The following is a 55,954-nucleotide window of genomic DNA, read 5'->3' on the forward strand; positions in this document are numbered from 1 at the left end:
TGCCGGGCCGCCCGCGCCTGGGCGCTGGCCCACCCCGCCGAGTACGCGCTGCTCTACGGCAGCCCGGTGCCCGGGTACGCCGCCCCCGACGAGACGGTCGCGCCGGCCCAGCGCCCACCGGTGACCCTGATCGGCATCCTGCGCGACGGACTGGCCGCCGGCCGGCTCGCCCCGCCCGGCGAGGAACTGCCCGAGCCGCTACGCGGCGACGTGACCGAACTGGTCGAGCAGATCGGCATGGACGTGCCACCCGCGCTGCTGGCCCGCGGCATGGCCGGCTGGACCCAGCTGTTCGGGCTGATCAGCTTCGAGCTGTTCGGCCGGATCAACCGGGCGCTGCCGCACCGCGACGAGTACTTCGACCACCAGATCGGCCTGATGGCGGACCTCATCGGCCTGCCCTGACGCCGTCGGCGTCAGGTGCCGTCGGAGGAGTGACCGGGGAACAGGTGCGCGGTCGGGTCGATGACGACAGCCGCGTTGTTCACAGCCGTGGCGGCCTCGCCGAAGCCGGTGGCGATCAGGCGGACCTTGCCCGGATATTCGGTGATGTCGCCGGCGGCGAACACACGGGGCAGGTTGGTGGCCATCGCGCTGTCCACCACGATGTGCCGCCGGTCGATGTTCAGCCCCCACTCGGCGAGCGGGCCGAGGTCGGCGGTGAAGCCGAGCGCGGCCACCACCGTGTCCACCGGCAGCGTCTCCACCTCGCCGCCGCGTACGGTCAGCTCGGCGCCGGTGACGGTCTCCTCGCCGTACAGTCGGCTCACCTCGGCGTTGACGACGATCCGCACCGGCAGCGCGCGGACGCGCTCGATGGTGGCGGCGTGTGCCCGGAAGCGGTCGCGTCGGTGCACGAGCGTCACCGACCGGGCCAGCGGGGCGAGCGTGGCGGCCCAGTCGAACGCCGAGTCGCCGCCGCCGACGATGAGCACGTGCCGGTCGGTCAGCTCCGCCGGCTGCGGCACGAAGTAGACGATGCCGCCGCCGGTGAAGCTCTCCGCGACCGGCAGCGGCCGGGGCGTGAAGCTGCCGAGCCCGCCGGTGACCACCACCGCGCCGCAGCTGAACTGCTCGCCGCCCGCAAGGCCCAGCACCGGCCGGCCGTCGAGGTAGGACAGCTTCTCCGCGCGTACGCCGAGCACGTAGTCGGGGTGGAACGGCGCCGCCTGGGCGACCAGGTTCGCGACCAGCTCGCGGCCCTTGATCGCGGGGAAGCCGGCGACGTCGAGGATCAGCTTCTCCGGGTACATCGCGGTGACCTGGCCGCCCGGCTCGGGCAGCGCGTCGATCACGGCCACGGAGAGTCCGCGGAAACCGGCGTAGTAGGCGGCGAAGAGCCCGGCAGGACCGGCCCCGATCACGGCGACATCGACCTCGCGCATGGCTCACCGTCACTTTCCGCTTCGGGATCAACCCACGCTGATGCGGAAACGGTAGGCGGGCGGGTGGCCGCGGGCAAGCATGTCCCGGGGTCTGATCAACGCGCCGTCAGGGCAGCGTCATCCTCGGTGAGCCGAGGCGGTCGGCGTCGTCGGTGTCCCTGCGGCGGCGGAACAGGATCGCCGCCACGACGCCGCCGAGCAGCCCGAACAGGTGGCCCTGCCAGGAGACGCGCTCGTCGGTGGGGAGGATGCCGAGCAGTTGCCAGCCGTAGAGCAATCCGACGAGCAGGCCGACGGCGAAGTTCCACCAGCTCCGCTCGACGACGCCCCGGGTGAGCAGGATGCCGAGGTAGCCGAAGATCACGCCGCTGGCGCCGACCACCACCGAGTTCGGCGACCCGGTGAACCAGACGCCCAGACCGCTGACCAGGATGATGACCCCGGTCGACCAGAGGAACCGGCGGGTGCCCGCGGCGAGCACGAACGTGCCCAGCAGGATCAGCGGGATGCTGTTGCTGTAGAGGTGGTTCCAGCCTGCGTGCAGGAACGGTGAGAAGAAGACGCCGTCGAGGCCCTGGATCCGCCGCGGGATGATGCCGGCGGTGTAGTCCAGGCCGAGCCGCAGGCCGACGTCGAGCGCCTCGATGAGGAACAGCACCGGCACGACCGCGCACATGGCGACGAAGGCGCGGCCGAGCGCCGCGTAGAACGCATCGGTGCCGAACCGGTGAGGGTCGCCGCCGCGGAGGCTGTCGGGCCAGGTCACCTACCAAGAGCTATCAGCAAAAGTGGCAGGCCGCCAGTCGAGGGCCGATACGACGACGGCGGGACACCGGGTCTCCCCGTGTGTCCCGCCGTCGCCGTGATGTCAGTACCAGCCCGAACTCTGCGACTTCTGCCAGGCGCCGCAGGGGGTGTCGTACCGGCCCTTGATGTAGCCGAGCCCCCACGTGATCTGGGTCGCCGGGTTGGTCTTCCAGTCGTCGGCCACCGAGGCCATCTTGCTGCCCGGCACGGCCTGCGGGATGCCGTACGCCCCGGAGGAGCTGTTGGAAGCCTTCGGGTTCCAGCCGCTCTCCTTGGTCCAGAGCTTGTCCAGACAGGGGAACTGGTCGATGCCGAAGCCCTTGTCGAGCATGATGGCGCAACCGACCTTCCGGTTGCCGCTGTACTCCGCGCACGAGGACGGGATCGGGCCGTTGTACGGCTTGACCTTGGCCTCCGCCTCCTCCTCGGCCGCGGCCCGCTCCTTCTTGCGGGTGGCGGCGGCCGCCTCGGCCTTCTTGGCCCGCTCGGCGGCCTCCTTCGCCGCCGCTGCGGCACGCAGCTTCGCCTGGTACTCGGCGGCACGCTGCCGGGACGAGTCCACGCGGTGGTCGGACAGCCGGTCACGCTGGTACGCGTACTCCGCCTGGTCGACCTCCAGGCCGACCTGCGCGGTCAGGCCCTGCTGCTGGGTCTGTCGATCCTCACCCAGATAGAAGCCGCCGGCGACGCCCACGGAGAGCAGCGCGACAGCGGCCGTACGGGCGCCGAACCGGCTCCAGAGCCGACTCACGAAGTTTCCCTTCGTCGGGGGCAGGGACACGGCACGCGCATGACCGGGTTCGGGTCACGCCGGCGCCGTGAGCGCACCGGTACCGGTGTGACTCCGGGCCGTGTCCGGCTCCCGAGTGGTAGGTGACGCTCGATGGACACCATTGCGCACAGTGAGGCCGGTGGGAAATGGCCGGGCACAAAAGTGATCTGCGTCACCCTAAAAATGCGGACAAAGTAGGGCAGAAGCGGCAGTCAGCCGGGGATGTCCTCCAGCAGATCGGTGACCATAGCGGCGATCGGAGAACGCTCCGATCGGCTGAGCGTGACGTGCGCGAAGAGGGGATGCCCCTTCAACGCCTCGATCACCGCCGTCACCCCGTCGTGCCGGCCGACTCGCAGATTGTCCCGCTGGGCCACGTCGTGGGTGAGCACCACCCGCGACCCCTGACCGATCCGGGACAGCACGGTCAGCAGGACGCCCCGCTCCAGCGACTGCGCCTCGTCCACGATGACGAACGCGTCGTGCAGGCTCCGGCCGCGGATGTGGGTCAGCGGCAGCACCTCCAGCAGCCCGCGCGAGGTGACCTCCTCCAGCACGTTCTCGTGCACCACCGCGCCGAGCGTGTCGAAGACGGCCTGCGCCCAGGGCGACATCTTCTCCGACTCCGACCCGGGCAGGTAGCCGAGTTCCTGACCACCCACCGCGTACAGGGGACGGAACACGATCACCTTCTTGTGCCGGCGCCGCTCCATCACCGCCTCCAGGCCGGCGCAGAGCGCCAGCGCGGACTTGCCGGTGCCGGCCCGTCCACCCAGCGACACGATGCCGATCGACTCGTCCAGCAGCAGGTCGAGCGCGACCCGCTGCTCCGCCGAGCGTCCGTGCACACCGAACGCCTCCCGGTCGCCCCGGACCAGGCGGATCGTCTTGTCCGGCAGCACCCGGCCCAGCGCCGAGCCGCGTCCCGAGTGCAGCACCAGGCCGGTGTGGCAGGGCAGGCCCGCCGCCGCGTCGACGTCGAGCGCCTCCCCCGCGTACAGCCGGCCGATCTCCTCCTCGGCCAGGTCCAGTTCGGCCATTCCGGTCCAGGTCGGGTCGCTGGCCTGGCCGTGCCGGTACTCGTCGGCGCGCAGGCCCACCGAGGCCGCCTTCACCCGCAGCGGCATGTCCTTGCTGACGAGCGTCACCTCGCGCCCCTCGGCGGCCAGGTTGAGCGCCACCGACAGGATGCGCGCGTCGTTGGACTCGTTGCGGAACCCGGGCGGCAGCACCCCGTCGTCGGTGTGGTTCAGCTCCACCCGCAGCGTGCCGCCCTGGTCGTTGGCCGGCACCGGACGGTCCAGCCGGCCGTGGCGCACGCGCAGCTCGTCCAGCATGCGCAGCGACTGACGGGCGAACCAGCCCAGCTCGGGATGGTGCCGCTTGCCCTCCAGCTCGGAGATGACCACCAGCGGCAACACCACCTCGTGCTCGGCGAAGCGGTGGAACGCCGCCGGGTCGGACAGCAGAACCGAGGTGTCCAGGACGAAGGCCGGTCCGGCTGGTCGAGGCTCCTCGGCCTCCGCGGCGGCGCCACGGCGGCTGCGGGTGGTCCGGCGGGTCGGGGCGGTCGAGGCCGGGGGCTGCTCGGCTCCGGCGGGGGTACGGCGAGTGGTCACAGGCCTGCTCCGCGGATGGGCACCCGGCCACCCGAGTTCCGCCTCTTCCGGTGCCCGGAGGACACGGGGTCGGATGCGGGCCCCGTGCGCGAGGACGCAGGTCCGGGCTGTCCGGATGGCCCGGGAAAACCCCGTGCCATGCCTAGACGCTAATCGCCACGGGGCCGCGCGGCTAGAGGCGCGCGTGGATCATCGTGCGGTCGTCGCCGGACGTACACCCGTTCGAGTGACCGGCGCACCGGAACCGGCCGGGATGCATGCCCCCTGCGCGCACCCCGGCCGGTCGTCCACTGCGGCGCCGCGTCGCGGCGCGGGCCTCAGCCCTGCCGGCGCACCAGCGTGCCGGCCCGGGGGCCGGCGCCGGCCGCGCCGAAGGACGATCCGGTGTACGTGGTGCCCACCCGGCCCACGGCGCCGAGCTGAGCGGTGGCGGTGACCCGCACGGCCGGGGCGGAGCCGGGCCGGGCCGCGACCGCCGCGGGTACGGAGGTGCCGGCGAACGGCACGGCCGAGCGCCCGGCCGAGGTCACCACCGTGGGACTGGGACCGGACAGTGCGGAGGCGATCGCCGCCTGGGCGTCGCGGCGGCGGCGGTTCCAGGCGCCTCGGTCGCCGTCGAAGTAGCCCTGGCGGTAGCCGAACCGGTAGCCGATGCGGTAGCTGAGCTGGCCGTGCAGGCGACCGGCCGCGTAGCAGGTCGACCCGAGCACCAGGACGAGCACCACGGCGAGAAAGGGGGTCATCGCTCGTCCGTCCCGGTGAGTGGGTCGGCCACGAGCAGCCGCTCCAGGTCGTCGGTGCTGACCTCCTCGACCAGCTCGACGCTGATCCGGCAGCCGTCGAGGATCACCTCGGCCACCGACGACCGGCGGATCTCCCCGCCGGAGTCGTAGACGCGCACGCTCAGCTCGGGGCAGCCGAGGTGGGTCCGCCAGGCGTCCCACTCCCCCCGGTCGCCGACGCTGAGCGAGAGGTACCGGCACCCGCGGGCGAGGTAGAGACGCCAGGGGGCGCTCAGCCCGGCGGAGACTCCGTCCGCGATCAGCCCGAAGGCCTGGGCGCGGGTCGCGAGCTCGGTCACGAAACCCCCTCGGCACCCGCGGAGTGACGCATGTGAGCACTCGTCGTCTCAAGCACGTGACACACCGTAAGTTGTCTCATGAGCGTGACAGTATCAGCTTTTCAGGCCGTTGCCGCCGTACTGGCGTCCATCTATTCTGCCCGGGTGACACCCCTCAGGAGCAGCACTCAATCGTTTACCGGAAACTCCGGACCATCGTCACGTCGGCGTGACAGCAGCGTGCCGAGCCAGCCTCTCGGGACCGACTGGCCGTACCGTCACGGGGTGACCGAGACGACCAACGCACGGAAGATCGCGTTCGCCACCTTCGTCCGGCGCGCGCTCGACGACGCCCGCGCGCTGCGGGCCTGGAGCGGCACCGAGGTCTCCCGGCGCACCGGCGTCTCCCGCCAGACCATCAACCGATGGGTACGCGGCGACTGGGCCAGCGACCCCGAGGCGGAACGGGTGGTCGCCTTCTGCGAAGGGCTGGGCCTCGACCCGGCAGCCGCGTTCACCGCACTCGGCTGGGACCGGGCCGCCGGGCCGCGTACCGCGCCGACACCGCCCCCGATGGATCCGGACGTGGAGGCGCTGCTGCGCCGGCTGGTCGACCCGAGCGTGTCCGACGCGGAGAAGTTCCACATTCGAGAAACCATTCGTTACCTCGCATACCGCCCAACCTTGCCGGGCGGTGTCCGAAATAGGGGTAAACAGGCCGGGTAGTTCCTCAGATGGCGAAAGAACGGAAGGTCAGACCCGATCGTTTCGCCTCGGGGACGGATCGGACCCGCTAGCGTCCACGTTTGTACTGCTGAGGGCTCGTCATCGGCGGGGGGACGGGATACAGCCGAACCCAGCCCTGCGGGACAGAAGGAGGGGTCTGTCCATGACCCTGAAATGGTTGGCAGTCGTGGTCGCGGTGGTGTCGCTGACATCGTGCGTGACCGGCAACGTGGTGGTCGGCGTACTGGACGGCGGGCAGCTTCCCCTGGTCGTCAACCTTTTCGCGCTCACCACGGCCGGCACCGCGGTCATCCTCGCCGTCGTCGCCGAGCTGCACGATCGGCTCAACGACCGGGTCAGCGCGCTCACCGAGTTCCTGGTGGCGCGGCTCAACGAGATCGAGGCGCACACCGGCGACCGCAACACCGGCTTCGTGGAGGGCTACCTGCTCAGCCACGGGCAGGAGGCGGCCGTGGTGCCGTTCGGTCGCCGGGGACGAGGAGCCGCCGAACGCTGATCCCCGACGTTCCGACGTCACATCTCGGCCACGAATACGCCGCCCGGCGCGGGGTACGCTGACGCGCGTGCCGCCGTTGAATCTGGGCAACCAGCAGCCGAAGACCCCGCTGAACGCGGAGCACGCCTGGCGTGCGACCGCCGCCCGCGCGGGTGACGTCGTCCTCTTCTTCGACTTCGACGGCACCTTGGCGCCCGTCGACGACGACCCCACGGCCGTACGGCCCGCGCCCAACGTGCTCACCGCGCTGGAGGCGCTCGCCCCGCACGTCCGCCGGATCGCCATCGTCTCCGCCCGCCCGGTGGACTTCCTCCGCGACCACCTCGGCGGCCTCGCCGGCATCGACCTGTACGGGCTCTACGGCCTGGAGCACAGCCACTCCGGCGGTGAGACGGTCACCGAGCCGGCCGCCCTGCCGTGGGTGCCGACCATGTCCGAGCTGGCCGAGCAGGCCCGTGCTGAACTGCCGCCCGGCGCACTGGTCGAATACAAGCGGCTCTCCGTCGCGCTGCACTGGCGTACCGCCCCGCAGCTCGGCGGCCTGGTGCAGGAGTGGGGCCGGGCGCAGGCCGAGCGGCTGGGCCTGCGCGCCCAGCCGGGCCGGATGGTGCTGGAACTGAAGCCCCCAGTCGACCGGGACAAGGGCATGGTGATCGGCGAGACGGTCCGGGACGCCGGTGGCGCCTGGTACTTCGGTGACGACGTCTCCGACATCAAGGCGTTCGCCGCGCTGCGCGCCCGCGCCGCCGACGATCCCGACTTCATCGGTGTCTGCGTCGCGGTCGCCAACCCGGAGACGGGTCACGAGGTGGCCGACGCCGCCGACCTGACGCTGGACTCCCCCGCGGCCCTGGCCGACTTCCTCACCGCCGCCCTCCCCCACCTCCGCTGACGCCCCCGGCCCCGCCCCCGAGGCCCGACCTCTCCGCGATCTTGCACTTGCCGCCCCGGCAAAAGGGGGCATAAGCCGCGCCCTCGGGGCCGAAAGTGCAAGATCGCCGAGGCGGGGCGGGGCGGGGCAAGGGGGCGTGGCGAGGGGGTCAGGTGCCGAAGCGGCGCTGGCGGGTGGCGTAGGAGCGCAGGGCACGCAGGAAGTCGACCTTGCGGAAGTCGGGCCAGTTCAGCTCGCAGAAGTAGAACTCCGAGTGCGCGCTCTGCCAGAGCATGAAACCGGAGAGCCGCTGCTCGCCGCTGGTCCGGATGATCAGATCCGGGTCCGGCAGCCCCTTCGTGTAGAGGTGCTCGGAGATGTGGTCGACGTCGAGCGAGGTGGCCAGCTCCTCGATCGTGCCGCCGCTCGCCGCGTGCTCCACCAGCAGCGAGCGGACCGCGTCGGCGATCTCACGCCGGCCGCCGTACCCGACCGCGATGTTGACCTGAGCCCCGCCGTCGCGGTCGCGGGTGCGTTCCTCGGCGGCCTTGAGCGCGGCGGCGTGCTGCGCCGGCAGTACGTCGAGCGCACCGACCATCCGCAGCCGCCAGGGGTTGCCCTCCTCGGCCAGCTCGGTGGTGAGGTCCTCGATGATCTGAAGCAGCGGGTCCAGCTCGGCGGCCGGGCGGGAGAGGTTGTCGGTGGAGAGCAGCCAGAGCGTGACGTGCCCGACGCCGGCCGCGTCGCACCAGCGGAGCAGCTCCTTGATCCGTTCGGCGCCCATCCGGTGGCCGTCGTTCGGGTCGACGAAGCCCATCTCCCGGGCCCATCTGCGGTTGCCGTCGCACATCACGCCGACGTGTGCGGGTACGGGCTTGCCCGCGAGCTTCGCCGTCAGCCGGCGCTCGTACACGGAGTAGAGGAGTTTCCGCAGAGTCATCACCTTGCAGGGTAGCGACCCGCGGGAGAGATCAGTGTCTCGGTGGCATATCACCTGAGGGTGTGCCGGTCCGGCGCGGTCGCGGCAGGTCCGCGCCGATCGCCATCAGGGTGCGCGCATCCAGCCGGCCGTCGCCGAGTCCCAGCTCCACCACCGTGCGGTAGACGCGCTCGTCCCGCCCGGCCGCGCCGACCGCCGCGTCGACCACCCGGCGCCGACGGGCCAGCCACGCCGCCACCGAGCTGTGCCGCAGGTGGGTGCCGAGCCGGACGCGCAGCGCGGCGGCGTACGCCCGGGCGGCCCCGGCCGGGTGGCCGGCCGCCGCCGCGCCGGCGAGCGCGCCCGAGCGCAGCGCGTAGAAGATGCCCTCGCCGGTGAACGGGTTGATCAGCGACAGCGCGTCCCCGGCCAGCAGCACCCGTCCCCGGCCGGGCGCCGGCCGGTGGGTGGACAACGGCAGGTGGTGCGCCCGCAGGTCGGTCACCGTGGCCGGGTCGACGTCGGGGAGCAGCACGGCCATCCGGTCCAGCAGGTGCGCGCGGGTCAGCGGCTCACCGCGCAGCACCTCCCCGTACCCGACGTTCGCGCGACCGTCGCCGATCGGAAAGGCCCAGGCGTACGCGGGCCAGCGCGCCGCCGACGTGACGATGAGCTGTTCGGGCGGCCCGGCCGGGGCCGGCGCGTAGCCCCGGATGGCGAGGGCCAGGTGCCGGTCCGGGTTGACCGGGTGGCCGAGCGCGCGGCGTACCACCGATCCGGCGCCGTCCGCGCCGACCACCGCCCGCGCGGACAGCTCTCCGTCGAGCAGCACCCGGTCGGCGGCGATCTCCACCCGGCGTACCGTGTGCCGCCGCAACTCCGCACCGGCCGCCACCGCCGCCGCCACCAGGCGTGCGTCGAACACCTGGCGGGGCACCGTGTACGCGGGCCGCGGCAGCGTCCTCGCGACGGTGCCGCCGCCGGGGCCGACCAGGCGCAGCGCGGGCAGCGGTGCGTAGCCGTCGACCGCCCCGGTCACGCCCAGCTCGGCGAGGACGTCCAGCGCGTGCGCGGCGATGCCGTCCCCGCACGCCTTGTCGCGGGGGAAGCCGGACCGGTCGAGCAGCAGCACCCGCGCGGCCCCGGCCCGCCGCGCACCGAGCGCCGCCGCGGCCCCAGCGGGCCCCGCCCCCACCACCACCACGTCCCACACCCCCTCATCCTGCCCCGCCGCGCCCAGCCCCGGGCGACGATCATGAGGTTGACGGCATCAACGGAGATCGAAATCGCCGCCAACTTCATGGTCAACGGGGTGGGGTGGGGGTGCGGGTGGCTCGGTGCAGGGACCAGAGGGTCAGGGCGGCGGCCGTGACCAGGGGGGCGCCGTCGCGGATCAGGCCGTCGGTGCCGAGCAGCCACCAGCACAGCGGCAGGTCGATCGCGAGGACGCCGAGGGTGACGACCACCAGGGCCTTCCGCGCCCACGCCTTGTCGCGCAGCAGGAAGGCGGTGCAGAACAGCACGGCGTAGCTGACCGCGATGCCCGCGCCGAACCAGAAGATCACTGCTGGTACGGCGGCCAGCCGTCCGTCCAGCACGGCACCGGTCGCCACCAGCGCCGGCACCAGCATCAGCGGGCTGTAGGTGAACGCCGCGACCCGGGCGGTGAGCAGCCAGCCGTTCGCCTGCGGGCGCTTCGGCGCCATCTCCCGCCAGGCGATCGTCCCGCCCTCGACGACCAGGCCCTTGCGGTGCCGGACCAGGTGGGCGCGGATCGCCTCGGAGCGGTACAGCAGCACCACCACGGCGACGCAGAGCGCGGTGAGCACGGCGAACCCGACCAGGCCGGGCAGCGCGGGCACCCCCTGCCGGGGCACGATCAGCCGCCCGACCGCGAAGATCGTGGTCACCGCCAGGATCAGCCCGAACGGCCGGGCGCCCACCCGGCCCTTGTTCACGTGGCCGATCAGCAGCAGGAAGCCGAGCGACCGGAGCATCGCCCAGCCGGTGCGTACGGCCAGACCGAACTCCTGCTCCGGGGCGTACCAGTAGTTGAGCAGCTCGACCACGACGGTGGCCGCCGCGGTCACGGCGAGCAGCGTGGTGAGCGCCCGGACGGCGGACGGCCGCCGGCCCTCGACAGGTTCAGCGGCCGTCCTCATGGCATCCGATGGTGCCCGGCTCGGGCAACCGGCACACCTGTTACTTCTGCGGCTCCGCGTCGAGGCGGGCGCGCAGCGCGTCCAGCTCGGCCCAGAGCACGCCGGGGAGCTTGTCCCCGAACTTCTCGAACCACTCGGTGACCAGCGGCAGCTCGTTGCGCCACTCGTCCGCGTCGACCTTCAGCGCGATCCGGACGTCCTCCGGGGTCATGTCCAGGCCCTCGACGTCGAGCGCGTCCTGCGCCGGGACCATGCCGATCGGCGTCTCCACGGCCTCGGCCCGGCCCTCCAGCCGCTCGATGACCCACTTGAGCACGCGGGAGTTCTCGCCGAAGCCCGGCCAGAGGAAGTTGCCCTCGGCGTCCTTGCGGAACCAGTTCACGTAGTAGATCTTGGGCAGCTTGGACTCGTCGCCGTCCGCGCCCTTGCCCATCTCGATCCAGTGCCGGAAGTAGTCGCCGGCGTTGTAGCCGATGAACGGCAGCATGGCCATCGGGTCGCGGCGGACCACGCCGACCGCGCCGGAGGCGGCGGCGGTCGTCTCCGAGGAGAGCGTGGCGCCCATGTAGACGCCGTGCACCCAGTCGCGCGCCTCGGTGACCAGCGGGATGGTGTCCCGGCGACGGCCACCGAACAGGATCGCGTCGATCGGCACGCCGTTGGGGTCGTAGTAGTCGTCGGCCAGGATCGGGCACTGCGTGATCGGGGTGCAGAAACGGCTGTTCGCGTGCGAGGAGAGGTTCTCGCTCTCCGGCGTCCAGTCGTTGCCCTTCCAGTCGATCAGGTGCGCCGGCGGCTCACCCATGCCCTCCCACCAGATGTCGCCGTCGTCGGTCAGCGCCACGTTGGTGAAGATGGAGTTGCCCCGGTCCAGCGTCCGCATGGCGTTCGCGTTGGTCTTCCAGTCGGTGCCGGGCGCGACGCCGAACAGGCCGTACTCGGGGTTGATCGCGTAGAGGCGGCCGTCCTGGCCGAACCGCATCCAGGCGATGTCGTCGCCGATGGTCTCGACCTTCCAGCCCGGGATGGTCGGCTCCAGCATGGCGAGGTTGGTCTTGCCGCAGGCCGACGGGAAGGCACCGGCGATGTGGTAGACCTTGCCCTCCGGCGAGGTGATCTTGAGGATCAGCATGTGCTCGGCCAGCCAGCCCTCGTCGCGCCCCATCACGCTGGCGATACGCAGCGAGTAGCACTTCTTGCCGAGCAGCGAGTTGCCGCCGTAGCCGGAGCCGAAGGACCAGATCTCCCGGGTCTCCGGGAAGTGCGAGATGTACTTGGTCTCGTTGCACGGCCACGCCACGTCCTGCTCACCCGGCGCGAGCGGCGCGCCGATGGAGTGCAGCGCGTGCACGAAGTCGGCGTCGTCGCCCATCGCCTCCAGGATCGACGACCCCATCCGGGTCATGATCCGCATCGAGGCGACGACGTACGGGCTGTCGGTGATCTCCACGCCGAACATGGGGTTCTCGGCCTCGATGGGCCCCATGCAGAACGGGATGACGTACATGGTGCGCCCGCGCATGCTGCCGCGGTACAGCTCCGTCATCGTCCGCTTCATCTCGGCCGGCGCCATCCAGTTGTTGGTGGGGCCGGCGTCCGCCTCGTCGACGGAGCAGATGAAGGTGCGCTCCTCCACCCGGGCGACGTCCGTGGGGTCGGTACGCGCGTAGAACGAGTTGGGCTTCTTCTCGGGATTCAGTCGGATCAGGGTGCCGTTCTCGACGAGTTCGTCGGTGAGGCGGCGCCACTCCTCATCAGACCCGTCCACCCAGACCACGCGGTCGGGGGTGGTCAGTTCCGCGACCTCACGTACCCAGGCCAGCAGCTTGGGGTGGGACGTCGGGGCCTGATCGATACCCCGAACAGCAGCCGGAGCAACCATGTCACTTCTCCTTGTGGTCGACGCTGACCGATCTATGGGGTGCACGAGTTCCGGCGGGCTGGTACGCCGCCTCGTGGAAACCTGGGATTGGGCTCAGCGTAAACCGGACTGCCTCGTCAGTCAGTGGGACTGGTTGTGAAGAACTGCACAAGGTACGGCCACGCTGCGGCATCACGATCTGATACCCGCTTTCGCGCGCAGTTTCACGCAAATCCTGCGGTGAACCTTCGACGGCCGGGTCCGGCCCCGGAGTGACCGAGACGTCCGACCCGGGGAAGCGTACGAACATGTCGTGAAAGACGATTCCGTGATGCGCTCCACAGATTCGCACAGCGCGTTACGCTCTGCTCACGGATATCGAGAACGGGCGGGGCCTCCCCGAGGCGGGTGGCCCGACGGCGACGGCCGCGGCGACCGCGTCGTGGCCGACTCGCCGTTGGAGTCCGCCCGGATACCGGACAACCGGTACTCTCGGCGGGTGGCCGCGACGATGACCGGAGACCAACCGGGCGCTCCGCAGACCCGTCGGGGTCCGATCGGAGCACTGCGCGACCGTTTCGGTCACCTCATCCACGAGTTGAGCAAGTTCGCCACCGTCGGCGGCTTCGCCTTCGTCGTGGACTTCGTCCTCTTCAACTACCTGTCCAGCGGCCGGGACATGCCGCCCCTGGCCGCGAAGACCATCTCCACGGTGATCGCCGCGACCGTCGCCTTCCTCGGCAACCGGTTCTGGACCTGGCGGCACCGGCAGCGGTCGAACCCGGCACGCGAGTACGCACTGTTCTTCTTCTTCAACGCGGTCGGCCTCGGCATCGCAGTGGCCTGCCTGGCGATCAGCCACTACGGGCTGGGCGCGATCTGGCCCGCGGTGTTTCAGACCCCCCTGGCCGACAACATCGCCAGCTTCATCGTCGGCACCGGCCTGGGAACGCTCTTCCGGTTCTGGTCGTACCGACGGTTCGTCTTCGTCGAGGCGGGAACACCTCCCGTTCCGGCAACGAGCCACGACCGAGAGTCCGGGGCGTGACGAACCGCCCATCCCGACCCGCCGGGCCCCGCCGGCCCAGCCAACTGCCTAAGGTGTTCCGCATGCCTGGAGTCCGTCTGCTGCCCGAGCGCTGGCAGAAGTTCATCCACGAGGCGCTCAAATTCGGCATCGTCGGTGGCATCAACACCGTCATCAATTACGCGGTGTTCAATGCTCTGGCACTCACGGTTTTCCGCGACGGCCAGCTGAAGGCGACAGTGATCGCGACGATTGTCGCCACGATCACGTCGTATCTGATGAATCGTCACTGGACGTACCGCGATCGACCGAAATCTGCACTTCGCCGCGAATACGTCCTGTTCTTCGTTTTCAACGGTGCTGGTCTGCTGATCGAACTCGGCGTCCTGGCCCTGGCCAAGTACGGCCTCGGCGTACACGGCCTGCTCGCGCTGAACGTCGCCAAGACCATCGGTGTCCTGCTGGCCACGCTGTTCCGCTTCTGGTCCTACCGGACGTTCGTCTTCCAGCCGGTGCCCAAGCACGCCGAGGAGACCTGGCACTCGGTGCCGCGTGACGAGTGGGACAACGTCGCCGAGATGGACCCGGTCGCCGAGCTGGCCGAGTCGGTGAGCGAGCTGGAGGAGGAGGAACCGCCGCCGGGCGCCGGCCAGGCGGCCGACTTCCCGCCACCACGGGGCCGTCCCGCACCCGCCGACGCCGGGCTCGGCGCGCTCGGTGCCGACCTGGACGCCGAACTCGCCGCGGAACTCCAGCCCCGCCGCGCCCGCCGCTGAACGACGAAAGGCCGGCACCCCTTCTCCGGGGCGCCGGCCTTCTCTGTCGGACGGGTCAGGGCTGGTCGCGCAGGGACTTGCCCTCGGACATGTCGGCCAGGATCTCGCGCATCTCGCCGTCACCCAGGCTGTGCTTGTCGTGGTGCGCCTCGACCAGCTCGTAGAGCTTCGTCTGCACCCTGTCAACGCCCGGCACGTCGTGCAGCACCGACTGGCCGCGCTCACCCGCCGACTCGATGGTCAGCGTGCCGCAGCCGAGCAGCCGCTCCACGAAGCGCTGGTTCATCGCGTGGTCGTTGATCCGGGTCAGCGGCAGGTCCCGCCGGTTGCGCGACAGCACCCCCTGCTGGAGCAGGACGCGCTCATTCGTGAACAGGTAGTGCGTGGTGCGCCAGACCAGAAACGGCCACAGGCCCAGCCACAGCACCAGCACCAGGGCGACCACGGCGATCGCGTAGAGCGCGATCGTGCCGCCGCTGCCGTCGGGCAGCAGAAGCCAGCCGGCGACGACCGCCGCGACGGCGAGCACGAGCACCAGGACCGGCCGGATCAGGGCCTTCCAGTGCGGGTGCAGGTGCAACACGACGTGCTCGTCCTCGGTGAGCACGTCTTCGGGGAACGCCACGGGGGAACCTCCTCGCAGAACAGGACGCGCTGACCGTAACCGGTCGCCGCGTCCGCCCGGCATCGGCCGCGCGGACGGCTGCCCGTGGTCTGTTAACAGGGGGCCCTTCCTCTACCGGAGGCGTTAACAAGGGGCCCTTCCTTTCACCGCAGGTGCAGCACGTCTCCTGCCGCCAGCCGCAGCGTCTCGGCGCCCGCCTCGACCAGGAGCTGCCCGTCGCCGTCCACGCCGGTGGCGGTGCCGCGCGCCTCCCTGCCGTCGGGCAGCAGCACCCGCACCTGGCGGCCGACGGTGGCGCACCCGGCCAGATACGCCTCACGCAGCCCACTGGCCTCCGCGTCCCCTCCGGCGTCACGCCAGCGCTCGTACCAGTCGGCGAGCGAGCGCAGCAGCGCCCGCAGCAGCGGATCCCGGTCGGTGGCGGTGGCGCCCGCGAGCTGGAGCGAGGTGGCCGGCAGCCCGGTCGGGTTCTCCGGCAGCTCGTCGGCGCGCAGCGTCACGTTCAGCCCGACACCGACGACGATCGCGGGCGGCCTGTCGTTCTCCCCGGGCACCGCCTCGGCCAGCACCCCGGCGCACTTCGCGCCGTCCACCAGCAGGTCGTTCGGCCATTTCAGCCGCGCGTCCAGCTCGGCCAGCAGGCGTACCGCCTCGACCAGCGCGACACCGGCGAGCAGCGGCAGCCAGCCGTACCCGGTGACCGGCACCGGCGACCAGCCACGCTCGGCGTCCGCCTCGCCGGGCCGCAGCAGCACGCTCGTGGCGAGACCGGCGCGCGGCGGCGACTGCCAGACGCGGCCCCGCCGCCCCCGCCCGGAGGTCTGCCGCTCGGCGACCACCACCAGGCCCTCCGGCTCGCCGGCCCGCGCCGCGGCCACCGCGTCCGCGTTCGTCGAGCCGGTCTCGGCCAGCAGCTCCAAGCGTCGCCAGGGCCCGTTCGGCGCGACCAGCGCGCGCCGCAGCCGGGCCGCCGACAGCGGCGGTCGGTCCAGATCGGTGTACGGCGAACCGGGCATCCCGCCAGCCTACGGCCCGGGTGAGGCGCACTGCACAGCCTCAGACACCTGAACCATCGTTATATTCCACGGGTGACTACCGACACCGGGTTCAACATCCACACCACCGCCGGCAAGCTGGCGGACCTGGAGCGACGGCTCGACGAGGCGGTGCACGCCGGGTCGGCACGGGCGGTCGAGAAGCAGCACGCGCGGGGCAAGAAGACCGCCCGCGAGCGGATCGAGATGCTCCTCGACGAGGGCTCGTTCGTCGAGCTGGACGAGTTCGCCCGGCACCGCTCGACGAACTTCGGGCTGGAGAAGACCCGCCCGTACGGGGACGGCGTGGTGACCGGCTACGGCACCGTGGACGGCCGGCAGATCTGCGTCTTCTCGCAGGACTTCACCGTCTTCGGCGGCTCCCTCGGCGAGGTCTTCGGCGAGAAGATCGTCAAGCTGATGGACCTCGCCATGAAGATCGGCTGCCCGGTCGTCGGCATCAACGACTCCGGCGGCGCGCGGATCCAGGAGGGCGTCACGTCCCTCGGGCTCTACGGCGAGATCTTCTTCCGCAACGTCCGGGCCAGCGGCGTGATCCCGCAGATCTCGCTCATCATGGGCCCGTGCGCGGGCGGCGCGGTCTACTCCCCGGCGGTCACCGACTTCACCGTCATGGTCGACCAGACCTCGCACATGTTCATCACCGGTCCCGACGTGATCAAGACGGTCACCGGCGAGGACGTGGGCATGGAGGAGCTGGGCGGCGCCCGCACCCACAACACCCGCAGCGGCAACGCGCACTACCTCGGCACCGACGAGGAGGACGCGATCGAGTACGTCAAGGCGCTGCTGTCGTACCTGCCGTCGAACAACCTGGACGAGCCGCCGGTCTTCGACGCCCCCGCGATCCTCGACGTCACCGAGGAGGACCGGGAGCTGGACACGCTGATCCCGGACTCGGCGAACCAGCCGTACGACATGCACCGGGTCATCGAGCACGTGCTCGACGACGGCGAGTTCCTCGAGGTGCAGCCGCTGTACGCGCAGAACATGGTGGTCGGCTTCGGCCGCGTCGAGGGACGCCCGGTGGGCGTGGTGGCGAACCAGCCGATGCAGTTCGCCGGCACGCTGGACATCGCCGCGTCGGAGAAGGCGGCCCGGTTCGTGCGCACCTGCGACGCGTTCAACATCCCGGTGCTCACCTTCGTGGACGTGCCCGGCTTCCTGCCCGGCACCGGCCAGGAGTGGGACGGCATCATCCGCCGCGGCGCGAAGCTCATCTACGCGTACGCCGAGGCCACCGTTCCGAAGGTCACCGTCATCACCCGCAAGGCGTACGGCGGCGCGTACGACGTGATGGGCTCCAAGCACCTGGGCGCGGACCTGAACTTCGCGTGGCCGACCGCGCAGATCGCGGTGATGGGCGCGCAGGGTGCGGTGAACATCCTCTACCGCGCGGAGCTGGCGAACGCCGAGGACCCGGCCGCGGTCCGCGCCGAGAAGATCGCCGAGTACGAGGACACGCTGGCCAACCCGTACATCGCCGCCGAGCGCGGCTACGTGGACGGGGTGATCCCGCCGCACGAGACGCGTACCCAGATCGTGCGGGCGCTGCGGGTGCTGCGCACCAAGCGCGAGACGCTGCCGCCGAAGAAGCACGGCAACATTCCGCTGTAGTGCGCCGGGTGCCCCCGCCGGTTCAGCGGCGGGGGCACCGGCGTCAGCAGCCCGGGTTCGCGGCCACGCACATCCGCTCGGCCGCGACCCGGGCCATCTGCCGCACCTGTTCCTCGGTCACCCTGCCCTCGGGCGCCTGGCCCATGGGCAGGTCGGTCCGCAGCCGGCCGGCCGGGATCAGCACCGTCACCAGGTCACCCACCCGTACGACGAAGCGGTCCTCGAACAGCGGCGCGTAGCCGGGCGGCCGGCCGTTCGCCTCGTCCGGCGCCACGCTCGCCTCGTGCCGCAGCAGCAGCGCCTCGTCTCCGGCGAAGCCGCTCGCCGCGACGTACCAGCGGTGCACGACCTCGGCGCCGGTCATCCCCCGCTCGGTGTAGACCTGGCCCGTCGTCCGCCACGCGCCGCAGGCGGCGACGGTGCCCTCCAGGTCGGCGACGAACCGGCCCGCCGCGCCGGGCGCCATCCGGTAGACGTCCTGGGTGAGGACCGTTCCGATGGTGGTCGCGGGCTCGGTCGGCGGCTCCAGCAGGGTCTGCGACCGCGAGTAGCGCGAGCGCGGTTCCTCGGCCGGCCGCCCCTGTTCCCGGGCGCAGACCTGGAGGAGGTCGTCGACCCGGACCGGCTCGTCGAGGCCGGTCTCGCTGAGTCGCTCGCCGGTCGAAACGGGGATGTCGGCCGGTTCCAGCATCGCCTCGGCCGCGATCTCCCCCCGTCCGTCAACGGCACCGGCGGCGGGCGGCGGCGCACCGGCCCGGTCCACGAGGGTCGCGGTGAGCGCCGCGACGACCACCACCGAGGCCGCGGCGAGCGCGGCGGAGCGTCGGCTGCGCCGCCGGGCGGTGGCCCGGATCACCTCCGGCTCCGGCCAGGTGACGTTGCGCAGATCCTGGTGCAGCAACTCCACGAGTGCGACGTCGTCAGGCATCTGCCGCCTCCTCCTCCAGATCCACCACGGCGAGCAGCCCGGCGAGTGCGGTCCGCCCCCGGGAAAGCCGGGCCTTGACGGTGCCGATCGGTGCCTCGGTCTCCCGCGCCACCTCGGCGACCGGCATGCCGAGCAGGTAGTGCATGGCGATCGCGGTGCGCTGGGCCTCGGGCAGCCGGCGCAGCGCCTCGACCACCTCCAGCGTCTCGGTGCTCGGCGCCGGCACGTCCGCCACCGCGCCGTGCCGCAGGTAGGCGCGGGCCCGGCTGCGCAGGCTGCGCCAGCGGCTCACCGCGATCCGGCTCGCCACCACCCGTACCCAGGACTCCGGGTCGTCGTACCCGCGCACCGTGGACCACCGCTGCCAGGCCTTGATGTACGCCTCCTGCACGGCGTCCTGCGCCTCGGCGAGGTCACCGGTGAGCACGTAGACGAAGCCGAGCATCCGCTGCCGGCTGCCCCGGTAGAACTCGTCGAAGCCCTCGCTGTCGGGCACCTGCCACCTCCCCGTCTTCGTGAGGGGACACGCCTGGCGGCGCGGCGCCGGTTGCCCGCTCAGCCGAGCAATTTCTCCAACTCGCCGAGCGGGAAGCCGCCGGCCGGAATCCGGTCGCGGACCGCCCGGCGTACCGCGACCTGCACCGCCGCGTTCGCCGGGGTGGGCACGCCGTGCAGGCGCCCGAGCAGCACGATCTCGCCGTTGAGGTGGTCGGTCTCGGCCGAGCCCGCGCCACGGGCCAGACTCTGCCAGGTGGAGCCGCCGGAGCGTTCCTCCCCGCCCACCGGCCGGTGCGACACCCGGTCGCCGCGCTCGGCGGCCTCCTCGTCGACAGTGGTGTGGGCGATGCCCGCGGCGGCGAGCGCCGCCTCGCCCTCGGCGCGTACCCGCTTCGACAGGGTTTCCGGCACGTCCCGGCCGAGCAGGGCCTGGAGGCCGTTGCCGAGGTTGGCGAGCAGCTTGCCGTACTTCCAGCGCATCACGTCGTCCCGGACCGGCGCGACGAACCCGGCTGCGGTCAGGTCGGCGGCGACCGCCCGGGAGGTGTCGTCGGCGCCGCTCGGGTAGCGGCCGATGTGCAGCATGCCCGGGTGCGGATGGCCGTTGGCGACCACCACGCCCGGCTCCAGGTGCGTGGCGGGCAGCCACACGCACACCGGGTGTACGCGGGCGAAGCGACGCAGCGCGGCAGGCTCGTTCGCCACGCCGTTCTGGGCCAGCACCACCGGCAGTCGCTCGCCCGCCGTCCCGCCGCCCTCGACCGGGGCGTCCGCCCAGGCGTCGAGCGCCGCCACGGTGTCCTGCGACTTCACGGTGAGGACCAGCACGGCGTCGGCCGGCAGCGGCGGCCCGTCCGGCCCCGCCACCGCGGGGAGCCGGCCGGTCACCTCGCGGTCCGGCGTGCGCAGCGTCAGACCCCGCTCCCGCAGTGCGTCCAGGTGCGCGCCGCGGGCCACGAGCGTCACGTCGCGGCCGGCGTCGGCCAGGAGTACGCCGATGGTGCCGCCGACCGCGCCCGCTCCGATGATCACGTATCGCACGGGTCCGATTCTGCCCCGCCGTGGCGGGCGCGCCCGGGCACGGCGTGCCGTGGCGGGTCAGGAACCGGCCAACGCGTGCGCGGGAGCCATCCGGCTCGCCCGAAGCGCCGGGTAGAGCCCGGCGAGCGCACCGATCAGCACTGTCGCGCCGAGACCACCTGCGGTCGCCCAGGCGGGCACGACGGTGGGCCAGCCCTGGGTGAAGGCGTACCCGCCGGTGGCCAGCACACCGAGCACGATGCCCCCGCCGCCCCCGATCCCGGCGAGGATCAGCGACTCGGCCAGGAACTGGACCCGGATGTGCCCCCGGGTCGCGCCGAGGGAGCGGCGCAACCCGATCTCGGTCCGCCGCTCCAGCACCGAGATCACCATGGTGTTCGCCACGCCGACGCCGCCCACGAGCAGGGCGACCGCGCCTAGCCCGAGCAGCAACGCAGTCAACGCGTCGTCGGTGGCCTGCTTCGCGGCGAGCGCGTCGGAGGGCCGGGAGACGGCCACCTCGTTGGGCGCCCGTGGGTTCGCGGTCGCACCGAGCACCGCCCGTACGGCGGCGACCTGGCTCTCCGTGGCCCGCGCGTAGACCGTGGTGGGATGCCCGTCGAAGCCGGCGTACGTCTGAGCGGACTCCCACCCGATCAGCGCCGCGCTGTCCACTTCCGGCGCGAGCGGCACCGGGTCGAGCACACCCACGACGGAGAACCACCGCCCGGCGAGCCAGACCCGGACGCCGGGCGTGACGATGTCCAGCCGGGTCGCGGCCCGGGAGCCCAGCACCACCGCCGGGTAGGCGCGGGTGGCCGTTGTCAGCCACGAGCCGGTGTACATGGTGGCGCCGACGGTCTCCGGCAGGTCCTGGTGGGCGGCGAGGACGGAGATGCTGCCGGTCTGCCCGATCGGGACGTGGTCGTTGCGGTAGACGTACCCCTTGACCTGGCCGGTGGCGGCGACCGACTCGACCGGGCCGATCCGGCCGACCATGGCGGTGGCTTCCACAGGCAGCTTGGCGTCCTCCCCGGAGACGGTACGACCGGGCATGACGGTCAGCAGGTTGGTGCCGAGCCGGTCCAGGGTCCGGTCGAGCTCGGCCCGGCTAGAGGTGGAGATGCCGACCACCGCGACCATCGCGCCGATACCGATGGCGATGCCGAGCGCGGAGAGGAACACCCGCAGCGGGCGGGACCGCAGGCCGACCGCGCCGAGCCGGGCGATGTCGGCGAGCGCCAGCCGCCCCGGCCGGGGCGCTCGGCTCACCGCTGCACCACCGGCACGTCGTCGCGCACGATCCGGCCGTCGAGCAGTTCCACCCGGCGGGGCAGTCTTCCGGCGACTGCCTCGTCGTGGGTGATCACCACGACCGTGGTGCCCGCCTGGTGCAGCTCGGTGAGCAGCTTCAACACGCTGTCGCTGGAGACCGAGTCGAGATTGCCGGTGGGCTCGTCGGCGAGCAGCAGCGCGGGTTCCCCGACGACCGCCCGGGCGATGGCCACCCGCTGGCGTTCCCCGCCTGACAGTTCGTGCGGCAGGTGGTCCAGACGGTGCGACAGGCCCACCCGCGCCAGCGCCTCCCCGGCCCGGCGCCGGCGCTGCCGGATCGGCACGCCGGCGTAGAGCAGGCCGTCGGCGACGTTGTCCAGCACCGGGGTGCCGGGCGCGAGATGGAACTGCTGGAAGACGAAGCCGATGGTGGTGGCCCGCAGCGCGGACAGCGCCCGGTCGGAGAGCCGCGCAATGTCGTGCCCGTCGATCCGGATCACCCCGGTGGACGGCCGGTCGAGCGTGCCCAGGAGGTGCAGCATGGTCGACTTGCCGGACCCGGAGGGGCCGACGACGCCGACCAGTTCCCCGACGTCGATCCGCAGGTCCAGCCCGGCGAGCGCGGTCACGCCGCCCGGATACGTGCGGGACACCCCGTGCAACTCCACCAGTGCGCTCACTGCGGGATCCGTACGTTCATGCCGGCGTCCAGCCCCACTCCGGTCACCTCGACCCGGCCATCGGCGAACATGCCGACCTCGACGGCCACCACCCGGGTGGACGTCACATCGACGACCTCCAGCCCGTACCCGCCCTCGGCGAGAGCGAGCAGCGCGCTGACCGGCACGGTGAGCACCCCCCGCCGTTGCTTGGAGACACGGCGCACCTCGACCGCGCCCGCGTCGCCGTCCTGCAACGCCTTCTGGTCGTTGACCTCGACCGTCACCGGCACCCGTGCACCGGTCTCACCGTCGCCGGCAGCGGGCGCAGGCTGTTCCGCGGCGGGTGCCGCCGGTGCGGCGTCGTCCCCCACCGTGTGCACCACGCCGGGCACCGACCGCCCGTCCGGCAGCGTGACGCTCACCTTCGCCCCGGGGGTGGCCCACGCGGCGTCGGCCTGTGCGACGGCCGCGGTGACCAACCGGTCCGTGCCGGTCCAGGTGAACACCTCGGCGGGTACGGTCGCGCCGACGCGCACCGAGTGCCGCGCGATGCGTACCGCGCCCGGCGCGAAGAGAACCTGCCCCGGTTCGACCCGTCCGGTCTCCTCCCGGCCCAGGTCCCGCTGCCAACGCTTGACCGCGTTGGTGGTCGCCGACGAGAACGTCTGGTCCACGCTGAAGCCGGAGTAGCCGAGCGCGCGCAGGTTGCGCTCGAACTGCTCGACGTCACGGCCCTCCAGCGGGGCCGCGAGCGTCCGGTACATCGGCAGCGGACCGTACATCAGCACGACCGGTTTCTCGTCGACCCGCAGCAGGCTCCGACCGCGCTTGACCACTGTCCCTCCCGCCGCCAGCCAGGTGACCGTGCCGGTGGCCTCGGACCGCACCGGGGTGGCCGCGCCGTAGCCGACCGTGCCGTCGAGAACCGTGTACTCCACCAGGTCACCCCGGGTCACCTGCACGGTACGGCCGGCCCGGGGATCCCGCGGGGGCGGGTCGTCCCCGCGGGTACCCAGTCCGAGGGTGGCGGCTGCAGCCACGGCGAGAAGCGCCATGCCGGCCCCCGCCACCAGCCAGGTACGCATCCGTCGGCGTCGCCGTCGGCCGCCGACGGTCACCTCGCTCTCCCCGCTCACCCTGTTCCCTTCGTCCACACCCGCCGGGTCTCGCCCGCTCAGCCCACGCCCGGGCCGGGGGTGGCGGGCGCCCCCACGATCGAGCCGCAGGCCGCCGCAGCCCGCTTGGCGCCGGCGCTGCCGGAGTCCCAGAGCGGCTTGCCGTCCTCCGACTCGGGCTGGTAGCCGTCGGGGCCCGGGTCGGGGAAATCGGGCGCACCCTTGGTCTGCATGCACCGCGCGTACTCGCGGGCCTTCGCGATCTCCTCAGGCGCGAGGGCCGGCTTGTCCTCCAACCCTTGTGGGACCGGCGGGTTGAGGTCGTTGCACTTGACCTGCGCGGCGCGGAACTTGGGGTCGGCCTTGACCGCCCGGGCGTCACCGCCGAACTCGATCCGGCCCTTGGCGTCCGGGTCGGAGACCTTGACGCCCTCCTCTCGCAGGCAGGCCACGTACTTGCGGACACCCTCGACATAGGCGGTGACGGCCTCTCCGCTGGCCACGGCCGACGGGGTACCTCCCGCGGTGGCGACGGACGGCTCCTTCGCGTCGCCGCCGCACCCCGCGGTGACGAGCATCAGCGCCGCCGCGCCGAGCGCCGCACCTACTGCTGTGGGAACCCGCACGGTGCCATCTCCTTCTGGTCGGTCGGGTGAGCTGTCGACAGGCTAGGACGGGGCCTGTGAAGAACTCGTCAAGAAGTTGTGGGATCACCGTGCGGGTCGGCCCGGCGGGGTTCCTGCGGGCATCGCGTACGGGTGATGATGGCGGGGTTCTGCTGCTGCCGGACGGGGGGAACCGTTGGTCGCGCGCATACTGGTCGCCGAGGACGACCGGAAACAGTCGGAGCTGCTCCGGGCCTATCTCGAGCACGAGGGCCACCACGTGTACGTGGTGGCCGACGGCAAGTCAGCCCTGGACCGGTGCCGGAGCAATCCGCCCGACCTTGTCGTCCTGGACGTGATGATGCCGTTGGTGGACGGCTTGGACGTCTGCCGGATCCTGCGCGCGGAGTCGGACGTGCCGATCATGCTGCTCACCGCGCGCAGCACCGAGGACGACATGCTGCTCGGCCTCGACCTGGGCGCCGACGACTACGTCACCAAGCCCTACAGTCCACGGGAGTTGGCCGCGCGGGTCCGGGTGCTGCTGCGCCGGTCGGGCCGGGGCGGCAGCGAGGCGGAGGTGCTGCGGGTCGGTGACTTGGTCGTCGACGTGGACCGGTTCGAGGCGCGGGTCGCGGATCGGGTCGTGCCGCTGACCGCCAAGGAGTTCGGCATCCTGCGGACGCTTGCCGCCGAGCCGGGCCGCGTGTTCACCAGGGCGCAGATCATTGACAGGGCCTTCGGCTTCGACAGCTACGTCGTGGAGCGGACGGTGGACGCGCACGTGATGAACCTGCGTCGCAAGATCGAGCGCGACCCGGCGGAGCCGGTCTACGTGCAGACCGTCTACGGACGGGGTTACCGCATCCCGGAGCAACCGCGGTGAGTTTCCGGTTCCGGGTGCTGCTGATGACCATGCTCATCGCGGTCACCGCCACGTCGGCAACCGCGTGGCTCACGCTGCGACAGGCGTCGCGCGAGTTCAGCGCCTCGGTCACCGCCGGTCAGGACGACATCGCGCTGATCACCTCCACGCTGGCCGGGCACGGCGGGCTCGGCACCTGGGACGGAGTGCAGGATCGCGTACGCGAGCTGGCCGGCCGCACCGGCGAGCGGATCCGGGTGGTCACCGAGACCGGCGCGGTGCTGGCCGACTCGGACCTGCTGGCCGGCCGGGCGGCCCGGGACACCACGGGGCCGCCGACGCTGGTGGACCCGCGGCCGGTGGTCCGGTTGCCGGAGGGCGACTCCGTGCCGCGCCTGGCCGAGGACATGATGACCGCGATCGTGCAGTACCAGCGCGCGCTGCGCGACGCGTCGTGCCTGGCCGCCGCCGGCGGGCAGATCCGAGCGGAACGCCCGCTGTTCGGCGTGCCCGTGCTCGTCGCTGCCGACCCGGAGCAGCCCGCATCGGTGTCCTGCCGCAAGCAGGCCACCAAGCTCCGCCCCGCCATGACGAGCGGACAGATGGAGGGCCTGCTGCGGCCGTGCGTCAGCGGCGCCGGACGCTCGGCCGAGTGCCTTCAGCGGGTATTCATCGCGCAGACCACGGCCTTCGCCCCGCAGCCGGTGCAGGTCTACATCGGCGCGCGGGACGAGGAGCCACCGAAGCTGGCCGGGGACTCGATCACGCTGACCGCGGTGGTGGTCGCGGCCGCAGCGGTGGTGGTCGCGTTGCTGCTCAGTCGCCGGGTGCTGCGTCCCATCGCGGCGTTGACGCGGGCGTCCCGCCGGCTGGCCTCTGGTGACCTCGGCGACCGGGTCCGGGTTCGCGGTTCCGATGAACTCGCCGAGCTGGGCCGCACCTTCAACCAGATGGCTGACTCGCTGCAACAGAGCGAAGAGCGCCAACGGCGGATGGTCGCCGACGTGGCCCACGAGTTGCGCACCCCGCTGGCCAACCTACGCGGTTACCTGGAGGCGCTGAAGGACGGTGTGCTGCCCGCCACGCCGGAGGTACTCGCCTCGTTGCACGAGGAGGCGTTGCTCCAGCAGCGGATCGTCGACGACCTCCAGGATCTGGCCACGGCGGAGGCCGGGGCAATGACGCTGCACGTGGTCCGGCTCGACCTCGCGGAACTGGCGGAGACCTGCCGGGTCAGTCACGCCGCCCTCACCGAGGGGGCCGGTGTCACGCTGCGTGTGGACGCCCCGCGCCCGGCATACGTGCAGGGCGATCCCGACCGGCTGCGCCAGGTGCTCGGCAACCTCATTCGCAACGCGACGGCGGCGAGCCGGCCGGGCGGGACGATCACCCTGGCCGTCCGCTCCACCGACGACGCCGCCTCGATCAGTGTCGCCGACACTGGCACCGGCATCCGCCCGGAGGATCTGTCGCACCTCTTCGACCGTTTCTGGCGGGCGGACCACGCCCGAGGGCGGGAGTCCGGAGGCAGTGGTCTCGGGCTCGCCATCGCTCGGCAGATCGTCACCAACCACTCTGGCACCATCACGGCCGCGAGCCGGCCCGAAGTCGGCACCACAATGACCATCACCCTCCCGGCCGCCCGGCAGAACGGGTAGTGATGCCGGCCCCGACGACAGGACGGCCCGCCGGCGAACCGGCGGGCCGTCTTCACGCTGTCAGATCTCCGTGGTGAGCACCACGCTCCTGCGGGTCGGCCATGGCCATTGACGAACGAGCCGATCCCTGTGCGGCATCGGTGCGGGTGCGCACCGTCCGTCGAGCCCGTCGCGCCGCGGACGTCAGCCGGGCTCAGCGGTCCGGATCAGGATCCTTCCGCCGTCGACGGCGTCAGAAGCCGCAGTAGACGTAGCTTCCGCCGTCGCTCAGCAGGTCGTCACGGACCCAGCCCTGCACACCGGTGGAGTTGTTCCGCAGGTAGGTCCAGGTGTAGCCGTCGTTGCCCACTGTGTAGCAGTGGTAGTCCATCTGCTGCGAGATGTAGGCGATGCCGTTGATGCCACACCCGGTGCTGGAACCGCTCCGCTGCCGGGCCGCGTCCGCCGACTTCGGCCAGTTGCTGCTGTCCTTGTCGCCGACCGTCTTCCCGCAGGCGGCGTGCGCCGAGGCCGAGGTCGCAGTGACGATCGGCGCGACCAGTACGGTCGCTGTCAGCGCAACCGCCCCGAGCGCCCCCCGTGTCGATGCTCGCATATCCATCCTCCTTCAGGATGTTGGTTACGGAGCGAATGGCTCGCTCCCCTGAAGCGAACCTATCGACGCATTCCTTCATTCAGCAACGTCAGGTAGTTGACAAATCACGCTGAGTCACCACTCAGGAAGTAGCAAATCGCCAGGTGAAGCTGCCTGTACGGATCGCTTGGCCGGAACGGAATTCGTCCTCGCCCCAGGTAAACAGGGCTGCGCGTCGGATCAGAAAGTGATACCGGCGTCGGCCAGGGCCGGGCCGGCGAGCAACAACCCGCCGGTCGCCAGCGCGCCGAGGGCGACCACAAGGAACAGGCCAACCCAGAACAGTGCCGGGAACGGGGTGATCCGGGCGAGCTGGTCGGCGTCGGACTGCGGCATCCGGCCCCGAGCACGCTGGCGGTGCAGCTCGAACACCGGCCGTACGCCGCCGATCAGCAGGAACCAGACCGACGTCCAGGCGAACGCGGCCTGCACCTCGGGCGAGGTGTACCAGGAGACGGCGAGCACCACGCCGCCCGTGACCAGCAGTGACAGCACGCCGAACAGGTTGCGGATCATCACCAGCATGGCCAGCAGCAGTGCCACCGCGAGCCAGAGCAGCAGCGTGATCCGGTTGCCGGCCAGCAGCCAGGCGCCGCCGAGGCCGAGCAGCGACGGCGCGACGTACCCGGCGAGCAGCGTGAGGATCATGCCGGGCCCGGTGGGACGACCGGCGGAGAGCGTCAGCCCGGAGGTGTCCGAGTGCAGCCGGATGCCGTGCAGCCGCCGGCCGGTGAGCAGCGCGACGAGCGCGTGGCCGCCCTCGTGCGCGATGGTCACCGCGTTGCGGGCGATCCGCCAGGGCAGCCGGGCCACGACCACCGCGAGCGCGACCACGGCGGTGACCACCACGAGCAGCGGCGGCGGGTCCGGCTGGGCGCTCATCAGCGTGTCCCAGAGCGTGGTGAGACCGTCGATCAGGGGCATGGGCGGGGAGCCTACCGCCCCGAGCCGTGTCGCTCGACCGACCGAGTCTCATAGAGTGTGAGACTGATCGGACGAGGCGCCGGAGCGGAGGTGAGGTCGGTGAGCGCAGCTCCCTTGGAGCCCTACAGCTCGCACGTCGGTCCGTGGACCGAGGCCGACTACCTCGCGTTGGGCGACAGCCACGACCGCATCGAACTGCTCGACGGGAGCCTGATCGTGAGCCCTGCCCCGAGCCGACGGCACCAGCGGGTGGCGCGACGCCTGGCGAACTCCGTCGAGCTGGCGGCCGAGCCGTCCGGCCTGTTCGTCTACGAAGCCATCAACGTGCGGCTGGGCGTGGACCGGATCGTGATCCCGGACCTCGTCGTCACGGACGCCGACGACGACGGCGTGGTCCTCGACGCCGAGCGCGTGGCGCTTGTCGGCGAGATCGTCTCGCCGGGCAATGCCGCCGCTGATCGGCTGGTCAAAATGCAGCTCTACGCGATCGCCCGAATCCCGTGGTACCTGCTCGTCGAGCAGGACGGCGACAGCCACTCGCTGCGGCTGCACCGGCTCGACGGCGCGCACTACGTCGAGGATGCAGTCGCCAAGGCGGGCGAGACGCTGAGTGTCACCGAGCCGTTCCGCTGGGCGATGGACCCGAGCGACCTGCGCTGACCCGCACCTGTCGCGCCATCAGGGCGAACGACGGCCGTCGATGAAAATTTCCTTTCCCCCTATTGCGATCTAGGGCACTAAGCTCCAAAGATGGGCGTCAATAGACGGACGTCCCTCTGGAGGCAACCATGCCCAGCACCAGACTCTCCGTACGCCGGCTTCTCGCCGCCGGCCTGGCCGCCGCCGCCACCGCGGCCGCGGCCCTCGTGGCGACCGCCGGACCGGCCGCCGCCGCGACCACGCCCGGGATCGACGTCTCCCGCTACCAGGGCAGCATCAACTGGACCAGCGTGCGCAACTCGGGCATCCAGTTCGCCTTCATCAAGGCCACCGAGGGCACGAGCTACAAGGACCCGAACTTCAACGCGAACTACGTCAACGCGTACAACGCCGGGGTGATCCGCGGGGCGTACCACTTCGCCCGCCCGAACATCTCCGCCGGCTCCACCCAGGCCAACTACCTGGCCAGCAACGGCGGCGCCTGGTCGGCCGACAGCCGTACGCTGCCCGCCGCGCTGGACCTGGAGGGCAACCCCTACAGCGGCGGCTACTGCTACGGCCTGAGCACCACCGGCATGCGCAACTGGGTCCAGGACTTCCTCAACACCTACCGCTCCCGCACCGGCCGGTACGCGGTCATCTACACCACGACGAGCTGGTGGAACCAGTGCACCGGCAGCTGGAGCGGCCCGTGGGCCAACCACCCGCTGTGGATCGCCCGCTGGGCCAGCTCGCCCGGCACCCTGCCGGCCGGCGCTCCGTTCTACAGCTTCTGGCAGTACACGAGCACCGGCGCCGTCTCCGGGATCAGCGGCAACGTCGACCGCAACTACTGGAACGGCGACCGCAGCCGGCTGATCGCGCTGGCGAACAACACCTGACAGGCACGCGACACCGGCGGGACCGCCTCGTCTCGGGGCGGTCCCGCTGTCGTCGTACCGGAATCAGGCTCTGCGGCGCGCGGCGGCCGGGACGGGCACCGGCGTGCGGCGCGTCAGGCGCCACGCCGTCACACCCACGACCGTGAGCGTCAGCACGCCGAGGACCGCGACCGGCGCGGACAGGCCGGCGCTGATCAGGAGCAGTACGACGTCGCCGAGCGCAACGAGCATCCACAGTGCCAGCCGCGGGCCGGTGTACCTCCGTCGGTAACCCATGTCGCGCCTCCTTCCGTCGTCGGAGGGATTCATACCCCCGAGGACGGAAAGCCATGCGAGCGAGTTTCGTGACCGGCGGGATTCCCGGTCAGTTCTTGCGATCCGGCACGAAGCCCTTGGTGATGATCTCCCAGTTGGCCAGGTTGGCGTCCCAGTCCTTCGCGGGCACCTCCCAGCGCAGCGCGAAGCCCCGGTTGCTGGCGGTCGCCACACCCCGGTTGCGCACGTGGAAGCGGGTGTCGCCGTTGCGCGTCTCCAGCCAGTCCCAGTCGGCGCAGGTGCGGAAGTAGGGGTCACACTTGGTGATGCCGACCAGCTTGTAATCCCGAACGCGAGAAGCGCGGTACGGCTCCTGGCCCTTCCAGTCGGCGTAAGCGTCGGGCTTCGGCGACGGCGTCCACTGGATGAACAGCACCCGCCGGCTGCCGCCGACCTCGTAGAGCACGACGTTGTCCCGGCCGACCCGCGCCTGGAAGTTCTCCGGGATCGGCACCTTGAAGCCGTTCGGGCCGGTGTAGAGACGCCACCCGGCCGGCAGCGTGAACCCCGAGGCCGACGGGCTGGCCGACGGCGTGGGGCTGGCCGACGCGCTCGCCGCCGGGGCGCTCGGCGACGCGCTCTCGCTCGGCGCGGGCGGCGCCGCCGCCGACGCCGAGGTGCCTGCAGTCGGCTCACCGCCGTCGCCGTCGTCACCGTTGTTCAGCAGCGGCACGGCCACCACCAGGCCGACGAGCAGCAGCAGAACCAGTGCGCCGATCAGCAGGTTGCGCCGGTTGGGCGCGGACTTCTCGACAGGCAGCACCGTCGCGCGGCCGGTCGACGACGCCTCCTGCACGGGAGCCGGGCTGACCGGCGCGGAGCCGGTCACGGCCGGACTCACCGGCGCCGGGGTGTCGATGACCGGCTCTCCGTCGAGCCGCGTCTCGTCCAGCGCCGGGTCGACGCCGTCCACCCGCGCCTCGTCGTCCACAAGCGTCTCGTCGGCCGAGGGCGCCGGATCGAGCTTCGCCGTCGGGTCGGCGGGCGGCGGGGTCACCTTCGCGGTGGGCCCGGCGTCCGAGGGGGGCGCCGGCACCTTCGCCGTCGGGTCGGCGGCTGCCGCCGTACCCCCGGTTGCGGCGACCCCGGACACGGCGCCCGCCGATCGCTCGGCCTGGTCGGCCGGGCGCGGCGCGGGCACCAGCGGCGGGCGCGGCACGCGCGGACCGTTCGGCCCCGGCCGGCGTACGCCGTCCAGCAGCGAGATGCTCTTGGCGCGACGGCCGGCGGCCTTGCGCAGCATGCGCTCGGCCACCTCGGCGGTGATCCGCTCGTCCGGGTCCTTGCGGAGCAGGCCCTGGAGCACCGGCTTGAGCGGCCCGGCGTTGCGCGGCGGCGGCATCGGCTCGGTGGCGAGCGCGGCCAGCGTGGCGATCGCCGACGGGCGCGCGTACGGCGACTTGCCCTCGACGGCCGCGTAGAGCGTGGCGCCGAGCGACCAGAGATCCGCCTCCGGGCCCGCGGTGCCGTCGCGGGCGCGCTCCGGCGAGATGTACGCGGGCGAGCCGAGCACCATGCCGGTACGCGTCACGTTCGGGTCGCCGGGGATGGTGGCCAGGCCGAAGTCGGTGAGCACCACGCGGCCGTCCTCGCCGAGCAGCACGTTGCCCGGCTTGACGTCGCGGTGCATGATGCCGGCCTTGTGCGCGGCCTTCAGCGCGTTGAGCACGCCGAGGCCGATCTCGACCGCCTTCGCCGCCGACACCGGGCCGTCCTCGGCGATGGTGTCCTGCAACGACTTCGACGCCACGTACTCCATGACGATCCACGGGTCGCCGTCGGTGCGCAGCACGTCGAAGATGCGGACCACGTTGACGTTGTTGAGGCGGGCGATCGCCCGCGCCTCACGCAGCGAGCGCTCGCGCATCTCGCGGCGCTCCTCCGGAGTGAGGCCGGGGGGCGGGACCAGTTCCTTGATGGCCACGTCCCGGTGCAGCACCTCGTCCCGCGCCTTCCAGACGCGGCCCATGCCGCCTTGACCGAGCGGCGTGAGAAGCCGGTACCGGTCGGCGACGAGTTGGGGGAGCGCGTTCGACATCGCAGAGAACCGTACCCGGCCGCTGCGACGCCCACACCGTCGGCACGCCACTGTACGGCGAAGGTCGAATTCGCGACGCGTACCCTGGGGTCATGTCTGCCGAGGAGCCGCTGTTCCGGATCGTCCGTGGCGTGCCCACCGCCGAGGAGCTGGCCGCTCTGGTCGGCGCGATCGTGGTGCGCACCCGCCCGGCCCAGGCCGCCGCGCCGGCCCCCGTGTCGCAGTGGGCGCGCAGCGCGCGGCCCGCCCTGGCCGGGCCGGTCGCCGGCCCCGGCGCGTGGCGGGCCTCCGGCCTGCCCCGCTGACATCCTCCTCCGCTCGCGGCGCCGGGCGGGGCTGCCGGGATCCACGTTGAGCCATTAGCCTCACTCAGGGAAACCGTGTGGTGACGGGCAGGAGGCTCCGATGATCCCGGAGGACAACCAGCCAGCCGGCTGGCTGCGCGGCTACGGCGGCATCGAGGCCGACATCCGACAGATGCGGGAGTTCGCCGACCGCCTCCAGGACGAGGTGACGCGCAACTACTCGCCGCACCTGTCCTACATCGCCGACGACATGAAGGCGCCGGTGCCCAACCCGGCAGACGCTTTCATCGAGTTGGTCCAGTTCCTCCAGGCCCACCACGACACCCAGACCGCGGCGGTGAGCGCGGTGTGGGATCTCGCGCCGGCGACCGGGCGGCTCGCCGACGCCGCCGGGCGGATCGCCGCCCGCTACGGCGACGCCGACGCGTTCTCCTCCGCACGCGTGGCCGACGTCGAACGGGCGCTGGCCGGGCCGTCCAGCGCCGTCGCCCGCCCGATGCCACCCCTGGCCGACCCCACAGCTCCCGAGCAGAGCCGGGTGATCCTGCCGTGATCGAACGGGGCAGCGGACGCACCTCCGGGCTGACCGACTGGCGGCTGATGGACGTCCTCAGCATATGGGCGTGCGTGCAGGACCAGGACACCGCCGGCCAGTGGAAGCAGGTCGCCGGTTGGCGCAAGGTCTGCGACCTCGCCCTGGCCCACCTGAGCCGCCTGCGCGAATACCGGCGCGGCCTCGCCGACGCGTGGCCACCGGAGACCAACGCCGCCGCGCGGGCGTACATCGCCGAACTCGACCAGCTCATCGAGCGCGTGCAGCGCACCCACGACGCCGCCGCCGCGAACTACGACGCGCTGGCCGCCGCCGCCCGCGCCATCGGCAGCGCGCGGGCCGAGCTGCAACCGCTGCACGAGGAGTACGAGAAGAAGCTGCGGCAGAAGCAGGCGTACGAGGCGACGATCGCCGACCCGAAGGCGGTGGCGGGCAGCCGGTTGCCGGAGCGGCCCCCGGTGACGGACGACGACCTGGAGCAGCTGAACGTACGGGCGCGCGGGTTGATGACGGGATTGAGCGGCGAACTCCAGCACGCCCAGGTCATGCTGCAGCGCCCACCAGCACCAGCCAGGCCGGGACCACGGGCCGACCCACATTCGTCCGACCCATATCTTGGCTCAGATCCGGCCCCAATAATCCCTCCTATCGTCGCAGTACCGATTGCGCCGTCCGCGCCAATGACCGGACGTCGACCGAACGTCGCAGCGAACCCGCCTACTCAAGCAGGCATGCCTCATACGAGCGGCGTTATTGGCGGGGGTCCTATCTTAGGAAACGCGGGCTCAGGAGCGCCGACCCAAGCCGTGCCGCCTGGAGTCGTATCCTCGGCCACTCCTGGTACACCGTCTGGCACTCCCGGCATCCCCCTTCCCTCCGCACCCAATCGCGGCGCCAGTGTGAGCCCTCTAGGAAACGATCCAGTTGCTGGAAAGGGCACCAACCGGCCGCTTCCGCCGCGCGCAACCGCGACAAACGGGTTGATCCCTGGGGTTCCCCTCGGTCAACCCCCCACGGGCGGCCCCTATAGGCGCGTCAATCCCCCGGGTGGAGTTATCGGTGGAGGTGCGGCCGGAACTGCGCCGACAGGAGCTGCAGGGTCTCGGCCGAGTGCGGGGAGAGGTCCCAACCTCGGTGCGCATGGATTGACGCCCCTGGGCGGCGCTCCCGGCCTGCCGCCTACCCATGGGAGACAGAACAGCAAGGATGCAGGAAGAGACTCGGAACTTCGCTGGGATCCGGATAATCCCTGGGAAGTCGAACGCGGCGTGGATCCAGTATTGGAGCCACCCGACGAAGGGCCGATCGACCCGGGACCCGCCATAGGCTTCAATCGGTGATTCTCCACGCACTGCTGATGCCGCGATTCTTGGCTGCGTCACTCGCAGTCTTGCTGGGCTCTGGCTTGACGACATCCGCCTTGCTGCCCGGCACGGACGGGCCGGATCGGGTTAGGGGCGACCAGTGGCATCTACGCTTTTTGAAGGCTACGGAAGCCCACGGCGTCAGTCAGGGCGAAGGGGTCGTTGTAGCAGTTCCTGACACCGGAGTAGAGGCTCATCCGGATTTAGTGCGGAATCTGCTTCCGGGAACAGATGTGATTGAGGGTGGAAGCGGGGACGGCCTCCGGGATACGAACAGCCACGGCACCGGTATGGCTGGCCTCATAGCAGCACATGGCCAGGGAGGGACTCGTGGAGCACTCGGAGTGGCACCGAGGTCCAAGATCCTCCCAATCTTCGACACACCAGCAAACGGGCTAGGTCAGCCTGAGGATTTAGCAGGCAGTATTGAGTACGCGGTAGCTCAGCACGTGGATGTAATAAGCATCTCTGCAGCCAGCACCCCCACTCCTCGCCTGCAAACTGCAGTGAAGTCGGCACTTGAAGCGAATATCGTCGTAGTAGCCGCCGTTGGAAATATCCCGAGTGAAACCTCGATTAGCTACCCAGCATCCGAACCGGGCGTGATCGCTGTAGGCGGCGTTGACCGGAAGGGCAACAAGGCAGAATTCTCGGTTGCCGGGACGGATTTGGATATTCTCGCACCTGCAGTCGACATCTACTCCACAAGCCTCGCAGGTCGATACCGCCGGAGCACCGGCACGTCGGATGCGACTGCGATCGTTGCCGGGGCTGCTGCTCTCATCCGCTCCAAGTACCCCAACCTCCCCGCCCAGGAAGTCGCCCACCGACTGACCGCCACCGCCGTCGACAAGGGACCACCGGGCCGCGACGACCAGTACGGCTACGGCGTCATCGACCTCGTCGCCGCGCTCACCGCCGACGTCCCCCCACTCGGCTTCGAGTCCTCCCAGGTGACTCCACCGGCATCGGCGGAGGCAGCACCCGAGCAGGGCGGCGACAATGCCGCGACCGTACGCGGGTTCGCCACCCTGGGTGTCCTGGTGGCGGCGGGCGGCGGGTACCTGTTCTGGCGGCGGCGCCGACGTGCCGACGACCCGCCGCCCCGGGTCAGCCGGTAGCGTCGACGGGGTGTCGACCTCCGTACCGGTGCGCCTCGTGCTCGCCTCGCAGTCTCCCGCCCGCCGCAAGTTGCTTCAGGCCGCCGGGATCGAGCCCGACGTGCTGGTCAGCGGTGTGGACGAGTCGCAGGTGGTCAGCGATCGGGCCGAGGATCTGTGCCTGGAGCTGGCCCGGCTGAAGACGCAGGCGGTACGCGATCGGCTGCGGCCCTCGCCGGACGAGCGCACGCTGGTGCTCGGCTGCGACTCGGTGCTGGCCTTCGACGGCGAGATCCTCGGCAAGCCTGATGACGCGGCGGACGCCACCCGCCGGTGGCAGCGGATGCGCGGGCGCAGCGGCGTCCTGCACACCGGCCACTGCCTGATCGACGTGACGCACGAGTCCCGCGCCGAGGCGGTCGCCTCGACCACCGTGCACTTCGCCGACATCAGCGACGACGAGATCGCCGCGTACGTGGCGACGGGCGAGCCGCTGGCGGTGGCGGGCGCGTTCACCATCGACGGGCTGGGCGGGGCGTTCCTGACCGGGATCGAGGGCGACCCGGGCACTGTGGTGGGGCTGTCCCTGCCGTTGCTGCGCCGGCTGCTCGCCGAGGTGGAGCTGAGCATCGTCGACCTGTGGACGAAGATCGCGCCCGGGGGCCAGGAGATCGAGCATCTCGGCTAACGTCCGGACATGACCACGAAGCCGTTGCCGCTCACTCCGGAACTGCACGCCTACCTGGTGGCCCACGGGTCCACCCCGGACGAGGTCGTCCGGGACCTGGCCGAGGAGACCCTTGCGGCCCTGCCCGCCGAGGCGGTCATGCAGGTCGCGCCGGAGCAGGCAGCGTTCCTGACGTTCCTGACCCGGCTGCTCGGCGTACGGCAGGCCGTGGAGGTGGGCACGTTCACCGGCCTCTCCTCGCTGGCGATCGCCCGAGGACTGGCCGAGGGCGGCCGGCTGACCTGCTTCGACATCTCGGAGGAGTACACGGGCGTGGCCCGGCGCTACTGGGAGCGCGCCGGCGTGCAGGACCGGATCGAGCTACGTATCGGCCCGGCCGCGGAGACGCTGCGCGAGCTGCCCCGCGAGCGTTACCTGGACTTCGCGTTCATCGACGCGGACAAGGTCGGGTACCCGCTCTACTGGGACGAGCTGGTGCCCCGCATGCGTCCCGGCGCGGTGATCGCCGTCGACAACACGCTGCGCGACGGCCGGGTGCTCGCCCCGCGCAACGCCGACGACCGGGCGATCGCCGCGTTCAACGACGCGGTGATCGCTGATGTCCGGGTCGAGGCGGTCATGCTGCCGATCGCCGACGGCGTCACGCTCGCCCGCGTGCTCTGAGCCGGCCGAAGACCACCTCGGCGAGGTGGCGGTATCCCTGAGCGCGGGATGCCGAAGTGGGGTCGATCAAGCCGCGCGGACCGGGGCAGGCAGGGCACGCCCCAGCCGCACGGCGAGCAGCACCGCCACCGCGATGAACGCGGGCAGCAGCAGGAACGCCGGGTGCGGGCCGACGCCGTCGGCCACCCACCCGAGCGCCACCGGCGCGATCCCGAAACCCACACCCATCGAGTACGCGGACCAGCCCGCCGCCTTGTCGGCGGCCGGACCGGCCACGGCCAGGGCGATCGAGATCGCCAGCGGGTAGTGCAGCGCGTTGCCGAGCCCGAGCACGACCAGCCCGGTGACCGCGAGCCACCCGACAGTGCTCCCCCAGAACAGCGCGAACCCGGCCAGGGAGACGGTGAGCGCGCCGAGCAGCAGCGGCACCGGCGCCCAGCGCAACGCCGCGCGGCCACCGGCGAGCCGGCCGGCGAACATGCCGCAGACGATCGCGGCGACCGCCGCCGAGGCCCCGCCCGCGCTCAGCCCGGCGTGGGTCCGCAGCACGTCGGCGGTCCAGAGCGACAGGCAGACCTCGATCGACCCGGTGACGGACATCAAGACCCAGGCGATCCAGTACGCGCGCGGCAGCCGCCCCGACGACGACCGCACCCCGGGGACGGGCACCTCCGAAGCGGGGGCGGGCACGGCGGCCTCGGACGCCACCGAAGCGGGGACGGCGGGTACCCGGGTGGAGGCGGCGACGAGGACCGGTGTGCCGGCAGCCGCGACAGCGGGGGCACGTCGCGGCCCGCGTACCCGGAACGTCAGGGCGGCGAGCGCGACAAGCGTGATCAGCCCGACCTCGACGGCCATCAGCGGTCGCCAGCCGAGACCGGCGTCGACGCTCGCGCCGATCGTCAGCGGCGCGAGGATGCCCATGCCGGCGCAGGCCGCGTTGGCCTCGGTGAGCGCGGCCGGGGCGGCGGGTCCGTGGCGGGCGGTGAGCACCACGCTGACGCCGCTGACGACCATCATGCCGAAGGTGGCGATGAGCGCGACGGCGGCGAGCGTGGCCGGTAGCGGGCGGAGCAGGCCGAGCGCGGTGACGCCGGCGGCGACACCGGCGAGGCCGAGCCAGATGGCCGCGCCGCGACCGAATCGGCGGGCGACCGGGGCGAAGAGCGCGCCACCGGCGAGCGCGCCCACCGCGATGCCGGTGCTGTGCAGACCGGCGACGGCGGCGCTGGTGCCCTGTTCGTCGCGGAGCAGCGGTACGACCGGGCCGAACCCGTAGAGGAAGAAGCCCCACAGACCGAGCTGTGCGTACGTCAGCCAGGTGATCCGGTCACGGGTGAGGCGAGGCACTGGCCTTACGCTACGCGCGCCCGGCCGGTGCCCCGCCCCTGCTGAGAGGTAGCTCTCCCCCTGCTCAGCGCACGCTACGGGCGAACTGACGGGCGGCCCAGACCACACCGGCGGCGGCGAGCACCGCGATGATGCCGAGGCCCTGCCAGACCCGGTCGTTGCCGAGGTCGCCGTTGAACAGCGCGCGGGTGCCCTCGACGGCCCAGGAGAACGGGTTCCACTTGGCCACGCCCTGCAGCCAGCCGGGGGCGAAGGTGAGCGGCAGCAGGATGCCGGAGAGCAGCAGCACCGGTTGCGCGACGGTGTTCATCAGCGGGGCGAGCGCGTCCTCGCTCTTGACCTTGAGCGCGATGCCGTAGGAGACGGCCGAGGTCATCAGCGCGATGAGGGCGAGCATCAGGTACGCCAGGAGCAGATTCCCGATGAACACGCGCAGGTCGAACGCGAGCGCCAGCAGCGTGATGATGACCGCCTGCACGATCAGCGAGACCACGTCGCGCAGCGAGCGGCCGAGCAGCAGGGCGAGCCGGCTGACCGGGGTGACCCGGGACCGCTCGATGACGCCGGCGCGCAGCTCGGCGATCAGGCCGAAGCCCTGGAACAGGCCGCCGAAGATGGCCAGCAGCACGAGCAGGCCGGGCACGAAGATCTTGTACGCGTCGGCCTGGGTGGGCGCGTTCAGCGCGGGCTTGAGCAGCGGGGCGAAGAGGAGCAGGTACATCACCGGCTGGAAGACGCCGACGAAGATCCACACCGGGTTGCGCAGCAGTAGTTGCGTCTGGCGCTGGAAGATCAGCCAGGTGTCGCGGGCGAGTTTCATGACAGCTACTCCGGGGGTCAGGACTCGCGCAGCGAGCGGCCGGTCTTGGTGAGGAAGACGTCGTCGAGGCTGGGGCGGTGCAGCTCGATCGAGCGCAGGTCCAGCCCGGCGTGGTCGAGGCGGCGCAGCACCTGCGGGATCGCGGTGGCGCCCTCGTCGACGTAGAGACGCAGGCCGCCCTCGTCGACGGTCTCCAGCTTGCTCACGTACGCCTCGGTGTCGAGCAGCTCGGCCGCGCGCGGGGTGGTCGCGGCGTCCAGGCCGACGATCACCACCTCGCCGGAGATCTCCCGCTTCAGCTCGGCCGGTGTGCCCTCGGCGACCACCTCGCCGTGGTCCATGATCGCGATGCGGTCGCAGAGTGCGTCCGCCTCGTCCAGGTAGTGCGTGGTGATGAAGACGGTCATCCCCTCGGTACGAAGCCGGCGGATCTCGTCCCACATGTGCGCGCGGCTCTGCGGGTCGAGGCCGGTGGTCGGCTCGTCCAGGAAGACGATCTTCGGCTCGTGGATGATGCCGAGCGCGATCTCGACGCGCCGGCGCTGCCCGCCGGAGTAGGTCTTGCTCTTGCGGTCGGCGTACTCGGTGAGCTGGAAGGCTTCGAGGGCGCGCTCGGCGCGGCGGTGCGCCTCGGCCTTGCTGATGCCGTAGAGGCGGGCCTGGAGCACCAGCTCCTCGCGGGCGCTCGACTCGTCCCAGGTGCTGCCGCCCTGGGCCACGTACCCGATCCGGCGGCGCACCTCGGCCGGGTTCTTGCGCAGGTCGGCCCCGGCCACCGTGGCCTCCCCGCCGTCCGGCTCGATGAGCGTGGCGAGCATCCGCAGTGTGGTGGTCTTGCCGGCGCCGTTGGGCCCGAGGAAGCCGAAGATCTCCCCCGCCGCGACGTCGAGGTTGACGCCTCGGACCGCGTCCACGGTCTTCGTCTCGCGACCCGCGCGGGAGCGGTACGACTTCCGCAACCCCCTGGTCTCGATCATTTCTGCTCCTGGTCGTCCGGGCGGACCTGAGCGGCCGCCGATCGTCCGCGAGGACGCACGAATCCCCCGCGATTCCCGCCGAGGCTAACGCGATATAGCTCTTGTAGTCAACGTTGATTATGTCGTGTCACCGGAGCCGTCGGTCCAGCCCGACCAACCCTCGGCCCGTTCCATCCCATCCGGCAGGTACGACACTCCCGACTCGATCCGCTCCGCGATCCGCTCGCACCAGGCCGTCTCCGCCTCGGCGCGGGCCAGCCACAGCTCGAACATCCACCCGACGTGCACCGGCTTGCGGGTGCGCACCCAGTCCGAGTCGAGCGAGGCGCGCATCGACTCGACACCGGCCCGGAGCAGGTTCGCCCGGTTGCGCAACGCCGCCGCGGCCTCCTCGCGCGGCATCGCCGGCAGGAACGAGAACGCCGCCACGAACGGGTCCGGCGGCTCCTGGACCTGCCACCACTGCGCCCGCAGCAGCGTCTCGAACTCGTCCTCCCCCTTCGGCGTCACCTCGTACGTGGTGCGCGCCGGACGGGCGCCCACCTGCTCCACCGAGACGGTCCGGAGCAGGCCCTCGTCGGTGAGCTTGCGCAACGCGTGGTAGATCGACCCGGGCTGCACGTTCGCCCACTTGTCCGCGCTCCAGCTGAGCAACTCGCGGCGCACGTCGTAGCCGTGCACCGGCTGCATCCACCGGACCAGGCCCAGAATCATCATCCTCGTTGCCGACACGGGACAAGCGTAATAACCAAGTTTGACTACAGTGCCGCATCCCACACTGAGCGATCGTTAGGCCTCGCAGCTCGGCCGCTAAACTCCCGGCAACGACCTCCCGGGAGGAGCCCCAAGGTGCGCAAGGTTCTCATCGCCAACCGCGGCGAGATCGCCGTCCGCGTCATCCGCGCCTGCCGCGACGCCGGGCTGGCCAGCGTCGCCGTCTACGCGGACTCCGACCGGGACGCCCTGCACGCCACGCTCGCCGACGAGGCGTACGCGCTCGGCGGCGACACCGCCGCCGACAGCTACCTGCGCATCGACAAGCTGATCGACGTGGCGGCCCGCTCCGGCGCGGACGCGGTGCACCCCGGCTACGGCTTCCTCTCCGAGAACGCCGACTTCGCCCAGGCCGTCCTCGACGCCGGCCTGACCTGGATCGGCCCCACCCCGCAGGCGATCCGCGACCTCGGCGACAAGGTGACCGCGCGGCACATCGCGCAGCGGGCCGGCGCGCCGCTGGTGCCCGGCACCCCGGACCCGGTCGCCAACGCCGACGAGGTGATGGCGTTCGCCGTCGACCACGGCCTGCCGGTCGCCATCAAGGCCGCGTTCGGCGGTGGCGGGCGTGGCCTGAAGGTCGCCCGCACGATGGAGGAGATCCCGCACCTGTTCGAGTCGGCCACCCGCGAGGCGGTCGCCGCGTTCGGCCGGGGCGAGTGCTTCGTCGAGCGCTACCTGGACAAGCCGCGCCACGTCGAGGCGCAGGTGCTGGCCGACCAGCACGGCAACGTGATCGTGGTGGGCACCCGGGACTGCTCGCTGCAGCGCCGCCACCAGAAGCTGGTCGAGGAGGCGCCCGCGCCGTTCCTCACCGACGCCCAGCGCGCCCAGATCCACGACAGCGCCAAGGCCATCTGCCGGGAGGCCGGCTACCACGGTGCCGGCACCGTGGAATACCTGGTCGGCGCGGACGGCACGATCTCGTTCCTGGAGGTGAACACCCGGCTCCAGGTCGAGCACCCGGTCACCGAGGAGACCTCCGGCATCGACCTGGTACGCGAGCAGTTCCGCATCGCCGACGGGGAGAAGCTGCGCTTCACCGAGGACCCGGCGCCGCGCGGGCACGCCATCGAGTTCCGGATCAACGGCGAGGACCCGGGCCGCAACTTCCTGCCCGCCCCGGGCACCGTCACCACGCTGCGCCTGCCTTCGGGGCCGGGCGTCCGGGTGGACACCGGCATCTCGGCCGGCGACGTGATCGGCGGCAACTTCGACTCGCTGCTCGCCAAGGTGATCATCGTCGGCGAGACGCGCGCAGAGGCGCTGGAGCGGGCCCGCCGGGCGCTCGACGAGATGGTGGTCGAGGGCATGGCCACCGCGCTGCCCTTCCACCGCCTGGTGATCCGCGACGAGGCGTTCACCGCCGAGCCGTTCACCGTGCACACCCGGTGGATCGAGACCGAGTGGGACAACACCGTCCCGGCCTTCACCGCCACCGCCGGCGCCGCCGACGAACCGGCCGAGCGCGAGACCGTCGTGGTCGAGGTGGGCGGCAAGCGGCTGGAGGTCGTCCTGCCCGCCGGGCTCGGCGCGGGTACGGCGGCAGCCGCGCCCGCCGCGAAGAAGCCGGCCCGCCGGGGTGGCGGGGGCAAGGCGGGCGCCGCGGTCAGCGGTGACACGCTCACCTCCCCGATGCAGGGCACGATCGTCAAGATCGCCGTGGCGGACGGCGACGAGGTGGCCGAGGGCGACCTGGTCGTGGTGCTGGAGGCGATGAAGATGGAGCAGCCGCTGCACGCGCACAAGGCGGGCAAGGTCAGCGGGCTCGCCGCGGAGGTGGGCGCGGTGATCACGTCCGGCGCCGCCATCTGCACCATCGCCTGAGGTGTAAGGAAGGGCCCCTTCTTGACGCGTGCGGTAGAGAAGGGGCCCCCTCTTAACAGCGCGGGGCCGGGTGGTCTGAGCCACCACCGAAGGCGGGAGCGCCGCCGGGCGGGAATGATGGCCGGGTGCGGTTCCTTCACGGCGCGGTCCCCGCGCACGACCTGACCTACAACGACGTCTTCATGGCGCCCAACCGTTCCGAGGTGGGCTCCCGGCTCGACGTCGACCTGGCCACCACCGACGGGACCGGCACCACCATCCCGCTGGTGGTGGCGAACATGACAGCCGTCGCCGGCCGGCGGATGGCCGAGACGGTGGCGCGGCGCGGCGCGGTGGCGGTGATCCCGCAGGACATCCCGATCGAGGTCGTCGCCGACGTGGTCGGCTGGGTCAAGCAGCGGCACCTGGTGCACGACACGGCGATCACGCTCGGGCCGACCGACACCGTCGGCGACGCCATCCACCTGCTGCCGAAGCGCTCGCACGGCGCGGTGGTGGTGGTCGACGCGGACGGCCGCCCGATGGGCGTGGTGACCGAGGCGGACACCGTCGGGGTGGACCGCTTCGCCCAGCTCCGGCACGTGATGTCGACCGAGCTGCACACCGTGCCGGCGGACGCGGACCCGCGTACCGGATTCGACCGGCTGTCGGCGGGCCGCCGCCGGCTCGCGCCGGTGGTGGACGGCGACGGCCGCCTGGTCGGGGTGCTGACCCGGCAGGGCGCGCTGCGCGCCACGCTCTACAGCCCGGCCGTGGACGACCGGGGACGGCTGCGGATCGCGGCCGCCGTGGGCATCAACGGCGACGTCACCGGCAAGGCCGCCGCGCTGCTGGAGGCCGGTGTGGACACGCTCGTCGTGGACACCGCGCACGGGCATCAGGAGCGGATGCTCCAGGCGCTGCGGGCGGTCCGCCGGCTGGACCCGCCGGTGCCGGTGGCGGCCGGGAACGTGGTGACGGCAGACGGCGTACGCGACCTGGTCGACGCGGGCGCGGACATCGTGAAGGTGGGCGTCGGACCGGGTGCGATGTGCACCACCCGGATGATGACCGGCGTGGGCCGTCCGCAGTTCTCCGCGGTGCTCGACTGCGCCGCGGCGGCCCGTTCGCTGGGGCGGCACGTCTGGGCCGACGGCGGCGTACGCCACCCGCGCGACGTGGCGCTGGCGCTGGCCGCGGGCGCGTCGAACGTGATGATCGGCTCCTGGTTCGCCGGCACCTACGAGTCGCCCGGCGACCTCTACACCGACGCCGACGGGCGGCGCTACAAGGAGAGCTTCGGGATGGCGTCGTCGCGCGCGGTGAGCGCCCGTACGGCCGAGGACAGCGCGTTCGACAGGGCCCGGAAGGCGATCTTCGAGGAGGGCATCTCCTCGGCCCGGATGTATCTGGACCCGAACCGGCCCGGCGTCGAGGACCTGATCGACGAGATCATCTCGGGCGTGCGCAGCGCGTTCACGTACGCGGGGGCGCGCAGCCTGGAGGAGTTCCACGAGCGGGCGCTCGTCGGCGTGCAGAGCGCCGCCGGCTACACCGAGGGGATGCCGCTGCCGACGAGCTGGTGACGCCCTGCCGGGCTCAGCCGAACAACCGCCTGATCACGGTGCGGGCGGCGGCCTCCGGGTCGTCGCCCACCCGTGCGGGCAGCGCGCCGGAGAGCCAGAGCGTGGCGAAGCCGTGCACGATCGACCAGGCGGCCAGCGCGTCGGCGTCCGGCTCCCGCCCGGTGTGCCGGGCCACGCCTCCGCGCAGCAGCTCCCCGGACCGGGCGCGGGCGGCGATCAGCTCCGGGTCGTCGGCCCGGTAGAGCTCGGGCCGGAACATGACGTCGAAGTGCGCCCGGTGCCGCACCGCGAACCCGACGTAGGCCACGCCGGTGTCGAGCAGGTCGTCCCCGGCCTGCCGCAACGCGTCGGTCAGCAGGTCGAAGCCCTGGACGGCGAGCGCGGTGAGCAGCCCGGCCTTGTCGCCGAAGTGGTGCGCGGGCGCGGCGTGCGAGACCCCGGCCCGGCGGGCCAGTTCACGCAGGCTCAGCGCGGCCGGCCCGGACTCGGCGATCGCCTCGGCCGCGGTGCTCAGCAGGACGCGACGAAGGTCGCCGTGGTGGTACGAGGCCATGCCGTCACCCTAACTTGTCATTGACAAGATGGCATCCGCCGGCGCAATCTTGTCATCGACAAGATAGCTGGAACCGGAGGGATCGACCATGGCACCCCTGATCGCACTTCTCGCCGGCACCGCGCTGGCTCGGATCGCCGGCCTGCTCGGCGTGGACGCCCTCGACGGGTGGCACCCCGCCCTGCGGGTCGGGCTGGCGCTGATGTTCGTGCTGACCGGCGTGGCCCACTTCGCGTCCCGGCGGGCCGACCTGATCGCCATGGTCCCGCCGTCGCTGCCCCGGCCCGGCCTGCTGGTCACCGTCACCGGCGTGCTGGAACTCGCCGGCGCGCTCGCCCTGCTGGTCCCGGCCACCGCGCGCTGGGCGGCAGCCGGGCTGGTGCTGCTGATGCTCGCCATGTTCCCGGCGAACGTGTCGGCCGCGCGGCGGCGCCTCACCCTCGCCGGGCGCCCGGTGACGCCGCTCGGTGTCCGTACCGTGCTGCAGGTCGTCTTCGTGGGCGCGGCGCTGGCGGTGGCCCTCGGCGGATGAGCCCGGCGGGCCGGGCGGGGTGGCCCGGCGCGGCTCAGGCCCGGGCCGGCTCCGTCTCGGCGGGCGGGGAGTCCCCGGTCTCCTCGTGACGAACGGTCGGCAGGCGCAGGCAGGCGACCAGGCCGACCAGCAGGAATCCGGCTCCGGCGAAGGCCGCGTACCGGGTGGCCTCGGAGAACGCCGCCTTCGCCTCCTCGGCGATCGGCGCGGTACGCGGGTCCGCCTCCAGCCCGCCGATCGCCGCGCCGGCGCTCTCCTTGACCGCGCTCACCACCTGGTCCCGCTGATCGGGGGTGAGTCCGGGCTGGTCGGCCAGCCGGTCGCCGAGGATCCCGCCGAGGCCGGCGAAGAGCACGGTGCCGAGCACCGCGATGCCGAGCGCGGAGCCGACCTGCCGGGCGGTGCTCTGCAGGCCCGAGCCCTGGCCGCTGCGGCGTACCGGCACCTGCGACAGGGAGACGCCGGTGAGCTGGGCGGTGGCCAGGCCGACGCCGACGCCGTACACGAACAGGAAGCCCAGTGGCGCCCACCAGCTGGTGTCCGGTGCGACCACGAGCCCGAGCCCGGCCACGCCGACCAGTTCGGCGGCGACGCCGAGCTGGACCACCCGGGCCGCGCCCCAGCGCTGGGTCAGCGGCGCGCCGATGCCGCTGGCCAGGAAGCTGCCGACGGCCAGCGGCAGCAGCGCCAGGCCGGTCCGGAAGGCGCTATAGCCGAGCACGTTCTGGAACCACAGGGGCAGCGCGAACAGCAGGCCGAACTCGCCCAGGCTGACGATCGCGGCGGCCAGGATGCCGTTGCGGAACGAGCCGATGCCGAACAGCGACAGGTCGAGCAGGGCCGGACGGCCGGCCCGGTTGCGGCGTACCTGCTGGGCCAGGAAGATCCCGAGCGCGACGAGGCCGACCAGCGCGGCCACCGGCACCGGCGAGATCGACGCGGTCCAGTCCAGCCCGAACAGGCTGAACGGCCGCTCCCGCTCCCACCAGCCGTAGGTGCGGCCCTCGATCAGCGCGAAGACCACGCCGGTCATGCCGATCACCGAGAGCAGCGCGCCGAGCAGGTCGAGGCCGCGCTCGGCGTGCTCGTCGCGGGACTCCGCCACGAGTACGAGCGTGCCCACGATCACGGCCAGGCTGACCGGGACGTTGATGCCGAAGGCCCACCGCCAGGAGTACGTGGTGGTGAGCCAGCCGCCGAGCAGCGGGCCGAGTGCCGCCGCGCCACCGATGGTGGAGCCCCAGACGGCGAACGCGATGCCCTTCTCCCGGCCGGTGAAGTTGGCGTTGAGCAGGGACAGCGAGGTGGGCAGCATCATCGCCCCGCCGACGCCCTGGAGCACCCGGGAGGCGATCAGCGTCTCGCCGGAGCCGGCGAGCGCCGCGAGCACGCTGGCGACCACGAACACGGTGACGCCGACGAGGAACATCCGCCGCCGCCCGGACCGGTCGGCGAAGCGGCCGGCGACCAGCAGCAACGCGGCGAAGACCAGGGTGTACGCCTCCTGCACCCACTGCGCGTCGGTGGAGGTGATGTCGAGATCCCGGATGATCTGCGGCACCGCGACGTTCACGATCGTCGCGTCCACGATGATCATCGCTACGCCGAGGCTGAGGGCCAGCAGCCCGAACCAGCGTCCGCGTCCGTCGCCGCGCATCTCGCCCTCCTTTAGCTAGATTTTCTAGCTACCCGAGATGCTAGCTTTATCCCATGGAGGGGGTGCCGTCAACCGCAGAGCCCACGCCGGGTCCACCACCGAGCAGCGAGGCGTCCCGCGCGCTGCGCGACGTACTGCGGATCGCCGGTGACACCCGGGCCGCGCTGGCCCGCCGCCTGGGCCTCAACGCGACCGACGCCGCGGCCATCGACCATCTGGTCTCCAGCCCCGAGCCGCTGGGCCCGGTGGAGCTGGGCAACCGGCTCGGCATCCGGTCCGCCTCGGCGACCACGCTCGTGGACCGGCTCGTGCAGGCCGGTCACGTCGCCCGGACCCCGCACCCGCACGACCGGCGGCGGCTCAGCCTCCAGGTGACCGAGAGCGCCGTCGGCGAGGTGCTGGAAGCGCTGCGCCCGATGCTCGTCGGCGTCGACCGGGCGGTCGCCCGGCTCACGCCCGAGCAGGCCGAGGCCACCACCGCGTTCCTGCGCGAGGTCACCGAGGTGATGCGGGAGTACGTCGCCACCGCCCCGGACGAGCCGTCCCGGGCGCGCGCCGACCGCGGCTGAGGAGATTCTCAGAATTAGTTTGGGCCCTGATGATTCGGGAGCTAATCTGACGCTCGTGAACATGGGCCCGCTCGTCCGCTTCCCCGATGCCTTGCACCACGCGCCACTCGGCCGGCTGATCTCGATCGCCGGGCACGTCGTCGAGCAGCACTGGGGGCGTTACCTCGCCGAACACCACGGGCTCACGTCCGCCGGCATGCGGGTCCTGATGATCCTCCTCCGAGCCGGCGACGTGAGCCACCGGGAAATGGCGGAGCTGTGCTTCGTCCGGCCCGCCACACTCACCGGCATCGTGGACACCCTCGAACGCGACGGCTTCGTCAGCCGCCGTCGCGCGCCGGAGGACCGGCGCACGGTCCGGCTCACCCTGACCGACAAGGGCGGCGAGCACGCCCGCGCCATCATCGACATGATCCACAGCGACCGGCCGTTGACGTCGGTCGACGCCGACCCGGCCAACCGGGCGGTGATCCGCGAGTTCCTGATCGAAATCATCACCGGCATGTCCGACGGGGACCTCCGTCGGTTGAACCGGGACAGCGAGTCCGACACCGAGCCGCCAACGGGGAGCCATCCGTGTTGATCCGCCTGCTCCGCTCACATCTGCGCCCGTACCGACGATGGCTGGCCGCCGTGGTGGCCTTCCAGTTCGTCGGCACCATCGCCTCGCTCTACCTGCCGAGCCTGAACGCCGACATCATCGACCGGGGCGTCGCCGTCGGCGACACCGACCAGATCCTGCGTACGGGCGGGTGGATGCTGGTGGTCAGCCTGCTCCAGATCGCCTGTTCGATCGCCGCCGTCTACTTCGGCGCGAAGACCGCGATGGCGTTCGGCCGCGACGTCCGCGGCTCGATCTTCCGGCGGGTCAACAGCTTCTCCGCCCGCGAGGTCGCCCGGTTCGGGGCGCCGTCCCTGATCACCCGTAACACCAACGACGTCCAGCAGGTGCAGATGCTGGTGCTGCTGAGCTGCACCATGCTGGTGGCCGCGCCGATCATGAGCGTCGGCGGCGTGGTGATGGCGCTGCGCGAGGACGTCGGGCTGTCCTGGCTGATGCTGGTCTGCGTACCGGTGCTCGCCGTCGCGCTGGGCCTGATCATCCGCCGGATGGTGCCGGGCTTCCGGCTCATGCAGACCCGTATCGACACCGTCAACCGGGTGCTGCGCGAGCAGATCACCGGCATCCGGGTGGTCCGGGCGTTCGTCCGCGAGCCGTACGAGACCGACCGGTTCCGGGCCGCGAACACCGACCTGACCACCACCGCGCTGCGGATCGGACGGCTCCAGGCGCTGATCTTCCCAATCGTGATGCTGGTCCTGAACGTCTCCAGCGTCGCGGTGCTCTGGTTCGGCGCGGCACGGGTCGACTCCGGTCAGATCCAGGTCGGCGCGCTCACCGCGTTCCTCCAGTACCTGATGCAGATCCTGATGGCGGTCATGATGGCCACCTTCATGCTGATGATGGTGCCCCGGGCCGCCGTCTGCGCCGAGCGCATCGAGGAGGTGCTGGACACCGACTCGTCGGTGGTGCCGTCGCCCGACCCGGTCACCGAGGTCACCGGCCGGGGCGAACTGGAACTACGCGGCGCCGGCTTCCAGTACCCGGGCGCGAGCGCACCGGTCCTGCACGACATCTCGTTCCGGGCCGAGCCGGGCCGGACCACGGCGATCATCGGTTCCACCGGCGCCGGCAAGACCACGCTGCTGACGCTCATCCCCCGGCTGGTCGACCCGACCGCCGGCGCGGTCCTGGTCGACGGCGTGGACGTACGGGACCTGGCCCCGGACGAGCTGTGGCGGCGGATCGGGCTGGTGCCCCAGCGGCCCTACCTGTTCACCGGCACGGTCGCGAGCAACCTGCGTTACGGCAACCCGGACGCCACCGACGCCGACCTGTGGGCCGCGCTGGAGATCGCCCAGGCACGCGACTTCGTCGCGGAGATGCCGGGCGGACTGGAGGCGCCGATCGCGCAGGGCGGCACGAACGTCTCCGGCGGCCAGCGGCAACGCCTGGCCATCGCCCGCGCGCTCGTCCGCAAACCGGAGATCTATCTCTTCGACGACTCCTTCTCCGCGCTCGACCTCGGCACGGACGCCCGGCTGCGGGCCGCCCTCAAGCCGGTCACCGCGGACGCGGCGGTGGTGATCGTGGCCCAGCGGGTCTCCACGATCGTCGACGCCGACCAGATCATCGTGCTCGAGGACGGGGGTGTCGTCGGGATGGGACGACATGAGGAACTGCTGGAGAGCTGCCCCACGTACGCCGAGATCGTCGCGTCGCAGCAGACGGCGGAGGTGGCCGCGTGAGCGCGAGGAGCGGGTCGGTACCGCAGCAGAAGAACGAACCGTCGCGACTACCCCCGGCCGGACGCCGGCCCGGCGGTGGCCCGCCGCACATGAGCATGGGCATGCCGGCCGAGAAGGCGATGAACTTCGGGCCGTCGGCACGGCGGCTGCTGGCGCGGCTGCGGCCGTACCGGCTCCAGCTCACCGGCGTGCTCGCGCTGGCCCTGGCCAGCGTCGGGCTCAGCGTCATCGGGCCGAAGGTGCTCGGCCACGCCACCGACATCATCTTCAGCGGGGTGATCGGGCGGCAGCTGCCGCCCGGCACCACCACCGAGGCGGCGGCGGAGGCGGCCCGCGCCCAGGGCAACGGCAACTTCGCCGACATGCTGGCCCGGATGGACGTGATCCCGGGCACCGGCATCGACTTCGACGCGCTGGGCCGGGTGCTGGCGTTCGCCGTCGTGCTCTACGTCGGCGCGAGCATGCTCCAGTGGGCGCAGGGCTGGGTGCTCAACGGCGTGGTGCAGCGCACCGTGCTGACGCTGCGCGCCGACGTGGAGGACAAGCTCAACCGGCTGCCGCTGCCCTACTTCGACAAGCAGCCCCGCGGTGAGCTGCTGAGCCGGGTCACGAACGACATCGACAACGTGTCGCAGACGCTCCAGCAGACGCTGAGCCAGTTGCTCACGTCGCTGCTCACCGTCGTCGGCGTACTCGGAATGATGTTCTGGATCTCGCCGTTGCTGGCGGTCGTCGCGCTCGTCGCGGTGCCGATGTCGGTGGTGGTCACCAGCCTGATCGCCAAGCGGTCGCAGGGCAAGTTCATCGCCCAGTGGAAGCACACCGGCGAGCTGAACGGCCAGATCGAGGAGGCGTACACCGGGCACGAGCTGGTCAAGGTCTTCGGCCGGCAGAAGGAGGTCGAGGCCGCCTTCCACGCCAAGAACGAGGAGCTGTTCCGGGCCGGTTTCGGCGCGCAGTTCGTCTCCGGGCTGATCATGCCGGCGATGTTCTTCATCGGGAACCTCAGCTACGTCGCGATCGCCGTGGTCGGCGGCCTGCGGGTGGCGTCGGGCTCGATGAGCCTCGGTGACGTACAGGCGTTCATCCAGTACTCGCGGCAGTTCACCCAGCCGCTCACCCAGGTCGCGTCGATGGCCAACCTGCTGCAGTCCGGGGTGGCCTCGGCCGAGCGGGTCTTCGCGGTGCTCGACGCCGACGAGCAGAGCCCCGACCCGGCCCAGCCGGCCCGGGTCGCCGACCCGCACGGGCGCGTCGAGTTCGAGCACGTCTCCTTCCGGTACGACCCGGAGAAGCCGCTCATCGACGACCTCTCGCTGGTCGCCGAGCCGGGTCACACGGTCGCCATCGTCGGTCCCACCGGCGCCGGCAAGACCACGCTGGTCAACCTGGTCATGCGGTTCTACGAGCTGGACGGCGGGCGGATCACGCTGGACGGGGTGGACATCTCCACGATGCGCCGCGACGACCTGCGCGGCCGGATCGGCATGGTGCTCCAGGACACCTGGCTGTTCGGCGGCACCATCCGGGACAACATCGCCTACGGCCGGCCGGACGCCACCGAGGAGGAGATCCTCGCCGCCGCCCGGGCGACGTTCGTGGACCGGTTCGTCCGCAGCCTGCCGGACGGCTACGACACGGTGATCGACGAGGAGGGCAGCAACGTCAGCGCCGGCGAGAAGCAGCTCATCACCATCGCGCGGGCGTTCCTGGCCGAGCCGTCGCTGCTGATCCTGGACGAGGCGACCAGCTCGGTGGACACCCGGACCGAGGTGCTGCTCCAGCGCGCCATGGCGGCGCTGCGCTCGGACCGGACGAGCTTCGTCATCGCGCACCGGCTCTCCACCATCCGCGACGCCGACCTGATCCTGATGATGGAGCAGGGCCGGATCGTCGAGCAGGGCACCCACGACCAGCTCGTCGCCGCCGGTGGCGCGTACGCCCGCCTCTACCGGGCGCAGTTCAGCGGCGCGGTCATCGAAGACGAGGTGCCGGCACCCGCCCCGGCCGGCCCGCCGGGAATGCGTGCCGGCGCCGGCACGCCGGTCGGGAACTGACGTGGACCCGGCCACCGGCCCGGCGCCGGTCCCCGTCCGGGTGCCCTCCCGGCACCCGGACGGACCGGAGTCAGGCCGGCGGAAGCAGCCCCGCCGACCGGCTCGCGACTACCGCGCCGACCAGGCCCAGCGCCTGCGCGGCGGGCATCGGGTCGAGCACCCGGCCGTCGCGCAGGCGCAGCGAGACCGAACCGTCGGCCGCCTCCCGGGGGCCCAGAACCCCGGTGTACGGGACGCGGCTGCGGGACGCGTCCCGGATCCGGGCACCCAGCGAACCGGCGTGGTCCACCTCGACGCGCAGCCCGGCCGCCTCGGCCCGGCGGGCCAGCCCGACGGCCGCCTCGGCCTGCGCCGCGTCGACCGGGAGCAGCAGCAACTGCACCGGGGCGTACCAGACGGGGAACGCGCCCTCGTGCACCTCGATCAGGTACGCGAACAGCCGCTCCATGCTGCCGACGAGGCTGCGGTGCACCATCACCGGCCGTTTCCGGCGGCCGTCCGAGTCGGTGTACGACAGGTCGAACCGCTCCGGCTTGTCGAAGTCGAGCTGGACGGTGGAGATGGTCGACTCCCGGCCGGCCGCGTCCACGATCTGAATGTCGATCTTCGGGCCGTAGAACGCGGCCTCGCCGGGCGCCTCGACGACGTCCACCCCGTCGAGCGCGGCGCGGAGCAGTTCCTCGGCGCGTGCCCAGCCGGCGTCGTCGCCCACGTACCGCTGGTCCTGCCCGCGCAGCGACAAGCGGAACCCGGCGGGACGGACGCCGAGCGCGGCGTGCGCCTCGCCGATCAGCCGCAGGATCTCGCGGACCTCGTCGCCGACCTGCTCCAGCGCGCAGAAGTTGTGCGCGTCGTTGAGCGAGATGGCGCGCACCCGGGACAGCCCGCCCAGCACCCCGGAACGCTCCGCCCGGTACATGCCGCCCAACTCGGCGACCCGCAGCGGCAGCTCCCGGTAGGAGCGGCCGCGGGCGCGGAACACCAGCGCGTGGTGCGGGCAGAGCGCCGGGCGCAGCACGAACTCGTCGTCGGCGCTCAGCCGCATCGGCGGGAACATGTCGTCGGCGAAGTAGCCCAGGTGCCCGGACAGCTCGAACAGCTCCCGCTTGCCCAGCGGCGGCGAGTAGACGTGCTGGTAGCCCGCCCGGCGCTCCAGCTCCCGGACGTACTCCTCGACGGCGTGCCGGGCGGCGGCGCCGGCCGGCAGCCAGATCGGCAGCCCGGCGCCCGCGAGCGGGTCGGAGACGAACAGCTCCAGGTCCCGGCCGAGCCTACGGTGGTCGATCATGTCGCTCTCCTTGATCGGGTACGACCCGGAGGCGAGCAGGCCCGGTACGCCGCGAGGCCCGGGAGCGGATCGCCCCGGGGCCTCGTCGACGGAAACGTCAGTGCGGCGCGCCGGGAACACCCGGCGTCGTGGTCACTACCGCGCTGCGCATGCCACGACGGTAGGCGCGCGGATATCGACGGCGCATCCGAGTTTCGGAGAGAGGGTGCGGGTCGCCGACACGGGACCTGTCGGCGACCCGCCGCGGCCAGGGCATCGGGAACGGGGGACCCGACGGCTCCGGTGCCGCGTCCCGCCAACGGTACGCCGCGATCCGTCGATCCGCCGCCCCGCCCCGGGGCCCCGCCCACCCGTCACCTCCGGCCGGGTCGGCTCGTTGCACACCTATGGCCCGTCGGTGTCGCCTGTCACCGCCAGGCGGGGCCGGTGGTGGTGACGCCCGACACGGCGTCAGGCTCGATCCGGTCGAACGGAGAACTCCGGCGAGGTGGCGGTCGTGGCCGAACTCATCTCTGACGTCGCGTCGCCCATGTGGGCGTACGCGCTGCTGCTGATCCTGCTGATCGCCGACGCCTTCGTCCCGGTGGTGCCGACCCAGCTCGTCATGATCACCAGCGGGGCGCTGACCGTGTACGGCGGACTCAGCCTGCCGCTCACCATCGCGGTCGGCGCCGCCGGCGTGTTCATCGGGGATCTGGCCTGCTATCTGATCGGCCGCACCACGCCGACCCGCCGCCCGGCCCGCGCGACGACACCCGGACGGGCACGCCGGGCCGTCACCCGGGTCACTCGCGGGCTGCGCGAACCGGGGCCGCTGGTGATCCTGCTCTGCCGCTTCGTGCCCGGCGGCCGGATGGCGGCCTGCTTCTCGGCCGGGCGCAGCCGCTACCCGTACCGCCTCTTCCTGCCCTACGAGGCGGCGGCGGCTCTCGCCTGGTCCAGCTACGGGGCGCTGGTCGGTCATCTGGGCGGTACGGCGCTGACCCACTCGGCGTGGCGGCTGCTGCTGATCGGCGGGGTGGCCGCGGCCGGGTTCGCGCTGGCCGGGTGGGCGATGACCTGGATCAGCAGCACCCGGCAGACCCGCGCCGAGGCCACCGCCGACTCGACCGGCAGCTGAACTTGAAGGAAGAACAGCCATGAGTGGTGGGGCGAACTGGCGCGACGTCAAGGCGAAAGCCCGAAGTATCGATCCCTCGTGGGACGACAGCGAGCGTGTGGCCAGGCGGGGACAGTTGCGAGAGCAGATGCTGGCTTCGGTCAGCGGCGCGCAGCTGGCGGAGATCCGCAAGCAGCTGGGCATGACCCAGGCCCAGCTGGCGGAAGCGGCCGGCTTGTCTCAGGCACGGATCAGCCAGATCGAGAACGGCGAGAGTGTCAACCTGGACATCCTGCGCGCCTACGTCACCGGGCTGGGCGGACACCTCGATGTGGTCGCTCGAATCGGGAACATCCGCCTCGACGTGGCCTGACGCGTTCTCGGGGGTCCGGTAGGGGACGACCCGGGTAGCGAAGTGGGTGGTGGTCCCGGATCCGTCTGGGGCGGTTCCGGCGACAGGCTGGCCGTATGCCTGGAACGCGGAGAAGTGGCCTGTTGGCACTCGGCGGGATCGTCCTGGCGGCGGTGCTCGCGACGGTCGGTCATCTTGAGGTGAACGACGATCTGGATCCCTGGTCGCTGACCGTCAGCGACTTCGCCGTCTCCGATCGGGGCGGCGTCATCGACACGGCGATGGCGGTGCTCGCGGCGGCCAGTCTCGTGCTGCTGCCGGCGCTGCGCCGGGCGGGCGCGGGCCGGGTGCCGCTCGTGCTGCTGACCGCCTGGTCGGCCGGGTTGCTGGCCGCCGCCGTGGTGCCCACCAACGAGCCGGGTACGCCGATGGACACCGCCGCGTACGTGCACCGGTACGCCTCGGTGCTGTCGTTCCTGGCGCTGCCGGTGGCCGGCTGGCTGCTCGCCCGGCACCCGGTCGCCGGGGCGGCCGCCTGGCTGCGCGGCCTGACCGCAGCCAGCGTGGTGCTCGCGGCCACGATGATCTGGTCCGCCTACCCGGGTGACCGAGCCCTGCTCGGCCTGATCGAACGCGCGCTGATCCTGACCGAGACGGCCCTCCTGGCCACCCTGGCCCTGCACCTCACCCTGACCAAAGTCGTCGATCATGCAGTTGTGACCCCGCACAGACCGGGCATACCGGTCGGATCGGGGACCGCAACTCCATGATCGACGAGCAGAAGGTGGCGCGCGCTACTCCAGCTCGTGGAGCATGAGCTGGCGGGCGGCCTCGGTGATGGAGCCGGACAGGCTCGGGTAGATGGTGATGGTGTGGGCCAGCTCGTTGACGGTGAGGTTGTTCTCCACCGCCATCGTGATCGGCAGGATCAGCTCGCTGGCCTTCGGCGCCACCACCACGCCACCGATCACCTGGCCGCTCGCCGGCCGGCAGAACAGCTTGACGAAGCCGTCGGCCAGGTCGTCCATCTTCGCCCGGGCGTTGCCGGACAGCGGCAGCATCACCTGGCGGGCCGGGGTCTTGCCGGCGTCCACCTCGTCCTGGGAGACGCCGACGGTGGCCAGCTCCGGGTCGGTGAAGACGTTCGCCGCGACCGTACGCAGCCGTAGCGGCCGGACCGCCTCGCCCAGCGCGTGCCACATCGCGATGCGGCCCTGCATGGCCGCGACGCTCGCCAGCGGCAGCACGCCGGTGCAGTCACCCGCCGCGTAGATGCCCGGCACGTTGGTACGGGAGACCCGGTCGACAGTCACGTAACCGCCCCGGGCCAGCTCCACGCCGTACTCGGCCAGGCCCAGGTCGGCGGTGTTCGGGATCGAGCCGACAGCGATCAGCGCGTGCGAGCCGGTGACCTGGCGCCCGTCGGAGAGCACCACCTCGACCCCGTCGCCGACGCGGCGGACCGCCTCGGCGCGGGAGTTGTTCAGGATGCTCATGCCCCGGTTGCGGAACACCCGCTCGATCGCCGACGCGGCGTCGGCGTCCTCGTGCGGCATGACCCGGTCGCGGCTGGACACCAGCGTGACCTTGACGCCCATGGCGAGGTACGCGCTGGCGAACTCGGCGCCGGTCACGCCGGAGCCGACCACGATCAGGTGCTCGGGCAGCTCGGGC

Annotated in this window: 58 protein-coding genes and 1 pseudogene (2 of these 59 only partly in view); 27 read left to right on the top strand and 32 right to left on the bottom strand. The window is 71.9% G+C overall.

Annotated features, from left to right (window positions below; genetic code table 11):
* Window positions 1–405, top strand: the 3' portion of a protein-coding gene (locus tag O7604_RS05130; RefSeq protein ID WP_269702175.1) for a TetR/AcrR family transcriptional regulator. 282 nt of this gene lie to the left of the window's left edge; 405 of the gene's 687 nt are visible here — the last part of the coding sequence; its start codon lies off the left edge, out of view; the stop codon is at window positions 403–405.
* Window positions 406–416: 11 nt separating this feature from the next.
* On the opposite strand, the gene O7604_RS05135 is transcribed toward O7604_RS05130, so the two are convergent.
* The 6 genes from O7604_RS05135 to O7604_RS05160 form a co-directional block, all read right to left on the bottom strand.
* Window positions 417–1,385, bottom strand: a complete 969-nt coding sequence (locus tag O7604_RS05135; protein WP_269702176.1) for an NAD(P)/FAD-dependent oxidoreductase — start codon at window positions 1,383–1,385, stop codon at window positions 417–419.
* A 106-nt stretch (window positions 1,386–1,491) separates the two neighbouring features.
* Complete coding sequence (locus O7604_RS05140; RefSeq protein WP_281579012.1) at window positions 1,492–2,151, bottom strand: rhomboid family intramembrane serine protease; 660 nt, start codon at window positions 2,149–2,151, stop codon at window positions 1,492–1,494.
* A 102-nt stretch (window positions 2,152–2,253) separates the two neighbouring features.
* Window positions 2,254–2,943, bottom strand: a complete 690-nt coding sequence (locus O7604_RS05145) for a transglycosylase SLT domain-containing protein (protein WP_269702178.1) — start codon at window positions 2,941–2,943, stop codon at window positions 2,254–2,256.
* A gap of 233 nt (window positions 2,944–3,176) precedes the next feature.
* Window positions 3,177–4,583 (bottom strand): PhoH family protein, encoded by a 1,407-nt coding sequence (locus O7604_RS05150; protein WP_281579013.1) that lies wholly within the window; start codon window positions 4,581–4,583, stop codon window positions 3,177–3,179.
* 317 nt (window positions 4,584–4,900) lie between these two features.
* Window positions 4,901–5,326 (bottom strand): hypothetical protein, encoded by a 426-nt coding sequence (locus O7604_RS05155; protein ID WP_269702180.1) that lies wholly within the window; start codon window positions 5,324–5,326, stop codon window positions 4,901–4,903.
* Window positions 5,323–5,664: a hypothetical protein gene (locus O7604_RS05160; protein ID WP_269702181.1), complete on the bottom strand. Its 342-nt coding sequence runs from the start codon at window positions 5,662–5,664 to the stop codon at window positions 5,323–5,325. Before O7604_RS05160 ends, O7604_RS05155 begins: the two co-directional genes overlap by 4 nt.
* A 264-nt stretch (window positions 5,665–5,928) precedes the next feature.
* On the opposite strand from O7604_RS05160, the gene O7604_RS05165 reads away from it, so the two are divergent.
* The 3 genes from O7604_RS05165 (at window position 5,929) to otsB (ending at window position 7,778) form a co-directional block, all read left to right on the top strand.
* Window positions 5,929–6,369 carry an XRE family transcriptional regulator gene (locus O7604_RS05165; protein ID WP_269702182.1) on the top strand — a complete coding sequence of 147 codons (441 nt, stop codon included), beginning with the start codon at window positions 5,929–5,931 and terminating at the stop codon, window positions 6,367–6,369.
* Between the two features lie 163 nt (window positions 6,370–6,532).
* Complete coding sequence (locus tag O7604_RS05170) at window positions 6,533–6,886, top strand: hypothetical protein (RefSeq protein WP_013284062.1); 354 nt, start codon at window positions 6,533–6,535, stop codon at window positions 6,884–6,886.
* A gap of 67 nt (window positions 6,887–6,953) precedes the next feature.
* Entirely contained in the window at window positions 6,954–7,778 is an 825-nt protein-coding gene (otsB, locus tag O7604_RS05175) for a trehalose-phosphatase (protein WP_281579014.1), read from the top strand.
* Between the two features lie 148 nt (window positions 7,779–7,926).
* Here otsB and O7604_RS05180 read toward each other — a convergent pair whose 3' ends face one another.
* From O7604_RS05180 to O7604_RS05195, 4 genes are all read right to left on the bottom strand, one after another.
* A complete protein-coding gene (locus O7604_RS05180) occupies window positions 7,927–8,697 on the bottom strand; it encodes an isoprenyl transferase (protein ID WP_269702184.1) in 771 nt (256 codons plus the stop codon).
* Window positions 8,698–8,728: 31 nt separating this feature from the next.
* Entirely contained in the window at window positions 8,729–9,916 is a 1,188-nt protein-coding gene (locus O7604_RS05185; protein WP_281579919.1) for a geranylgeranyl reductase family protein, read from the bottom strand.
* 64 nt (window positions 9,917–9,980) lie between these two features.
* On the bottom strand, window positions 9,981–10,838 hold the full coding sequence (locus O7604_RS05190) for a hypothetical protein (protein ID WP_281579015.1): 858 nt from the start codon (window positions 10,836–10,838) through the stop codon (window positions 9,981–9,983).
* Between the two features lie 40 nt (window positions 10,839–10,878).
* Window positions 10,879–12,720, bottom strand: a complete 1,842-nt coding sequence (locus O7604_RS05195) for a phosphoenolpyruvate carboxykinase (GTP) (protein WP_281579016.1) — start codon at window positions 12,718–12,720, stop codon at window positions 10,879–10,881.
* Between the two features lie 135 nt (window positions 12,721–12,855).
* Between O7604_RS05195 and O7604_RS29555 the strand changes: the two are divergent.
* The 3 genes and pseudogenes from O7604_RS29555 to O7604_RS05205 all read left to right on the top strand — a co-directional run.
* A pseudogene (locus O7604_RS29555) lies at window positions 12,856–12,951 on the top strand (GtrA family protein); the annotation flags it as partial.
* A 259-nt stretch (window positions 12,952–13,210) separates the two neighbouring features.
* Window positions 13,211–13,747 carry a GtrA family protein gene (locus tag O7604_RS05200; protein WP_332367328.1) on the top strand — a complete coding sequence of 179 codons (537 nt, stop codon included), beginning with the start codon at window positions 13,211–13,213 and terminating at the stop codon, window positions 13,745–13,747.
* A gap of 62 nt (window positions 13,748–13,809) precedes the next feature.
* Window positions 13,810–14,502: a GtrA family protein gene (locus O7604_RS05205; protein WP_281579017.1), complete on the top strand. Its 693-nt coding sequence runs from the start codon at window positions 13,810–13,812 to the stop codon at window positions 14,500–14,502.
* Between the two features lie 55 nt (window positions 14,503–14,557).
* Here the strand turns inward: O7604_RS05205 and O7604_RS05210 are convergent, their stop codons facing one another.
* Together O7604_RS05210 and O7604_RS05215 are read right to left on the bottom strand one after the other, a co-directional pair.
* Window positions 14,558–15,127: a PH domain-containing protein gene (locus O7604_RS05210; RefSeq protein WP_281579018.1), complete on the bottom strand. Its 570-nt coding sequence runs from the start codon at window positions 15,125–15,127 to the stop codon at window positions 14,558–14,560.
* A 143-nt stretch (window positions 15,128–15,270) separates the two neighbouring features.
* Window positions 15,271–16,143 (bottom strand): biotin--[acetyl-CoA-carboxylase] ligase, encoded by an 873-nt coding sequence (locus O7604_RS05215; RefSeq protein ID WP_281579019.1) that lies wholly within the window; start codon window positions 16,141–16,143, stop codon window positions 15,271–15,273.
* Window positions 16,144–16,215: 72 nt separating this feature from the next.
* On the opposite strand from O7604_RS05215, the gene O7604_RS05220 reads away from it, so the two are divergent.
* Window positions 16,216–17,799: an acyl-CoA carboxylase subunit beta gene (locus O7604_RS05220; RefSeq protein WP_281579020.1), complete on the top strand. Its 1,584-nt coding sequence runs from the start codon at window positions 16,216–16,218 to the stop codon at window positions 17,797–17,799.
* 43 nt (window positions 17,800–17,842) lie between these two features.
* Here the strand turns inward: O7604_RS05220 and O7604_RS05225 are convergent, their stop codons facing one another.
* From O7604_RS05225 to O7604_RS05255, 7 genes are read right to left on the bottom strand one after another with little or no spacing between them, the layout of a single operon-like run.
* The gene (locus O7604_RS05225) at window positions 17,843–18,727 is read right to left on the bottom strand and encodes a hypothetical protein (RefSeq protein ID WP_281579021.1); all 885 of its coding nucleotides are present in this window, start codon (window positions 18,725–18,727) and stop codon (window positions 17,843–17,845) included.
* The gene (locus O7604_RS05230) at window positions 18,720–19,223 is read right to left on the bottom strand and encodes a SigE family RNA polymerase sigma factor (RefSeq protein WP_269702199.1); all 504 of its coding nucleotides are present in this window, start codon (window positions 19,221–19,223) and stop codon (window positions 18,720–18,722) included. The genes O7604_RS05225 and O7604_RS05230 overlap by 8 nt, the downstream gene beginning before the upstream one ends.
* Window positions 19,224–19,282: 59 nt before the next feature.
* A complete protein-coding gene (locus O7604_RS05235; RefSeq protein WP_269702201.1) occupies window positions 19,283–20,266 on the bottom strand; it encodes a 2-dehydropantoate 2-reductase N-terminal domain-containing protein in 984 nt (327 codons plus the stop codon).
* 57 nt (window positions 20,267–20,323) lie between these two features.
* Window positions 20,324–21,517: an ABC transporter permease gene (locus O7604_RS05240; RefSeq protein ID WP_269702203.1), complete on the bottom strand. Its 1,194-nt coding sequence runs from the start codon at window positions 21,515–21,517 to the stop codon at window positions 20,324–20,326.
* On the bottom strand, window positions 21,514–22,191 hold the full coding sequence (locus tag O7604_RS05245; protein WP_269706917.1) for an ABC transporter ATP-binding protein: 678 nt from the start codon (window positions 22,189–22,191) through the stop codon (window positions 21,514–21,516). Before O7604_RS05245 ends, O7604_RS05240 begins: the two co-directional genes overlap by 4 nt.
* Before the next feature lie 5 nt (window positions 22,192–22,196).
* Entirely contained in the window at window positions 22,197–23,318 is a 1,122-nt protein-coding gene (locus O7604_RS05250; RefSeq protein ID WP_269702205.1) for a peptidoglycan-binding protein, read from the bottom strand.
* 38 nt (window positions 23,319–23,356) lie between these two features.
* Window positions 23,357–23,923, bottom strand: a complete 567-nt coding sequence (locus O7604_RS05255; protein WP_269702206.1) for a hypothetical protein — start codon at window positions 23,921–23,923, stop codon at window positions 23,357–23,359.
* 175 nt (window positions 23,924–24,098) lie between these two features.
* Between O7604_RS05255 and O7604_RS05260 the strand changes: the two genes are divergently transcribed.
* Complete coding sequence (locus tag O7604_RS05260; protein WP_269702207.1) at window positions 24,099–24,788, top strand: response regulator transcription factor; 690 nt, start codon at window positions 24,099–24,101, stop codon at window positions 24,786–24,788.
* Window positions 24,785–26,425 carry an ATP-binding protein gene (locus tag O7604_RS05265; protein WP_269702208.1) on the top strand — a complete coding sequence of 547 codons (1,641 nt, stop codon included), beginning with the start codon at window positions 24,785–24,787 and terminating at the stop codon, window positions 26,423–26,425. The genes O7604_RS05260 and O7604_RS05265 overlap by 4 nt, the downstream gene beginning before the upstream one ends.
* Window positions 26,426–26,657: 232 nt before the next feature.
* Here O7604_RS05265 and O7604_RS05270 read toward each other — a convergent pair whose 3' ends face one another.
* Window positions 26,658–27,020 carry a hypothetical protein gene (locus O7604_RS05270; RefSeq protein WP_269702209.1) on the bottom strand — a complete coding sequence of 121 codons (363 nt, stop codon included), beginning with the start codon at window positions 27,018–27,020 and terminating at the stop codon, window positions 26,658–26,660.
* Between the two features lie 219 nt (window positions 27,021–27,239).
* A complete protein-coding gene (locus O7604_RS05275; protein WP_269702211.1) occupies window positions 27,240–27,983 on the bottom strand; it encodes a M50 family metallopeptidase in 744 nt (247 codons plus the stop codon).
* Between the two features lie 99 nt (window positions 27,984–28,082).
* Between O7604_RS05275 and O7604_RS05280 the strand changes: the two genes are divergently transcribed.
* On the top strand, window positions 28,083–28,643 hold the full coding sequence (locus O7604_RS05280) for a Uma2 family endonuclease (RefSeq protein WP_269702213.1): 561 nt from the start codon (window positions 28,083–28,085) through the stop codon (window positions 28,641–28,643).
* Window positions 28,644–28,771: 128 nt separating this feature from the next.
* Entirely contained in the window at window positions 28,772–29,524 is a 753-nt protein-coding gene (locus O7604_RS05285; RefSeq protein WP_269702215.1) for a GH25 family lysozyme, read from the top strand.
* Between the two features lie 63 nt (window positions 29,525–29,587).
* Here O7604_RS05285 and O7604_RS05290 read toward each other — a convergent pair whose 3' ends face one another.
* Together O7604_RS05290 and O7604_RS05295 are read right to left on the bottom strand one after the other, a co-directional pair.
* The gene (locus tag O7604_RS05290) at window positions 29,588–29,800 is read right to left on the bottom strand and encodes a hypothetical protein (RefSeq protein WP_281579022.1); all 213 of its coding nucleotides are present in this window, start codon (window positions 29,798–29,800) and stop codon (window positions 29,588–29,590) included.
* An 88-nt stretch (window positions 29,801–29,888) separates the two neighbouring features.
* On the bottom strand, window positions 29,889–31,877 hold the full coding sequence (locus O7604_RS05295) for a serine/threonine-protein kinase (RefSeq protein ID WP_281579023.1): 1,989 nt from the start codon (window positions 31,875–31,877) through the stop codon (window positions 29,889–29,891).
* Window positions 31,878–31,969: 92 nt separating this feature from the next.
* Here O7604_RS05295 and O7604_RS05300 point away from each other — a divergent pair, with 92 nt between their 5' ends.
* Together O7604_RS05300 and O7604_RS05305 are read left to right on the top strand one after the other, a co-directional pair.
* Window positions 31,970–32,182 (top strand): acyl-CoA carboxylase subunit epsilon, encoded by a 213-nt coding sequence (locus O7604_RS05300; RefSeq protein ID WP_013474005.1) that lies wholly within the window; start codon window positions 31,970–31,972, stop codon window positions 32,180–32,182.
* A 100-nt stretch (window positions 32,183–32,282) separates the two neighbouring features.
* Complete coding sequence (locus O7604_RS05305) at window positions 32,283–32,735, top strand: hypothetical protein (RefSeq protein ID WP_269702219.1); 453 nt, start codon at window positions 32,283–32,285, stop codon at window positions 32,733–32,735.
* A 292-nt stretch (window positions 32,736–33,027) separates the two neighbouring features.
* Here O7604_RS05305 and O7604_RS29560 read toward each other — a convergent pair whose 3' ends face one another.
* Window positions 33,028–33,282 carry a hypothetical protein gene (locus O7604_RS29560; protein WP_348651003.1) on the bottom strand — a complete coding sequence of 85 codons (255 nt, stop codon included), beginning with the start codon at window positions 33,280–33,282 and terminating at the stop codon, window positions 33,028–33,030.
* A gap of 789 nt (window positions 33,283–34,071) precedes the next feature.
* On the opposite strand from O7604_RS29560, the gene O7604_RS05315 reads away from it, so the two are divergent.
* The 3 genes from O7604_RS05315 to O7604_RS05325 are packed head-to-tail and all read left to right on the top strand — an operon-like array spanning window position 34,072 to window position 36,550.
* Window positions 34,072–35,220 (top strand): S8 family serine peptidase, encoded by a 1,149-nt coding sequence (locus O7604_RS05315; RefSeq protein WP_281579025.1) that lies wholly within the window; start codon window positions 34,072–34,074, stop codon window positions 35,218–35,220.
* Between the two features lie 10 nt (window positions 35,221–35,230).
* Window positions 35,231–35,887 carry a Maf family protein gene (locus O7604_RS05320; RefSeq protein WP_281579026.1) on the top strand — a complete coding sequence of 219 codons (657 nt, stop codon included), beginning with the start codon at window positions 35,231–35,233 and terminating at the stop codon, window positions 35,885–35,887.
* A 9-nt stretch (window positions 35,888–35,896) separates the two neighbouring features.
* Window positions 35,897–36,550 carry an O-methyltransferase gene (locus O7604_RS05325; RefSeq protein ID WP_269702226.1) on the top strand — a complete coding sequence of 218 codons (654 nt, stop codon included), beginning with the start codon at window positions 35,897–35,899 and terminating at the stop codon, window positions 36,548–36,550.
* Window positions 36,551–36,616: 66 nt separating this feature from the next.
* Here the strand turns inward: O7604_RS05325 and O7604_RS05330 are convergent, their stop codons facing one another.
* The 4 genes from O7604_RS05330 to O7604_RS05345 all read right to left on the bottom strand — a co-directional run bounded on the left by O7604_RS05330 (window position 36,617) and on the right by O7604_RS05345 (window position 40,414).
* A complete protein-coding gene (locus O7604_RS05330) occupies window positions 36,617–37,900 on the bottom strand; it encodes an MFS transporter (protein ID WP_281579027.1) in 1,284 nt (427 codons plus the stop codon).
* A 64-nt stretch (window positions 37,901–37,964) separates the two neighbouring features.
* Window positions 37,965–38,720, bottom strand: coding sequence for an ABC transporter permease (locus O7604_RS05335; RefSeq protein WP_269702229.1), 756 nt, complete (start codon window positions 38,718–38,720; stop codon window positions 37,965–37,967).
* 17 nt (window positions 38,721–38,737) lie between these two features.
* On the bottom strand, window positions 38,738–39,697 hold the full coding sequence (locus O7604_RS05340) for an ATP-binding cassette domain-containing protein (protein WP_071096823.1): 960 nt from the start codon (window positions 39,695–39,697) through the stop codon (window positions 38,738–38,740).
* Between the two features lie 117 nt (window positions 39,698–39,814).
* On the bottom strand, window positions 39,815–40,414 hold the full coding sequence (locus O7604_RS05345; protein WP_269706918.1) for a PadR family transcriptional regulator: 600 nt from the start codon (window positions 40,412–40,414) through the stop codon (window positions 39,815–39,817).
* Window positions 40,415–40,546: 132 nt separating this feature from the next.
* Here O7604_RS05345 and O7604_RS05350 point away from each other — a divergent pair, with 132 nt between their 5' ends.
* Both O7604_RS05350 and O7604_RS05355 read left to right on the top strand, forming a co-directional pair.
* Window positions 40,547–42,298, top strand: coding sequence for a biotin carboxylase N-terminal domain-containing protein (locus O7604_RS05350; protein WP_281579028.1), 1,752 nt, complete (start codon window positions 40,547–40,549; stop codon window positions 42,296–42,298).
* Window positions 42,299–42,423: 125 nt separating this feature from the next.
* Window positions 42,424–43,863 (top strand): GuaB1 family IMP dehydrogenase-related protein, encoded by a 1,440-nt coding sequence (locus O7604_RS05355; protein WP_269702232.1) that lies wholly within the window; start codon window positions 42,424–42,426, stop codon window positions 43,861–43,863.
* A 13-nt stretch (window positions 43,864–43,876) separates the two neighbouring features.
* Here the strand turns inward: O7604_RS05355 and O7604_RS05360 are convergent, their stop codons facing one another.
* Window positions 43,877–44,416, bottom strand: a complete 540-nt coding sequence (locus O7604_RS05360) for a TetR/AcrR family transcriptional regulator (protein WP_281579029.1) — start codon at window positions 44,414–44,416, stop codon at window positions 43,877–43,879.
* Between the two features lie 88 nt (window positions 44,417–44,504).
* Between O7604_RS05360 and O7604_RS05365 the strand changes: the two genes are divergently transcribed.
* Window positions 44,505–44,948: a DoxX family protein gene (locus O7604_RS05365; RefSeq protein ID WP_281579030.1), complete on the top strand. Its 444-nt coding sequence runs from the start codon at window positions 44,505–44,507 to the stop codon at window positions 44,946–44,948.
* 34 nt (window positions 44,949–44,982) lie between these two features.
* Here the strand turns inward: O7604_RS05365 and O7604_RS05370 are convergent, their stop codons facing one another.
* On the bottom strand, window positions 44,983–46,605 hold the full coding sequence (locus O7604_RS05370) for a DHA2 family efflux MFS transporter permease subunit (protein ID WP_269702237.1): 1,623 nt from the start codon (window positions 46,603–46,605) through the stop codon (window positions 44,983–44,985).
* A gap of 53 nt (window positions 46,606–46,658) precedes the next feature.
* Here O7604_RS05370 and O7604_RS05375 point away from each other — a divergent pair, with 53 nt between their 5' ends.
* The 4 genes from O7604_RS05375 to O7604_RS05390 all read left to right on the top strand — a co-directional run bounded on the left by O7604_RS05375 (window position 46,659) and on the right by O7604_RS05390 (window position 51,541).
* A complete protein-coding gene (locus tag O7604_RS05375) occupies window positions 46,659–47,174 on the top strand; it encodes a MarR family transcriptional regulator (protein ID WP_281579031.1) in 516 nt (171 codons plus the stop codon).
* 61 nt (window positions 47,175–47,235) lie between these two features.
* Window positions 47,236–47,757: a MarR family transcriptional regulator gene (locus O7604_RS05380; protein WP_269702240.1), complete on the top strand. Its 522-nt coding sequence runs from the start codon at window positions 47,236–47,238 to the stop codon at window positions 47,755–47,757.
* A complete protein-coding gene (locus tag O7604_RS05385; protein WP_269702242.1) occupies window positions 47,751–49,484 on the top strand; it encodes an ABC transporter ATP-binding protein in 1,734 nt (577 codons plus the stop codon). Before O7604_RS05380 ends, O7604_RS05385 begins: the two co-directional genes overlap by 7 nt.
* A gap of 89 nt (window positions 49,485–49,573) precedes the next feature.
* Window positions 49,574–51,541, top strand: a complete 1,968-nt coding sequence (locus O7604_RS05390) for an ABC transporter ATP-binding protein (protein ID WP_281579920.1) — start codon at window positions 49,574–49,576, stop codon at window positions 51,539–51,541.
* A gap of 70 nt (window positions 51,542–51,611) precedes the next feature.
* On the opposite strand, the gene thrS is transcribed toward O7604_RS05390, so the two are convergent.
* Entirely contained in the window at window positions 51,612–52,829 is a 1,218-nt protein-coding gene (gene thrS / locus O7604_RS05395; protein ID WP_281579032.1) for a threonine--tRNA ligase, read from the bottom strand.
* 496 nt (window positions 52,830–53,325) lie between these two features.
* Here thrS and O7604_RS05400 point away from each other — a divergent pair, with 496 nt between their 5' ends.
* From O7604_RS05400 to O7604_RS05410, 3 genes are all read left to right on the top strand, one after another.
* Window positions 53,326–53,949, top strand: a complete 624-nt coding sequence (locus O7604_RS05400; RefSeq protein ID WP_269702246.1) for a DedA family protein — start codon at window positions 53,326–53,328, stop codon at window positions 53,947–53,949.
* A 19-nt stretch (window positions 53,950–53,968) separates the two neighbouring features.
* A complete protein-coding gene (locus O7604_RS05405) occupies window positions 53,969–54,301 on the top strand; it encodes a helix-turn-helix transcriptional regulator (protein ID WP_269702248.1) in 333 nt (110 codons plus the stop codon).
* Window positions 54,302–54,423: 122 nt separating this feature from the next.
* Window positions 54,424–55,050, top strand: coding sequence for a DUF998 domain-containing protein (locus tag O7604_RS05410; protein WP_281579033.1), 627 nt, complete (start codon window positions 54,424–54,426; stop codon window positions 55,048–55,050).
* Between the two features lie 24 nt (window positions 55,051–55,074).
* On the opposite strand, the gene O7604_RS05415 is transcribed toward O7604_RS05410, so the two are convergent.
* On the bottom strand, window positions 55,075–55,954 hold the 3' portion of the coding sequence (locus O7604_RS05415) for an NAD(P)H-quinone dehydrogenase (protein ID WP_269702251.1). It continues 524 nt past the right edge of the window; 880 of the gene's 1,404 nt are visible here — the last part of the coding sequence; its start codon lies off the right edge, out of view — the gene reads right to left on this strand; its stop codon occupies window positions 55,075–55,077.

Origin of the sequence: Micromonospora sp. WMMA1947 (genome assembly GCF_027497355.1) — a bacterium.
GTDB lineage: Bacteria > Actinomycetota > Actinomycetes > Mycobacteriales > Micromonosporaceae > Micromonospora.

What these genes read in the sequence shown, in the direction of transcription:
- O7604_RS05135 (WP_269702176.1), bottom strand. Translation starts at nt 1,385, where the DNA reads ATGCGCGAGGTCGATGTCGCCGTGATCGGGGCCGGTCCTGCCGGGCTC.
- O7604_RS05155 (WP_269702180.1), bottom strand. Translation starts at nt 5,326, where the DNA reads ATGACCCCCTTTCTCGCCGTGGTGCTCGTCCTGGTGCTCGGGTCGACC.
- O7604_RS05170 (WP_013284062.1), top strand. Translation starts at nt 6,533, where the DNA reads ATGACCCTGAAATGGTTGGCAGTCGTGGTCGCGGTGGTGTCGCTGACA.
- O7604_RS05180 (WP_269702184.1), bottom strand. Translation starts at nt 8,697, where the DNA reads ATGACTCTGCGGAAACTCCTCTACTCCGTGTACGAGCGCCGGCTGACG.
- O7604_RS05190 (WP_281579015.1), bottom strand. Translation starts at nt 10,838, where the DNA reads ATGAGGACGGCCGCTGAACCTGTCGAGGGCCGGCGGCCGTCCGCCGTC.
- O7604_RS05195 (WP_281579016.1), bottom strand. Translation starts at nt 12,720, where the DNA reads ATGGTTGCTCCGGCTGCTGTTCGGGGTATCGATCAGGCCCCGACGTCC.
- O7604_RS05200 (WP_332367328.1), top strand. Translation starts at nt 13,211, where the DNA reads ATGACCGGAGACCAACCGGGCGCTCCGCAGACCCGTCGGGGTCCGATC.
- O7604_RS05205 (WP_281579017.1), top strand. Translation starts at nt 13,810, where the DNA reads ATGCCTGGAGTCCGTCTGCTGCCCGAGCGCTGGCAGAAGTTCATCCAC.
- O7604_RS05215 (WP_281579019.1), bottom strand. Translation starts at nt 16,143, where the DNA reads ATGCCCGGTTCGCCGTACACCGATCTGGACCGACCGCCGCTGTCGGCG.
- O7604_RS05225 (WP_281579021.1), bottom strand. Translation starts at nt 18,727, where the DNA reads ATGCCTGACGACGTCGCACTCGTGGAGTTGCTGCACCAGGATCTGCGC.
- O7604_RS05270 (WP_269702209.1), bottom strand. Translation starts at nt 27,020, where the DNA reads ATGCGAGCATCGACACGGGGGGCGCTCGGGGCGGTTGCGCTGACAGCG.
- O7604_RS05275 (WP_269702211.1), bottom strand. Translation starts at nt 27,983, where the DNA reads ATGCCCCTGATCGACGGTCTCACCACGCTCTGGGACACGCTGATGAGC.
- O7604_RS05285 (WP_269702215.1), top strand. Translation starts at nt 28,772, where the DNA reads ATGCCCAGCACCAGACTCTCCGTACGCCGGCTTCTCGCCGCCGGCCTG.
- O7604_RS05290 (WP_281579022.1), bottom strand. Translation starts at nt 29,800, where the DNA reads ATGGGTTACCGACGGAGGTACACCGGCCCGCGGCTGGCACTGTGGATG.
- O7604_RS05295 (WP_281579023.1), bottom strand. Translation starts at nt 31,877, where the DNA reads ATGTCGAACGCGCTCCCCCAACTCGTCGCCGACCGGTACCGGCTTCTC.
- O7604_RS05300 (WP_013474005.1), top strand. Translation starts at nt 31,970, where the DNA reads ATGTCTGCCGAGGAGCCGCTGTTCCGGATCGTCCGTGGCGTGCCCACC.
- O7604_RS05305 (WP_269702219.1), top strand. Translation starts at nt 32,283, where the DNA reads ATGATCCCGGAGGACAACCAGCCAGCCGGCTGGCTGCGCGGCTACGGC.
- O7604_RS29560 (WP_348651003.1), bottom strand. Translation starts at nt 33,282, where the DNA reads ATGACCTGGGCGTGCTGGAGTTCGCCGCTCAATCCCGTCATCAACCCG.
- O7604_RS05325 (WP_269702226.1), top strand. Translation starts at nt 35,897, where the DNA reads ATGACCACGAAGCCGTTGCCGCTCACTCCGGAACTGCACGCCTACCTG.
- O7604_RS05335 (WP_269702229.1), bottom strand. Translation starts at nt 38,720, where the DNA reads ATGAAACTCGCCCGCGACACCTGGCTGATCTTCCAGCGCCAGACGCAA.
- O7604_RS05340 (WP_071096823.1), bottom strand. Translation starts at nt 39,697, where the DNA reads ATGATCGAGACCAGGGGGTTGCGGAAGTCGTACCGCTCCCGCGCGGGT.
- O7604_RS05345 (WP_269706918.1), bottom strand. Translation starts at nt 40,414, where the DNA reads ATGATGATTCTGGGCCTGGTCCGGTGGATGCAGCCGGTGCACGGCTAC.
- O7604_RS05360 (WP_281579029.1), bottom strand. Translation starts at nt 44,416, where the DNA reads ATGGCCTCGTACCACCACGGCGACCTTCGTCGCGTCCTGCTGAGCACC.
- O7604_RS05365 (WP_281579030.1), top strand. Translation starts at nt 44,505, where the DNA reads ATGGCACCCCTGATCGCACTTCTCGCCGGCACCGCGCTGGCTCGGATC.
- O7604_RS05370 (WP_269702237.1), bottom strand. Translation starts at nt 46,605, where the DNA reads ATGCGCGGCGACGGACGCGGACGCTGGTTCGGGCTGCTGGCCCTCAGC.
- O7604_RS05375 (WP_281579031.1), top strand. Translation starts at nt 46,659, where the DNA reads ATGGAGGGGGTGCCGTCAACCGCAGAGCCCACGCCGGGTCCACCACCG.
- O7604_RS05380 (WP_269702240.1), top strand. Translation starts at nt 47,236, where the DNA reads ATGGGCCCGCTCGTCCGCTTCCCCGATGCCTTGCACCACGCGCCACTC.
- O7604_RS05390 (WP_281579920.1), top strand. Translation starts at nt 49,574, where the DNA reads ATGAGCATGGGCATGCCGGCCGAGAAGGCGATGAACTTCGGGCCGTCG.
- thrS (WP_281579032.1), bottom strand. Translation starts at nt 52,829, where the DNA reads ATGATCGACCACCGTAGGCTCGGCCGGGACCTGGAGCTGTTCGTCTCC.
- O7604_RS05405 (WP_269702248.1), top strand. Translation starts at nt 53,969, where the DNA reads ATGAGTGGTGGGGCGAACTGGCGCGACGTCAAGGCGAAAGCCCGAAGT.